Origin of the sequence: Lactobacillus gasseri ATCC 33323 = JCM 1131 (assembly GCF_000014425.1) — a bacterium.
In the GTDB taxonomy this organism is placed as follows: Bacteria; Bacillota; Bacilli; order Lactobacillales; family Lactobacillaceae; genus Lactobacillus; species Lactobacillus gasseri.
The window spans coordinates 1,723,051-1,780,721 of sequence record NC_008530.1; the positions used below are offsets into that span (position 1 = coordinate 1,723,051).

Here is a 57,671-nt window from a genome sequence, read left to right on the forward strand (position 1 = left end):
TTCACCAACTAAGGCAACTTTCATACCTGGTTTAGCGTCGATATTAATATCGTGCAAAATTTGTTTTTCTGGAACATATGAAAAGTTCACATGATCAAAAACAATATGTCCTTTAATTGGAACTTTTTTAACATCACCATTTTTCTCAGGGACATCCCAATACCAACTATTTTTAACTTCAGGATTGGCCGACATAATAACGTCGCCATTATCAACTTCCGAGGGTTCATCTTCTAACTCAAAAATTCTCTGCGCACCAGCTAAAGCCAAAACAATTGAATTCAATTGCTGTGAAATCTGAGCAATCGGCATACTAAATTGCCGCGATAATTGTAAGAAAGAAGCAATTGCACCTAAAGTCAATGGTGCCCAGCCGTTAATTGCGGCAGCTCCTCCGATAAAGGCAATTAATACATACAATAAATTTCCCATATTACCCATAATTGGGAACAAAACGGTCGCATAAGTATTAGCCTTCCCAGATGCTCCACGCAGTTCTTCATTAAATTTATCAAATCCCTCTTCAGCTTCAGGTTCATGTGAAAAGACCTTAATGACTTTTAAACCATTAAGCATTTCTTCGTCATAACCGTTAATTTGACCTAATTTATTTTGTTGAACCTTGAAATAGTAGCTAGACTTCACAGTTAAAAATCTAACAATTCCAAATGATAGGCCAAAAATAATAAAAGAGAATAAAGTCAGTTGCCAGCTTAAACTAAACATCGCCACAATAACAAAAATCAAGCTTAATGCCGAATTCAAAAATTGTGGTAGCGATTGTGAGATCATCTGCATTAAGGTGTCGATATCGTTAGTATAACGACTCATGATATCCCCATAATTGTTTTGATCAAAATAAGCAATCGGCAAAGACTCCATATGCGTAAATGTTTCGTTACGAACACGGAATTGAACTTTTTGGGCTAACACTCCCATTAACATGCTAAAAAGGTAGTTAGAAATAAAGCCAATTGCATAAATTCCAAACATTACCAAAATTGCATTTAGTAATGGACCATAGTTAGGAACCTTTTCATGCAGTAAGGGAGTAACATATGTATCAATTAATCGTTCAATAAATAAGGATCCAATTACCGCAGATCCAGCTGCCAAAATGATAGTAATTACTGAAACGATTAACATCCAAGGACTAGTGGTTAAGACTACTTTTAGTAGACGTCCTAAAACTTTAAGACGATTTCCTTTAGTGTGTTGTTTTGCTTGATCCATAACGTTCTCTCACCTACTTTCCTGCATTATTTTCTTCTTGGAACTTAGCGATTGAGTGATAAAGCTCATTAGTCTTCATTAATTCCTCATGAGTTCCAATTGCTTGAATCTTGCCATGATTCATAACAATAATCCGATCAGCGTCTTTAATTGAAACAACCCTTTGCGAAATAATTATCTTAGTTGTAGTTGGCATATCTTTTGCCAAAGATTCACGAATTTCACGTTCAGTTGTTGTATCAACTGCAGAAGTCGAATCATCTAGAATTAAAATTTCTGGATTCTTTAATAATGCACGCGCGATCGTAATTCTTTGCTTTTGACCACCGGAAACATTATTTCCGCCTTGCTCAATCATAGTATTATAGCCATCTGGCATTTCACGAATAAAGCCATCAGCATGTGCAACTTTAGCAGCAGCTACGACTTCTTCATGCGTTGCATTTTCATTTCCCCATTTTAAGTTTTCTTCAACAGTTCCACTGAACAAAACATTCTTTTGTAAAACCATTGCAACTTTATCACGAAGAGCCTTTAGTTCATATGACTTAACATTATGTCCAGCCACTCTAACTGCACCAGATGTTACATCATAAAGACGCGGAATCATGGAAACTAAAGTCGATTTTGATGAACCAGTTTCACCAATAATACCAATTGTTTCACCTGGTGTAATATGTAAATTAATATCTTCTAAAGCATAATGCTTTTCATCTGTCGAGTATTTAAAGTTAACATGATCAAAAACAATATCACCGTTTGTCACATCTTTAAGTGGTTTACGTGGGTTTTCAATCGCTGATTTTTCAGTTAAAACAGCTGCAATACGTTTACCACTAGCTTCTGAAATAACCAATTGCGTAGTAATCATAGCCAGAATGTTTAAACTAAATAAAACGGAGTTTGAATATGAAAACATTGAAACCAATTGTCCAGTTTGCAAGTTTCCACCAACAATTTCTTTAGCACCAAACCAGCAAATTGCTAAAGTCGAAATATTAAGAACTGCCATTACAACTAATGCGTTAAGTGACATGATTTTTTGCGCAGTTGAGAAAAGTTTATAAATAAAGCCTGAAGATTTTTCAAATTTTTCAATTTGAGCTTCTTCTTGAACGTAAGTCTTTACCTCACGAATTCCACGAATATTTTCACGAACATCTTGATTCATTACATCGTATCCCTTAAAAATACGTGGAAAGTAAGGATATGCACTTTTAATAATTAAAGCCAAAATTAAAACAAAAATTGGAGCAATTACCACAAAAATTAAAGATAGTCTTGGACTAATTATGACTGACATAATGATTGAAAAAATCAACATCAGTGGTGCACGAACGGCAATTCTGATTAGCATTTGATAAGCGTTTTGTACATTAGTTACATCTGTGGTAAGCCGCGTTACCAAACTAGCGCTAGAAAATTTATCAATATTACTGAAAGAAAAATCTTGAATATGATAAAACATATCTTTTCTTAAATTAGCTGCAAATCCTGCTGCTGCATGTGCAGAAACGTAACTAGCAGCTGCACCTAAAGATAAGGAAATTAAAGTTAATACGAAAAGGATTAGGCCCCATTTATTGATGTAACCCATATTTCCTTTCATAATTCCCTTATCAATTAAAATACCAACCAAGTACGGGATCAGCATTTCAATTAAAGCTTCACCTGCAACTAGGACTGGGGAAGTCATTGACAATTTTTTATATTGCCGAATTGACTTACGTAACACATTAATCATATAAAACCCCCGTTCTTTTAACTTAAAAAAGATAAAAATAAATAGACGCCTCGCGCCGTCTATTTACTCTCTAACAAACACATTATTTGCTATCTTTATTTATACTGTAGACTACTTTAATTAAATAGTCACGCTTTAACTTCTGCGATTTCTTCTACGTGCTGCAATCTCATTTTCACGTTTAACTTGTAGTGGATCAACAACATGATACTTTTGACGGAACCATCTACGGACAAAGAAAGCAATCACTGCTAACACAATGTAAACCCATGGATTAAGAACTGGGTTAATTACACGCAAGAATGGCATTGAAGTAAATGTGATCCATACCATAACTATTCCAACTAAGAAGATTCCTATTAAGACTACCTTCCACATAGGTGGTCTTTTACTCTTTTCTCTGGTTACTAAATCATTGTAATATGCCATCAAAATACCAAACAAAATGGTAACAGAAGCAACAGTTAAAATTCCCATCTGTTGGACACCATTTTGTTGTTTAGAGTTTATATTAAACAATTGTACTACGCCAAAGAATCCAGCAAAGATCACAAAGTAAAGTAAGCCATTATCTACTGCGTGCATCCAGAACTTATTCTTGGGTGCTTCTTTTTGGGGATTAGCAATTTCAATTGCCTTTTCTTTGGGAGCTTTTTGATACAAGCTGGATGCTGGAATACCCTTGCGTTGTGCAACAATAATTTCTGGCAAGATTTGATCAATTGCAGGTTTCACTTGATCCATAGTGTAGTTTTGATCTTCTGTCAAAAATTTTTCCAAACGAAAGACATAATCTTGATTTTTATTACTTAATTTCTTTCGTAATTCTTTTGGCGGCATCTTCTTAATTTCTTCTTCACGAGAATTTTGCTCATGCGCCTTTTTTAATTTCTCTTGTTTTGCGTTACCTACTGTTGAGTTTTTAGCTACTTCAGTATTCTCACTCTTATTTTGATCTTTTGGATCCATTCAAAAAACTCCTAAACATTAAATCTAAATTCAATAATATCACCGTCTTGAACTACATAATCTTTTCCTTCAAGACGAAGCTTTCCTGCTTCCTTAACTTTTTGCATGGTTTCAAGTTTGTCTAAGTCATCAAATGAAACAACTTCTGCCCGAATAAATCCACGTTCAAAGTCTGAGTGAATAACACCAGCAACTTGCGGTGCCTTCATTCCTTCATGGAAAGTCCAAGCACGAGTTTCAGGACCACCAGCAGTAAAGAAAGTACGAAGTCCTAAAATATGGTAAGCAGCCTTGATTAAACGATCAAGTCCAGACTCTTCAACGCCTTCCATTTCAAGGAATTCTTTTCTTTCATCTTCATCCATTGAAGCAATTTCTTCTTCAGTAGCTGCACTAATGCCTAAAGCTTCAGCATTTTCACTTTCAGCATGCTTTTTGACAATTTGGTAATACTTGTCACTTTCAGGATCAGCCATTGAACTTTCAGCAATATTAGCAACATAAATAACTGGTTTAGAAGTAAGTAAAAACAGACCCTTTACAATCTTTTGTTCATCTTCATTAAACTCAATTGAACGAGCAGCCTTACCTTCTTCAAGGACAGGTTTTAACTTGTTCAAAACAGCCATTTCAGCCTTAGCTTCTTTATCTCCTTGTTGTGCAACTTTTTGAACTTTTCCAATTCGACGGTTAACTGCATCTAAGTCTGCAATCGCCAATTCAAGATTAATTGTGTTAATATCTTCTTCAGGATCAACCTTACCGGTAACTGAAGTAATATTATCGTCATCAAAAGCTCTTACTACATGAACAATTGCATCTGTTTGGCGAATATTTTCAAGGAATTTATTTCCAAGTCCTTCACCCTTAGAAGCACCCTTTACTAAACCAGCAATATCGGTAAATTCAAAGGTTGTATGAACAATCTTTTTAGCTGGAATTAATTCTTGAATGCGAGCTAGACGACTATCTGGAACTTCAACCATCCCGACATTTGGTTCAATAGTGGCAAATGGATAATTCGCCATTTCAGCACCAGCCTTAGTAATCGCGTTAAACAAAGTAGATTTACCAACATTTGGCAAACCAACAATACCTGCAGTTAATGACATTATATTTCTCCTCTTAATTGGTTTTATTCAAAGTGTGGTACAGCAATGTTTTCCTTAGGAACATAGTGTTCTTCTTTTAAGTTAACTGGATCATTTGCTGAATGCAGCACCTTTTTAAATTTTTTATTAAATTCTGCTCGAGGCATCATAATTAAATGACCACACCCCAAGCATTTAATGCGAATGTCTGCACCCATCCGCAAGATTTCCCACTTATTTTCACCACATGCATGTGGTTTCTTCATCTGCACTACATCGCCCAAATGATACATGAAAAATCACTCCTAATTAATTATTTATCTAAATTTATCCCTAGTAAATCTAAAATTCGATTTAATTCATCAGTTGAAGCAAAATCAATCGCTAAATGACCATTTCCCTTTTTGCTTTCTGTGATGTTTACGCTAGTTCCAAATTTATCAGTTAATTGAGATTCGCTAGCTCTGATAAAGGCGGACTTTTTAATAGCCTTCTTCTTAGGCTTCTTTTCTTTTTCATTTAACTTAGCTACTAATGATTCCAATTGACGAACAGTAATTCCGTTCTTAACTACTTTTTTAGCTAAATCATCAATTCCATCTTTATCTTTTAAACCAAGCAATGTTCTTGCTTGACCCATGGATAATTCTCCTCTTTGAAGAAGACGCTTAGTCTTTTGTGGCAAGGTAAGCAAGCGAAGATAGTTAGCAATATAAGGGCGAGATTTTCCCAATCTTTTAGAAACTTCAGCCTGCGTCAAGCCTAGATTTTTTTGCAGCATTTCATATGCTTGTGCTTCTTCTAGTGGCGTCAAATCTTCACGCTGCAAGTTTTCTAGAACTGCGACTTCCATCATTTGCGCTTCATCAAATTTACGAATGATAGCTGGAATTGTTTCTTTTTTAGCTAACTTAGAAGCACGAAAACGACGTTCCCCGGCAATGATTTCATAACCATTAACGGATTTACGAATAATTATTGGCTGAAAAACACCATTTTCCTTAATTGATTCAGACAGTTCTTTTAGGCTCTTGTTATCAAAGGTTTTTCTTGGTTGGTAAGGATTAGGCCTAATTTCATCTAAAGGAATTTCTGTAATTTCTTCAGTTTCTTGCACTTGCGGGCTTTCATCAAATAAGGCTTCTAACCCGCGCCCTAGCCCACGCTTTTTTGGTTCTTTAGAGTTTCTTACCATGAGCTTTCAACACCTCTTTTGCTAAGGAATCATACACTTGCGAACCCCGAGATTTTGGAGCATATTCTGTAATTGGCTTACCATAACTTGGTGCTTCAGCCAATTTGGTAATTCTCGGAATAATTGTCTTATACACTTTTTTATTAAAGTAAGATTGAACTTCCTTAACAACTTCAGCGCCCAAATTCGTTCTTGCATCTAACATAGTTAACAGAACTCCTTCTACGCCCAAGTTTTTATTAAAGTGCTTTTGAACTAAACGAATCGTATTTAGTAATTGACTTAACCCTTCCATTGCATAATATTCGCTTTGTACTGGGATTAAGATAGAATCTGAAGCAGTGAAGGCATTAATTGAAAGCTGACCTAAAGACGGTGGACAATCAATTAAGATAAAGTCATACTCATGACTAACTTCATCAATTCCTTGTTTCAATCTAGTTTCACGTGCCATCATCGATGTTAATTCCATCTCAGCACCAGCTAATTGAATTGTAGCAGGAACTGCATCTAGATTTTTAATTTCAGTATGATGAATTGTCTCAGATAGGGGAATTTCATCAATTAAAACATTATAGATATCCTTATCTACAGTTGATTTTTCAATACCTAAACCAGACGTTGCATTTCCTTGAGGATCAATATCAACAATTAAAACTTTATAACCATGATTTGCAATACTGGCACCTAAATTAATTGTCGTCGTTGTTTTACCAACGCCGCCTTTTTGATTAGCAACCGAAATAATTTGAACCATATTTACCCCTTTGCTTACTTTTTAAGCAATTCAATAGTAATTTTATAGGAATCTCCCTTTTTATCTTCTTTATACTTTACGGTCATTCCCGAATCTTTTGCCATTTTAATTGCTTTTTTAATGGTGTTAATTTGTACTTTAAAGTCATTAGCTGTTCGAACTTGAACTTTTTTCTTAGGCTTTTTTTCTTTTTCAGGTTTATTCTCTTCAAGCTCTTCTTCTTTGGCCTGCTTCTGCGCTTCAAAGTAGCCATCGAGGTCTTTTACCATCTCTTCAGTTTCTTTTACAGTCAGACCATTTTTAATAATTTCGCTAACAGCCGTATCTTGGTCTTCTTCATTCAAAGCTAAAAGCGCACGACCATGACGTTGAGAAATCTTCTTATCAATTAAAAAGCCTTGTACCTTAGGAGTTAATTTAAGCAATCTAATCTTATTAGCAATGTATGATTGGGTCTTTCCCATCTGATCTGCTAATTCAGTTTGAGTTAAGTTATTAACTTTCATCAATTGAACATAAGCTTGTGCTTCATCAATTGGATTAAGGTTCTCACGTTGTAAGTTTTCAACTAATGCCAAAGAAGCGGCTTTTTCATCATCCATATTCTCAACAATAGCTGGAATTTTAGCCCACTTCAGTGATTGAGCTGCACGAAAGCGTCGCTCACCTGCAATAATTTCGTATTCACCCTCAGGACCATCAGCTGGCTTACGTAAAATAATAGGTTGAAGTAGTCCTTGCTCTTTCAAAGTAGTAGCTAATTCTTCAATTGATTCATCGCTAAAAGTATGGCGTGGCTGATAGCGGTTAGGCATAATTTTATCTAGTTCAATTTCTTGAACTTGCTTACTTTCAGGAATCTTTTTTTGACGATTGCCAAATAATGAAAATGCCATAATCTAAATCCTCCAATTAAATTTAAAGTGGTTTTTTATTCGGTGTGCCAGCCTGACGTGGATACTTCTTTGGCGTAGCTTTTACCTTTTTAACAACAATCAAGGTACGTTCATCATCTGTATCGGGAAGCGTTAATTCTTTTACTTCTTCAACTCTTCCGCCCAATACTTCAATTGCATTTTTGGCTTCAACCAACTCATCCTGTGCTTTAGGTCCCTTAAGGGCAACCAAATATCCATCAACCTTAGCTAAAGGTATACAATACTCGCTCAAAACACTCATTCTTGCCACTGCACGTCCAGTAACCAAATCAAACTTTTCTCGTAAATTTTTGTTTTGTCCAGCATCCTCTGCACGACTATGAACTAAAGTAACTTTATCTAAACTTAAATCATTTATGAGTTCATCTAAAAACTTTAATCGTTTACCTAAAGAATCAACAATCGTAATGCTTAAGTCTGGACACAAAATTTTAATTGGTAAAGAAGGAAATCCTGCTCCAGCACCCACATCACATAAACTCTTCTCACCTTTAAATAAGTCTGAAAACTCTAAAAGAGGCGTAATACTATCAAAGAAATGTTTTAAGTAAACCTCGTTTTTATCAGTAATTCTAGTAAGATTGACCTTTTTATTAAATTCAATTAATTTGTTATAGTATGTCGCAAACTGTTCTTTTTGCTTATTGCTAAGCTTAAAGCCGTGATTTGCGAGTTCTTCTGCAAAAATTTCTGGATTCATTTCTCACCCGTGAAACCTAGTTTCACACTCCTAATTTACCGCAATTAAAGTCGGTTAACAATACTATCATCATCATAAACTAACGTATTTAATTATGTAGTATTTTTTAAGAATCGTCAAAAAACAACTAAGTCTGAAAAAATATGTATTTAAATCAATATCTATAGGCTATAATGATTAGCAAAAGGGGTTAAATTCATGATTATTACGCTTATTGTGATTCTTTATCTCGGCTACCAAACCTACAAAGGATACCAGCTGGGATTTGCTCAACGTGTTATTAATATGATTTTTGGGGCAATTGTCTTTGCTGCTGCAATTTTAGGTCAAAACAGTTTAGGAAATTGGTTCTACCAACAATTTTCAGGTAATCTAGTTCCAACGACCGGTAATGTTAGTCTTGAATTAATTGGTTATCGATTCTTAGCTTTCTTCGTAATTTGGTTCATCGGAAAGATGATTCTAAAAATATTCAAGGGCTGGCTTCCTAAGCGAGATCGCACTAATAAGGGGCTTAGTAATTTGTTAGACAATGTCCTAGGAGCAATTGTTTCTTTCATTGCGGCTTACTTCTTAGTTTACGTTGCCTTATCCATGTGCCAAGCTTTTCAAAATCCTTGGTTTATCCAACAAACAGTCGACTCACCAATTTTACGAGTAATTATTTATAATACTCCAGGTTTATCTAATGGGGTCTTTAAGACAATCTTTGGTATTAGTCGAACCGTAGGTTAATATTTCACTAAAAAAAGATTCGGAAATTTCCGAATCTTTTTTATACGCCAATTCTTTCAATTGAATCGTCATCGTACACAAATATTGCACCATAGCGACCGGCCTTATCATTTTTCCATCCTGGAATCGATCCACCAGCAAAAAATAGTCGTTTACATTCAATCTCTGCTTGAACTGAATCCCGAGTAAATAGGGTAACGCCCGCTACATGAGTCTGAACTGGATACCCAGTCTTAGGATCAATAATGTGATGGTATTTCTTGCCATTAATTTCTAAAAAGCGTTCATATGTCCCACTAGTTACAGCTGAGCATTCGTGAACTGTGGCAGTGGTAAGGTTATCTCCACGTTTCTTTTTCGGATCTTGAACACCTAAAATCCATTCGCCACTTGCTCTTTTTGGAGAACTATTTACAAATAAAACATTGCCGCCTAAATTGATAATCCCAGCTCGCACATCATATGCACGCCAAAGATCTCTAATTCTATCTGCAATATAACCTTTAGCAATGCCTCCTAAATCAAGTTCCATTCCTTTTTTAGTTAGGAAAACAGTTTGGTTAGCATCGTCTAAAACAACATCATCAGGATTAGTTAAACTCATCTTCGCTTTGATTTGTGCATCAGTGGGGACATGTGCTCCTTTAAAGCCAATATGCCAGAGTTTTACAACTGGTCCAATAAGTGCATTGAAACCGAAGTTTTGCTTACTTTCATAAACTGCTAGCTTAATTAGATTATATGTGCTTGCTGAAACTTGAACAGGATGAAGACCTGCAGCATGATTAACATCCATCACTTCAGAATGATCACGATTTACAGTTAAGCGATCCTCATATCCCGCAATTAAATCAAAGCTCTGATTTAAGATTTTTTCGTTTTGATCGCCATAGATCTGTAAAGTAATAACCGTGCCTAAGCCACGACCAACTTTTGAAATTGGAGTTGAAGCATAATTCTCTATCATTTTGATGCCCTCTTTGGCTCTAAATACAACTCTCTTAAGCTTTGAATCAACTCATCATCAATCTTCAAAATATTTTTAATATAGTTATCAAGGCCGTTATACTTTTCATCAATTAATAAAAGAGCTGTATCCAAATATTCATTTGCGACACTTGCTAAGCTTCTAACATTGGCACGTAAAACTACACCGCCGCCTTCGTCAACTATCTTTTGATTCATCATAGCCTGATATTTGCCAAGCATTAGGTTTGAAAATAAATAGTCTTGTCTGATAGTTTCCATATCAACGCCTAAAAGATACAAAATTAAAACTGTAGCTAGCCCCGTACGATCTTTTCCTTCAGAACAATGAAAAATAATCGCACCATCTTTAGTATTAGCGAAGATATTCAGTAGATTTCTAAATGCTTTTTGCGAGTATTCTTGACTAACAGAAGAATAATACTGATGACACATCGTTTTAAAGCCAGCATATTGATCTTTAGTATATGTTTTCTTCAATTGTGCTATCTTTTGATCTGTTTCTGCACTCTGATTGCCATGAATTGGATTATCAATATGCTCTATTCCTGCCGGTATAACATCAGGAGTAATTTGAATTTCCTTAGGTGAACGCAAATCAATAATTTTAGTTAAGCCATAATTAAGTAAAAAAGTTTCATCTTCCTTGGTCATTTGACATAATTTACCAGTTCTAAGAAGACGGTGCATTTTAATTTTACGGCCATCAAAACCTACATAGCCTCCTAAATCACGTGCATTAGGCACATGCTCTAGTGGTAAAACGTTTGGCCTAATCATTTTGTAATCCCTACTTTTCTAATTTTTTAAAAACAACTTTTTGCTCTGGCTCAATATGCGAAAGCAAACTACACTCACTAGCACAAACCTTACCAACTATTCTTACTTCTTTATCAGCTGGCAAGTTACGCTTAGTAATATGAACTTCATCACTGTTTAAGCCATTACTATTAATACTAATCGTTCCAGCAGGACGGTCTAACGGCAATTCTTGAGCTTCAAGTTCGGGTAATTTTCCTTCACAATGTAGTCTAACGATATCTTGAGCAAGATACAAATAATTGTGCCAGTGATTTTCTTCAAGCAATGAACTTTCTTCATCTACTACGTGAAGCGTAATTGCATGTTCTTTAGTGTAACGCGCAAAAGACTTAATCGTTTCGCTAGTTAGACGATCGCCCACAATAACATTACTGCAAGCTAAGTCTTTCAAGTTAAGAGCCGCAGCTAATGGGTAAACACCTCGTTGAGATTCAAGTGTAGTTTCTCCAGCAAAAAATGGACCTCTCTTAACGCCATCTCCTGAAATAAAAGCCGCAGTTTCTAAATTACATTTACGTAGCCATTGATTTTTCTTCTTAAACCAACTTTCATCCATTCCAGTTTCTGCTTGAGAATAGAAATCAAATAAAGCCCTAATATGATCAAAGTTAGCTGCTTCTTCTTTCAAATGAGTAATATCTTCTGGCTGTAAATAAATTGCATTTAAAGATACCCACATAGATTTAGATAATTTAGATACAAACCGCATCAATACTTGATCATTAATTCTTAAGCCTGTAACGTTAAGTGTCTTTAATTTTTCTACATCGGCTAAATCATAGCCTAAATAATGTAAATCATCTTGCGACACATCAGCCATGACCTTTAATTCTAGATCCTTGCACCAGCTAGTTAACTGATTTAATCTCTTTAAAATTGTTTCTGCTTCATCATTTAACCCAGTCAACGAAGTAAATACCTCGTTAAAACCAGCGTTTCTCATTCCCAGCAAATAATTATGGTCATCTGCTGTTAAATCTTTATCCAAGTAAACTGAAAAACCGAGCATCTCAATCTCTCTTTTCTAAGCTTTGTGAAAATGCTTTCTTTCATTAAAATGATAAACTTTAATGACAAAAAAAGCTAGATAGAAAATATCTATCTAGTTCTTTTTGACAATGCAAAAATAAGACTTTACTTATTTTTTAGCTTGTTCAACAAATTTGACAAAGTTGTTGAATGCCAAATCAATCGCATGGATTGTTTCTTGGTCTAATAAATCTCCAGTATTTTTATCAAACTTATCTGCAGCATGACCAATTAAAATTTCATTTCCTGGCAAAACATTGGCACCTTGATCAGGTGAAAGTAAAATTTCACGCATTTCTTCTTGTGCTCTTGAAGCTCCTTGAATACCGTAAGATGCACCCAAAACCATAGCTGGCTTCATTTTCATCACGTCTGCATTTCCTTGAGCATGACTACCAGTCCATTCCATTGCACTCTTTAATGAAGATGGAATTCCGTGGTCATATTCTGGTGTAGCAAAAATCACACCATCGGCTTCACGAATTTTATTTTTAAATTCTTCAACCTTGCTATCTGGTTGTGCTTCTTTTTTGAACCGAGGTAGATCAGCAATCTCATATACTTCAATTTCAGCTTGATCTTGATAGCGTTTAGCCATAAATTGTTCCAAAAATCTGTTATATGAAAAATCTGCATTCGTACCAACAATTGCTAATAATTTCATGTTCTACCTCCCTACTTGCAGTTACCTACTTCAGAATAGAAAACGTCGAATTCATCAAAGAAATGATCTAAAAACTTAACAGTTCCATCTGGTAAATCGCCATTTTCATCAAATTGTTCTGGAGCAGTTCCCATCATAAATTCATCTCCATTAAACACTTTAGCGCTAAAGCCTGGAGAAGAAAGTACCATCTTTAAATGACTTTGTCCCCGAGCAGAACCTTGTGGTAAAACTGAAGTTCCTACAATAACCACTGGTTTATCCTTAAAAGAATGCTCAGCTGATGAAAGCCATTCTAAAGCACTCTTCAAAGATGAAGGAACTGAGTGTTGTTGCTCTGGCGTAGAGATTAAGACTGCATCAGCTTCAGTTACTTTCTTAGCAAAACTAGCCACTTCAGCAGGTTCTTCAACTCCCTCTTTAAACATTGGGAGATCTCTAACTTCTCCTAATTCAATGTCATATCTGCCAGTAAAATGCTTTTTAATAAATTTTAGCAAATCTCGATTATAAGAATGATCTGCGTTGCTACCCACAATTGCAAAGAGCTTCATTTCTACGTCACCTTTCTCTTAACTGTCTTTCCCTTAAATTATACGTTTTAATTTTACAATTTTGAAAGCTATATTTTAATTTTAACAAAAAAACACCACTTTCACTTGAAAGCGGTGTTTAATTAATTTATAAAATTAGCCTAGACGTTCTTCAAGAGAAGCATCAGTGTCTGCAGCAAATAATGGATTTTCTTCTACATTAGTAAGACGGTCATTTAGCATAGCATCATGAATTTGTGCCTTCAAAACACTAATCATTTGAGCTTGCGTAAAGTTTGCCATCTTGTTAATGAGTAAAGTTGCTAATCCAGTAGCAGCAATCCAGTTGGCAACAATAATATGCTTGAGTCTTTCATCAGAATATTGTTCTGCATCAAATTGTTGCTTGAATTTTTCAATTCCAAGTCCCATCAAAGTATCAACAATCATTTGGTTGCCACACTTACCATCTACAAACATTGCTCTAAATAAATCAACATGTTCTTTAGCAAAGTATAAGTATGAAAGATCTAAATCGATCAATGGTTCACCTGTAAAGTTCTGTTGAAGAGTGTTAGACTTCAATTCATCAGAAATTCTTGCTAGAACTTGATTACGTAAATCCTGCATATTTTCAAATTCAAGATAAATTGGTTGGGTTGAGCAGTTAACTGCCTTAGCAATGTTTCTTGCAGTTAAACTTTCAATTCCACCACGAACTGCTAATTTATAAGCAGCATCGAGAATTCTTTGCTTGTCTATTTCCTTTTTTCTAGCCACTTTAATTACCTCACTTAATTATATTATCAACATCAACACATAGAGATCATCTAAAAATAACAAAGATTGCCTAACATCTGTTATTTTCTCCGTGACTATATTATAACAAAAAAATGAAAATGTGGAGAATTTTATCTCAATTTCTATAATCTTTTGAATAAACTTGAATCATCATCCCCAGTAAATTGATCATAATGGGAATTGACCATTTCAATAACTTGTTGTTTATCTAGGCCTTCATTCGCAGCAAATGCAAAAAATGCGGCTGAGAGAATATATCCTTTTTCACGATTATCAACTAAATTGTCAGAAAATTCCATATTAATGGTATTATCTTTGTAATCAGTTGTAAGAATAATTTTTTTATCTTCTGGTAATTCTGCCATTTTAATACCCTCACTTATTTTTAAGTTTTATACGTTATACAATATAGATTATATTATATCATCAATAGAAAGTGTGAAACCTATGATATCTCCTGTTGGACGTTCTTCTTGTACATCGATTTTAATTGGTAAAAAAGCCACTGTCGATGGCAGCGTAATTATTGGCCGTAATGAAGATGCTAAAACTGCTTGGCCAAAGCATCTTGCATTTAACCAACATCAAATAAAGAAAAATAACATTTTTAAATCAAAAGATAATAAATTTCAAATAACACTACCTAACGAACGTTTTTCTTATTCTTCTACCCCTGAATGGATAGATAAATATGGTGTATTCGAAGAAGATGGTATCAATGAATATCACGTTGCAATGAGTGCTACAGAAAGTGCTTATGCTAATGATCGTGTCATGGCTGTTGATCCTTTTGATGAAGAAAAAGGGATCTTAGAAGAAGCTATGATAACAGTTGTTCTGCCATTCATTAAATCCGCTCGAGAAGGTGTTGAACGTTTAGGTAAAATTGTTCAAGAGCATGGCGCAGCTGAAGCAGATGGAATTTTATTTGCAGATAGAGATGAAGCCTGGTATATGGAGATTGGTTCTGGTCATCATTATGTTGCTCAGCGTATTCCCGATGATTCTTATGCCGTAGTAGCTAATCAATTAGCAATTCAAGTAATTGATTTTAGTGATAAAAAGAATTTCATTACCTCTCCTGGCATTCAAGATTTCGTTTATCAAAATAATCTCTGGCCAAAGAATAAACCATTTAATTTTAGATTAATATTTGGTACACATGATGATTCTGATTTAACTTACAATACGCCACGTGTTTGGAGTGGGCAAAAACTCTTGACTCCATCAGTAAGCCAGGATCCAGAAAGTTTTGATCTACCATTTATTAGAAAACCTGATCATCCTATATCAATTCAAGAAGCGCAACGTGTTTTGAGTGATCACTTCAATGGTACAAAATATGATTTAACTAATTCTAAAAATGAAGGACAACCAGCTTACCGACCAATTGCTGTTGCTACCACTCAAGAATCTCATTTGTTGCAGCTCAGAGATGAAGATATGGTTCATTGGCTTGCAATGGGAATTGCTGCTCAAAGTGTTTACATTCCCTTCTATCCTCAAGGCACTCAAGTACCTACGATGTTTAAATACGGAAAAGAAGAATTTACTACTAATTCCGCCTATTGGGTCTTTAAAATGGCTAGCGTCTTAGTTGATCGGAATTGGAGTAAATATGCAACTAATTTAGTTAATACTCAAAAAGCAACTAATCTAGCTTTGAATAAATTACGAGTTGATTACGACAAAAAATTAGCTCAAGAAAAAGATAATGCTAAAAAAATTGATCTAGTCAATGAAGCAAACAAAAAACTAGCTGATGTTGCTATTAAGAACTATCAAAAACTAATTGCAAAACTTATCACTGCTCAAACGGCAGATTCTCCATTGAGATTTAAGATTGATCCTAATTTGTAATACGTTCATAAAAAAATACGCAGACACTTTATTGGTGTCTGCGTATTTTTTTATTTATCTAAATAATCTTTAGGAATTTTATCTCCAAAAGATAGCAACTTTTGATACCAAAAGTAGGAGTCCTTTAAGTAACGTCGATAGCTTCCATTTCCTAAATCATCCAAATCAACATAAATCAAGCCATATCGCTTGGACATTTGGGTAGTTGATGCTGAAATCATATCCGTCATTCCCCACATACAATATCCCATCAACTCTATCCCATCATTTTCTAAAGAAATTAGCATTTGCCTAATATGCTTACGCAAATAATCAATTCGATAATCATCATGAACTTTTCCACTTTCAGTCAAACTATCTTTTGCGCCTAATCCATTTTCTACAATAAATAAAGGTTTTTGATAGCGGTCATATAAATTAATTAATATGATTCTTAATCCCACTGGATCAATCTGCCAACCCCAATCACTAGTCGGTAAATATTTATTATAAACTCCCTCAGTTCTATTTGCTTTCGTAATTTTTAAGCCAATAGTATCAAAAGCAGTACAAATAGAAGAGTAATAGGAAAATGCCACAAAGTCTGCCGTATTATCTCTAATTACTTTTAGTTCTTTTTCCGTTATCTTCACATTAAGTTTTTTGAGTTTTGATAATAAATTTAACGGATAGTTACCACGAATTTGAATATCGCTAAAATTATAACTTTCTCGCATTACTTGTACACTTTTTAGGCTATTTCGAGGATCGCTATTGTAAGGATAAACCATCGTGCTAGTAATCATCGAGCCAACCACTAGATCAGTATAGTTCTCATGAATATATTTTGTAATTAACGCAGCTGCAACGAATTGATTATGCATTGCTTGGTATATAACTTTTTCAAAGTTTTTATTTGGAAATCTATCTTTAACTAACCCCGCTGAAGAAAACGGATGACGCAAAATACTATCAATTTCGTTAATAGGAATCCAATATTTCACTTTTTTATGAAAATGATCTACAACAATTTTCGCAAATCTCATAAAATAATCTCTGACTTTTGGATCATACCAAGCATCATAATTTAAAACTAAATTTAATGGCATTTCATAATGTGACAGCGTAATAATTGGCTCAATATTATATTTATGTAGCTCATCAAATAAATTGTCATAAAATTTTAGACCTTTTTCATTAGGTTCAGGATCATCACCATTTGGAAAAATTCTACTCCATGCAATTGAAGTTCTAAAGGTATTAATTCCAGTAGCAGCAAGTTTTTTTATATCTTCAGGGTATGTATGATAAAAATTGACCCCGTGTCTCTTTCCCCAACCATCGCTTTTCTTGTCTTTAATAGCTTTTTGAATCTCAGAGCTGGTTATATCATTTGCAACTTTATAACCTGCCTTAGCTTTTTTAGGATCATAACGTTCACAATCAGCAATTGAAAGTCCTTTGCCATCTTCATTCCAAGCACCCTCTACTTGATTAGCTGCTGTCGCAACGCCCCACCTAAAGTCTTGAGGGACATGATAATATTTCATACTATTTTCTCCTAAGCTAATACAATGACATTGCTACTCGTTGTAACATCTTTTTTCTCATCCTTTTTATTTACAACTGGCAATACTTCTAAGAAATCTTTACTATTCAACACAATCATCATAACTGTTGGATCATAGCCGGCTTTTTTAATTTTATCAATATCAAAATCAACTAATTCTTGTCCAGCTTTTACATGGTCCCCCTTTTTTACTAATTGTTTAAATCCATCACCATTCATTTGAACAGTATCAATACCAATATGAATTAAAACATCTGCATCATTGTCTAAATGTAATCCAATTGCATGCCCAGTATCAAAAGTAGCTGTAACTACCCCATCATCAGGTGCGTATATTTTACCTTCACTAGGAACAATTGCAATTCCTTTACCCATTACTCCACTAGCAAAAGTTTCGTCATTAACCTCACTAAGTGGTTCAACAGTTCCCTTTACAGGGCTCTTTAAATCATGCTTTTCATGAGTTTGTTCAAATTCTTCTTTTTGCTTATTTTTTTCTGACTTTTCGTCCACAGGATCATCAAATCCGATTACCCAAGTAGCTATAAATGTAGCTACACTAGCAACAATAATTACAATAATAGCTTGAATGACAAAATTTTCAGTTTTAGAAACCCACATTGGCAAACTTAAAAATGCAGGAGTTACGTAAATAAAGGCTTTAATCTTCATAAAACTTGCAACAACACCAGCAATTGCACCACCAATCATTGCACCATACATAGGTTTCTTTAATGGTAAGTTAACACCAAACAATGCTGGTTCTGTAATTCCGCCTAAATAAGCAGTAGCACTTGATGACAATGCTAAACTCTTTAATTCTTTGTTCTTACTCTTCATACCGACAGCCAATGAAGCAGCTGCTTGAGACATATTTGAACATAATGCGACTACACGAATAATTGGATCGAATCCTTGAGTAGCTACTAATTGAATACTAATTGGACTTAAAGCTTTGTGAATACCAATTGAAACAAGCCATGGATATGCAGCTGCTAAGATCGGAATAGCCACAATACCCGCATTGTGGAATAGCCACATAGAAATAAATCCAATTCCTTCTGAAATCATGTTAGAAATTGGCCCAATTACTAGGAAGATTAGTGGAGCCGTAATTAACATTGTTAACATTGGCACCATAAAAATCTTAACCATGTTAGGAGTATATTTCTTAACATACTTGTAAATGTAAGACATAATCCAAACAGAAATAATCGCAGTAATTAAAGTAGAAGAGTACTTGATCAACTGTACCGGCATCCCTAAGAACTCCACTGGCTTTTTAGCTGCAACCATTGCTGTCCAAATTGGGTGCTCAGTTACTAAGCCCATAAAAGCGCCCAAATACTGATCAGTATTGAATACTTTAGCGGCAGAAAATCCAATAAAGGCTGGCATAAAGAAATATCCAGTATCAAAAATTAAATTCAAAATTTGATAGGTCTGACTTTTATCTGACAGTAGGCCACTAATTGTTAAAATCAGAAGTAAAACTTTACCCATACCAGCACCAGCAAGTAATGGAATAGCTGGCGCAATGGATCCTGTAATAACACTGATTACAGTATCGAAAATATTTTTCTTTTCTTTAGGCGTAGACTTATAATTATCGTCATTTTCAATATTAATCATTTTAACCAAATCGTTGTAAACATCTTCTACGGTGCTTCCAATAACTAATTGATATTGTCCAGCCTTTTTTACAACTTGCAGAACGCCCGGAATTCTTGCAGCGGCTGCATCATCTGCTTTACTTTCGTCTTTCAAAACAAATCGTAATCTTGTTGCACAGTGGACAACTGATTGAATATTATCTTCTCCACCAACAGCGGCTATGATTTGTTTGTTCATCTTTTCATAACTCATTTTTCTTCTCCGTGTACGATCTTGTTAATATGTATAGCTAAATACATAATTTCTTCATTGTTTAACTCATAATTGTATTTTTCCGAAATATACTCTTTTATCTTCAAAGCACATTTATAAGCTTCAATATCACTATTTTTTATTACATTTAAAATTTCTCTACTTAAGTCTCCAAAGCTTGATTGATCTTTTTTATACATCATTGCCTTCCAGAAGAACTTCAAATGAACGGCAAAACGATTATAATTTAAGGATTGATAGTCAATATCAATATGAAAATAGTATCTAACAATCTTAGTAATTGACTTTATAAAATCAACAGATTTACTAAAGTCACTGATATCATTCCCAAGCTCTCCACTAATGATATGTACCGCAATAAAACCTGCTTCATCTTCTGGAAAATTCAAATCAAATTGCGCATCTAACAACTTTAAAGCCCATAAACCATATCTGTATTCTTTGGGATAGTAATTTTTAACTTCCCAAATAAATTTATTACTTAAATACAAACCCTTTTTCGCTCTTTCTACACTTGTAGCAAGGTGATCTGTCAAAGTAATATATACACTATCAGCTAATTCGATATTCTCTTCATGTTTCAACCTATCCACAATTTTTTGTGAAATTTGAAAGAAAATAGGATCTGTCTCATGAATTGTCTCTAGCAATAACTTTCTTTGACTATCAGACAATGGCGTAAAAATTTTATATATCTTCTGCTTATCAAACTCATCCCCAACTTTTTTACCATAAGCAATACCTTTACCAAGAGCTATAATTTCTTCATGATCTTGGTTTTCACTAATCACAGCGCTATTGTTTAAAATTCTAGTTATCTTCATCTTGCCTCCTTTAAAGCAACAAAAAAGCCCACTTAGCCCTTTATCAACAGGGTTAAGTGGGTTTTGTGCAAAAAGTTGCTACAATCTCACTACATTCACTTTTCACATATTATGTTACCGCTTTCTTGTATATAGTTCAAGATGAATTTTATCCTTTTTTCAAACTCAAATGTCCATCTAACATTTCATAGATTTTATCAGAATACTTATTAAGCCTTAAGTCATGAGTAACTAAGATAATTGCTTTTTCTTTTTGCTTAGCTAAAGACTTAAATAGTTTACCTACCTCTTCAACTTTTTCACTATCTAAGGAAGCAGTTGGCTCATCTGCCAAAATAATTGCTGGATCCGCATATAAAGCTCTTGCGATTGCAACTCTCTGCTGCTGGCCACCAGATAATTCTTTAGGATATTTATTTATTAACTGCATAATTCCTAATTCATTTAATAAATTATCTAATCCTTCTTGGCTCATATTGCCACTCTTTTTAACTTTATCTACTAAAACGAACTGCTCTTTAACAGTCAAATATGGCACTAAATTATAAGCCTGAAGTACAAAGCCAATTTTATCCAATCTTAACGCATCGGCTTGCTTAGGTGAATAATTAGTAACATTTTTTCCACCAATGAAAACTTCACCATCACTGGGTTTTTGAAGGGCTCCCGCAATAGTTAAGAAAGTACTTTTACCAGCTCCAGAAGGTCCTTCAATTAAGACAACTTCTCCTTTTTGAGCTTCAAAGTCAACATCTTTAAGGGCATCAACTTTGGCACTTCCTTGGCCATATGATTTACTTACATTTTTTAATTCAATTACTGACATATAGAACTTTTCCTTCCTTAAACAGCCTTTGAAGGGTCAACTTTAAGAATTGATTTAATTGGAATCAAACCACCGATTATTCCCATTAAAATCATCCCAGCAAAAGTCGAGATCATAATCCATGGTGCAAAATTAATTGGCACAGTAGCAGGCATCACGCTAACTGTAATAAGCATCAAAATATATGCTAAAACCGTACCTAAAATTACCAAAATAAGCGATTGACTTAACGTTGCGCCAATTAAAGTCTTACTTGGAATCCCTTGTGCTCTTAAAACTGCGTAATTCGGCATCTTTTGCATTGTTAAAATGTATAAAAATACCGCAATAATAATTAATGAAATTACGAATAAGAAACCAATCATTAATTCAAAAGTTGAATTTTGAGCAGTATAGCCAGGCAACTTATTAATAAAGGTTTGCTTATCATAAGATTTAACATTTTTAGCTTTGAAATCTAAGTTCTTTTTAGAAATAATTCCAGAAGCTTCAATATTTGGGGCCATTGGGCGTAATTTTCTCCAAGTTGCCATCGTACCATAAGCAATTGGAGCAATATTGATTTTGGCATTCTTTAAGAAACCAACAATTTTATACTTTTGATCACTCCCATTTAATGTAACTTTATCACCCAAGCGATAACCACGATCCCAAAGAATTTGATCAACAGCTATTTCGTCATTATGCTTAGCTTTTCGACCAGAAACAATGTCTAGATCTTTATATATGTATTCGTCTTTCTTTAAACCGATAAATTGTGCAGAAATTGTCTGATGTTTCTTTTCTTTAATCACAATAGGTACTAAGCCAATGAAACTATCATTATTAGTCTTTTTAAAATCTTTCAAGTCTGCCTTAGTAAGAAGCGACTGACTCAAACTTACATTAGCATTATCATTCAACACAACCGATTGTGTTTGCCAACTATTGACGGCCTGCGTATTTTGCGAAGCTAAGCCAACTGCTAGCGATGAAAGCATAAAAATTAAATATGAAATCAAAAAAATCATTAAAGTAATTAAGCCATAACGCAATTTTTCGTATTTTATTTCTTTTAGAGCTAAAAACATTTTTGCCTACTTTCTTTGCAACAAACATAAACTTTCATGGTAACGTTTAAGGATCTTAGCTTTATTCTTTTTATCAAACAAGGCTAGATCGATTGCTTCATGAGTTAAAACCATCGCAGCCCAAACTTGAGAGTTTAAATTTAGAAAAGCATCTTTTTGCTTCTCATCTTCTCCGATAAAAGCCTGGTTTTGACTAAGATGCAGTTTAATCAGATCAAAATAAATACTATTTTCTGTCTGATTAATAAAATCAACAGTCATCTTATAAAAAAATTCTGGATCAAATTCTTTTAGCCTTGTTGGAGGTCCCATATGGACCTCTTTCATTGCTAAACTATAAAGATAACCATACGCATCTTTTAAGTCTCCAAAATATTTATAAAATGCTCCCCTAGCAATACCTGCATCCTTTACAATTCGCGCAACTTGAGCCTTAGCCAAGGGATAAGTACTAAATTCTTTCAAGAGTGCCTTTGCAATTTTTTCTTTCTTTTCATCCGATAGATTTCTAAATGTTTCGCTAACCATATCATTCCCTCTTGTGACACCGTGTCATCTTTAATGCAGCTTAAGTTTATTCCTAAAGTGACACTGTGTCAATATTTATGGATAAAAAATCTCATGCCCTCTTTCTGCATGAGATCTTAATTATGCTAAAACTCGATTATAGTAGACCAAAGTACCAAATTCTTGATTAATATCTAATTCTGCTAGTCCACAATTTTGCATTTGATCAAAGTGCTTAATATCGCCATTAGTTAAAAAATGGGCGCAAATCATTCTACTTACCACGCCATGACAGACGACTAAAACTGTGTCATTTGCATGTTTTTGATACAAATCATCAAAGAACGATGCAATTCTTCGTCTAAAATCTTCTCGTTTTTCAACATTTGAAGCATACTTATAAATATTATCGGTAATTAGACCTTTTTTATTAAAAGCATCTGGATACTTCTTCCGATATTCAAAAGAAGATTTTCCATCCCAAGAACCATAATTTAATTCTTCAATTCGCTTATCGGTTTTGATTGGCGTTTTATCACCTACAAAAATTCTCGCAGTTTCTTGTGCTCTTTTTAAAGGGCTAGCATAGACTGCATCAAATTGACTAGGATCAAAATTTCGAGCTGCTTTTTCTGCATAAGCACGGCCTTCTTTACTCAGATCAGGATCAACGCTTGATCCCTGAATCATTCCTTGCTTGTTTAATTCAGTAGTTCCGTGACGTAAAATTACTACTCTCATAAAATTTTATTACCTCTTAGTTCCGTAATATAAAGGCTCCGTCCGATTAAATGTCATCAACCGTGGTCGCTCAACATCATCTTTTTCAAAATGAAGTTCAGTAAAACTAACATTTCTGACCGTCATTACATCTTCAATTTTTAGTTTAAACCATCTAGCTATTAAACTCCTAATTACAAATCCGTGACAGACAACCATAATCGTTTTGTCATTAGAATTTGGTTGAATTTCAGCTAAAAAATCTTCAACTCGATCAGCCACTTGCTCAAAAGTTTCGCCATCTTTAGCATATTTTGTATATTTGCTATTAATAGTCCCTAAATCATCGAATGCGTCGGGATATTTCACCTTCAATCCTTCCGCATGTTGACCTTCCCATGAACCAAAATCCATTTCTTTAAGACGGTCATCAGTAATAATATCTTTTTGAAAATCAGTTAAAATTTGCGCCGTTCTTTTAGCACGAATTAAGGGACTAGCATAGACTTGATCAATTTTATTATTATCAATTATTTTACTTATTTCTTCTACTTGCTTAACACCAGCTTGGCTTAAGTTAGGGTTACTAGTACCGCCGGAGATTACATCTGAAGTATTGTGCTCACTAATTCCATGTCTTACTAATAACAAATCCATATCATCACAATCCTTTATTTACTATCCAAGAAAATATTATACTAAAAATTCATTAAGCTACTAAATTATCTCACATGTCAGACTATAATGAAGTTAAAGAAAAAGAAAGTAGGCATTTATATGGCAACAATTACAATTGAGCGCGATGGCTTAAACTTGGTTGGAACTCGTGAAGAACCTTTTGGTGAAATTTATGATATGGCAATTATTTTTCACGGTTTCACTGCTAACCGTAATACACCTCTTCTAAAAGAAATTGCTGATGAACTACGTGATGAAAATATTGCTAGTGTTCGTTTTGACTTTAACGGTCATGGTGATTCTGATGGAAAATTCGAAAACATGACTGTTCTAAATGAAATCGAAGATGCTAATGCGATTTTAAATTACGTTAAAACTGATCCACATGTACGTAATATTTATTTGGTAGGACATTCTCAAGGCGGTGTTGTTGCTTCAATGCTTGCTGGGCTCTATCCAGATATTATTAAAAAAGTAGTTCTTCTAGCTCCAGCTGCCACCTTAAAAACTGATGCTCTCAACGGGAGTACGCAAGGGGTTAAATACAATCCAGACCATATTCCGGACCGCTTGCCATTTAAGGATCTAACATTAGGCGGTTTTTACTTACGTATTGCACAACAATTACCTATTTACGAAGTATCAGTTCACTTTACTAGACCTGTCTGCTTGATACATGGTGCAAATGACACAGTTGTCTCCCCCGATGCCTCAAAAAAATACGATCAAGTTTATGAAAATAGTACTCTTCACTTAGTTGAAGGTGCGGACCACAGCTTTACTGATACTTACCAAAAAACTGCAGCTGATCTAACAGCAGAATTTTTACAAGATAATAATACTTTTTAATTATAAGCAAAAAGAGAAATCGACAACGATTTCTCTTTTTTTATGCTTCAATAGTCTTTTTGAACTGATCACCAGCTAATTGACGGTAGTAATTTGCTTTAGTTGCTTGATAATAAGGTGTAAGCCAGAGCCAGCCTAAGCCCAACGGAATAGTAGCTAAAATTGCCCAGCCAATAAAACTTAAATCTAATAAGAATAACTCGACTTTATGACCATCCATTAACTTACGACTTTTGTTAATTGCTTCAGTTGGCGCAATATCTTTGCCAGCTTCAGCCAGATCCTTAACAATGTAAGGTGCCATGGAATAAGAATATCCCTTAACAATTCCTGGGATAATTAGAAGAATTGTCCACAAGGAAATAAAAATATCAACGAGCAAAGATGTTAATAACGTTGGCAAAAACTTACGACTAGTAAATCCAGAGAACATAGCACTAAAAATATTTTCAATTTTTTTACCATCTGCCAAGGCTAAAAATGTATAAGTAACACCATATAAAACCATTCCGCCTAAGATTCCAATACTAAAAGAACTAGTCAAACTAGCCATAATTGCACCAACTAAACATAAACCGACCGCCCAGAGCCAATTACCACGTAATTGCTCTCTCGCATTTGCTTTTAATTCTGATCTTTTCATTTTTATTCTCCCCGAAATTAAATATAAGAAGAATTTATCATTTATTCCAATTAATTACAGACGTTTTTTAAAGATGTAGTTTTCTTCGGAAGAATCTGCTGCTGAAAATAGATATCCAAAATCAGAAAATTTTTTCAAATCTTCTGGATCATTAATTTGTTCTTTAGCCATAAAACGTACCATTTCTCCACGTGCCATCTTCGCATGAGTAGCACTTTGACGCCACTTTCCATTTTTATTCTCTAAAAACTTAATTGTGATCATCTTTTGACCTTCTTTTAAATATGGAGAAATCAAACGTGAATACTCTAACGATGCCAGATTAATAACAGTTTTTACATTAGTAAACAGTTCTTGATATGGTAAGTCTTCCCAAAAATGATAAAGACTATAGTCTTTAAATCCCGTCATTTGTGTTTTTAATTCTAAACGATAGGGAATTATACCATCAAATGGTCTCAAAATACCGTAAAATCCTGATAAAATACGTAAATGATCTTGAAGATAATCTAATCCCTCTTGCGGTAAAACATCTCCAGCCAAATATTGATATTGAATTCCTGAAAATGCCAAAATAGCTGGAGTCAACTTCTTATCAAGTTTACTGGTCAAAAGATTACTTTGATTTGTTCGAACAATATTATCATTTGCTTTCCACAAATTTTGTAACTGATCGAAGTTTCTGGTCTTCAAAAAATCTAACAACTCTTGCGTCTTATCTAAAAAAGCAGGCTTAGATCTAACTAAAAAAGTATCTTGATCAACTTTCATTTTTTTAGCAGGAGCAATAATTATTTTTATCTTATCTGACATTAGCAACCACAATAAATAAAATAATTAAACTAATAACTGCTAAAATAGCAGAAATAATTAACTCCACTTTTCTCTTTTTCTTATCTTGCGGATTAGCTGCAATGTATCTGGCACTAGCAGCCACGCTAATAAACAAGAACATAATGAACAGCCATAAAAATAACCCAATAATATTTGGCAATGCCCAATAAATTTGTAAAGAAACTAAAACTGCCAACACCAGCGTACTAATAATTAGGCCACGCAAAAAATTAACGTTTTCATGCTTATGATAGTGAAGTACTGTTTGATAGCCAAAATATACGATAAAACCAATTGTAATATATAAAATAATGTTGAAAATAACCATTTTTTATCCCTTCTATAGTCATCTTAATTATACGTGAAACCATTTTGCTTTGCTTAAAATTTCTTTTCCACTTATAATCAATCTTGAATACGACATAGAAAGCGAATAATAAAATGTGTGAAAAAGAAGATTTAAATATTGGGCTTGTTTTGCAATATCAAGTTGCTCCTAAAGGCACAATTGACGCTGATGCTCTTGTACGCCATGCACGCGACTGTGGCTTTAGAGGAGTAAGTATTAAAGATGGCGATGACTCACAAGCGGATGCTCTACAAGATGCTTGTCAAAAATATGCAATAAAGTTTTGTCAAAAACGTCCAGCAGAAAAATTAATCTCTCCTGACGTATTAGCTAAATTAATTGCTGCTCGTCTAGATGACATGAATATCTATTTTGAAGTTGAATTAAACCAAGATGGATCAATTAATAGCGAATCAGATCCAGCAATGGAAACTTTGCGTAAGTGGATTGATCGCTTCGGACATGCATATTATGAAAGCCGTGCTGACCACGAAATTAAGGCGGATGAAGACAATGTTCATGTCTTCTACAATGCAATTGCCAAATACCAACGCTACGTTTTCATTCATATTCCACTCGAAAATAGTATTGAATTAAAGCACGTTCCTCATGTTGAAGAAGCAGCTTGGATTGATACCAGAAACGAAGTTGAATTTGATCAAGATGGCGACCACTTGCGTCTAAAGCTGAATCGCAAAGCAGATAGTGAAAAGTTTTCTGTCTACGGCTTACGTCTCCAGCTTCACCGTCCTGAAGATGATTTAGGTAAAACTGAATATTAAAAAAATAAAGAAGATATCACGAGTCAATTTTGCTAAGATATCTTCTTTATTTTATTTATCTATTAATTGAACGCGCCATTCGAGAGATCGTATGGTTCATTCCTCTAATCGTCTTACTTAATTCAAAAATAGTCTCAGTAGGCGGAACTACTCCCCAACCTGCATCACCAATATGCTGTATATCAACGCCGCAAATTTTATTTTGTAAGGCAATATCATGAACAGTTTGAGCGCCAGAACTTTCCTGGCTAGTTCCGATTGTGCTCATCACTAATCCACCATGTTCATGAACTATTTTTACTATTTTGATTAATTCTTCGCTAGTAAAACCTGGAACTGTGCCAACAGCTGGAACTAAAATCACGTCTGCTCCTGCATCTAGAAATGCTTTAACTGATTCTTCGTTAGCAACTGGTTCATCTACCCCAGCTCCATGCATCTTTCCAGCTATAATCAATCCTGAGAAGTTTTCTTTAGCTGTTTTTACAGCCTTTGCAATCATTTTGTTAGTTACGCCTGTACCAGGATTCCCAGTAAAGCAAACAAAGTTAAATCCAAGTTTTTCAGCAGCTTTCATCGATTCAACTGTTGCAGTTCGACCTGCTGAAATCTGTAACTTAGTCGATTCCATTTCTGCACTTTCATCAACTGGCTCTAAATTAACGCCAATTGGTCGACCTGTTAGTTTTTGAAGTTGCTTAACTGTATCTTCTGGCTTGTCCACTGTCAAGCCACTTACTTTTGGATTTAATGTATCGAATAAATTCAATAAAATTAAGTCAGCCCCAAAAGCAGCAGCAATTTCTGAAGTCGTCAAGCCATCAATTGCTGGTTCAATGACTACATTTTCACTTAGCACAGTTCTACCTTCACTAGCTTTGATGCTTTGTTTTAACTCTGCACCATTCATTTTTAAAATTTCGCTAGCATTTGCACTTATAATTCTAGTAACCATTTTTCTAGCCTCTTACTCTCTTCAACACTTTAACGTTTATTCAATGTCGCCATAAATGGTAAGTGAATCGAAATATTGGTATATACCCATCTTATCATGAAGCGCTTTCGTTAGGCAATATCAAAATAAAGTTTAATAACTTATTCGCATAACTCTGATTATCTTCAAAATCTTTAATAGTTTCATTTAATTCAGCAAGTTGATCGGTAATAATTCCATTAACATTGTCATACATCATTTTCATCATCATATTTGGAGCATTAACCGTCCAGGCATAAACAGGCTTATTCTGTAATTGTGCTTGCCAAATAAAGTCATTATTTAAAGTTGAGTATTCCATAGAGTACCCATTAGCTACGCTTTGAGGATAGGTAAAATTATACGGCTGAATATATAAAACAAATAATTTAGGATTAATCTGATGCAAGCCTTCAATCACTCTGTAGTCTAACGATTGAACTTGATATTTTCGTTTAATAATTAATTTTCCATATTTTTTATTAAAATTCTGCAACATCTTAGTCGAATCATTTGGCGTTGTCTTAACTTCAATCAGCAATTTTTGCTTTATTTTAGCAGCCGCTTTTAAATACTGGTCAAAACTAGCAATTTTAGCCCGATGTCCATCTTCACGAAGCGTAATTCTAGTTAGCTGTTTTAAAGTTAAATCTTTTGGCGTCTTATTAATTCCAGCTAATTGCTTTAAGTTTTCATCATGCATCACTACGAATTGCTTATCTTTTGTTTCATGTAAGTCAATTTCTACATAATCTGGATGAAGCTTGGCTGTTTTTTTCAAAGCTGGAATAGTATTTTGTACGCCATTTTTATCACTTACTCCGCGGTGTGAGATAGTAAGTGGACGCTGCATATCGATTTCTTTTAGATATAAAACATTGTTTGCACCAGCAGCAAGTGCAAAAACTAGCATTAAACATAAAGCTAATACTTTTAGTTTTATTGTTTTTTTCACTTTACTTTGAAGCTTAAAACTCTTTAATGGAGCAACCACAATTAAAAGTGAAATAATGCTAATCCAAATTGCAACTAACTCACTGACTAATTGGACCAGTAAAAGATTAAATACAGCGAAGATAAAACTGACATTTCTCGGCAAACGATCTAAACCTAATTGACAAAGATAAATTAACAAGTTAAAAATTAATAAAATTATACTTGCACTAAACCCTAATACTAGCAAGCGACTTAAGAGCTTCCACCAATACTTACGACTAGTTAAATTCCAGCTTTCCTTCATGGCAAGAAAAGTCTTTTTTCTTTGATAGATCATAATCGGAAGCGTCAAAATAAGACGTATTCCTAAAATAAAAGCCAACAAATAAAAGATTATTAATCCACTAGCAAGCCAAATATTCCGTGTCATAAAATCTAAAATAAACTCTGGAATTTGAACCTTAGCTAATAATGGTGTTCGATAAACTAGGTCAGCAAATGGAACAATTAGTAAAAAATACACTGCTAGTAGCAAAACTGAGCCAATTCGAACTGATCGATATGATTGCCATAATTCTCTAAATAGGACCCTAAATGAAAATCTTCCCTGAGAAATTTCTCTAATTCCTAACAATATCAGTGAGAATTCACCATAAATTACTAGAAGTAAAACAATCAATTCCAGAATTAAACAGAGAAACATCAAAGTGTGTGTGCTGATGATTGTAATAATATTTTGATATGAAATAAATGGAATTGCGCTAGCTTTTAAAATAGCTGTAGTTAGATACCTAAAAAGCGGAATAATAAGTACCTGCGTAAAAAGATCAATTCCAATAAATAAGGCTATATATTGAAGCCAATATTTTCTGAAATTATTAGCGTACCTATTTATTTCTTGAAAAATATTCTTCAAAAACCTATCCTCCATCGTTATATTCTTATTGCTATTGTATCCTTTAGAGCATAAAAATAGGAATCCTAACTATTCCCGGATTCCTATTTTTCAGTCTTAGCAGTTTTTACATGTGAAAAGATCAACTTACTTAATTCTTGAAAGAATAAACGATCCTCTACATCTCTTCCTTCATAGCTACTTAATACAGTACAAAATACTGGTGCTTTCTTAGTCATAAACGCACAAACCTCATGACGCGCTTGCCTATCTCGACCTAATTTATTGTATGTCAGAATATTATCACCATAAAAAGTTAAATCAGTCGGAATAGTATGATTACTTAATGCCTTGCGAATCAATGCACAGAATGGATTTTGAGTAGTCATCAAATGAGTAATTAATTTATCAATGCTGGTGGCAGTACATTCATTATCTTGACCACTAGCTGAGTAGCGCATTAATTCTCTTCCTAATCTTAGACCAGGATAGTTCTTCTTTAGCCACTCATCAATTTCATAAATATCAAATTTTTCAATTAATAAATTAGTAGCCACGTTATCCGTTATCGCACTAATTAAGTAAACTAAATCTCGAACACTCCAATTAGTGCGACGCAGATCCCCAATAATTCCTGCACCTCGTACCCGTGATAGATCAGTAACTTCCATTTCTTCATTCACAATATCATGATTATTTTTCCACTGGTCTTCAATATACGCGGCAATTGCAAGGTCAATCAAGCTTCCTGCTGGGAAAACCTTCTCAGCTTGATGTTGATACATTACTTGGTCACCATATTTAACAATTACACTTGCATCAATATCATACTGTTGAATAATTTCAGTAATTCCATCTTTTAACATAAAGCTATCGCCTTCCTTATAGATTTAGACCAAACTTAACTTACGTTATCTTATATATTATGTCAGCAGTTCTACTTACAAAATCATTTTAAAACTTTTTATTATCCTGCCGCAAGATAGCTTTAAATATTCAAAGAAAAAAGCTGCTTAAGGCAGCTTCTCATTAATTATTTACAATATTTACTTAATATGATAATGGAATATTGTATTATTCATTTAATTGTTTTAATTGATTAGTTATTAATTCTGTTTCTCTAAATCTTTCTTCTAATCTTGGTAGTTCTTGATTAATTGTTGCTAAAAATAAAACACTTGAAACAAACATCTCAGAAAAAAGCGAATTAATAGCACCTACTCTGAGTAACTTTTCATCAGTTGATACACCTAATACAACATCTGCAAGCTCGACTAAAGGAGACTGACGTGAACGTGTAACTACAATGATTGGAGTATGATTTTTACGAGCTTGATCCGCCATTAACAATATTTCTTGCGTTAATCCACTATAAGAAAAGATTACTAAGGCATCTGTAGAATGCGAATAGCAAATTCGCTCTAGGGCAATATGAATATCCTGATTAAAGACCACATTCTTATCACTACGAATAAATTTATAGTAAAGATCTTGGGCCGGTAAGCTTGAAGCACCCACTCCAGCTAAATAAATTCGATCAGCATTTTTCAAAAAATTGATTGCTTGATTCAAGGCCAGCCCATCAATTAAGTGAGCTGTCTGCTCCGTATTCTTCTCAATACTTGATAAGAGTTTCTGTAATACAATATGTGGATTATCATGATGATCCACAATTGGATCAATAGTTTCTTCGTTATCCTGCGGCGTATCTTGAGCTAATTGGATTTGGAAATCTTTAAGCCCTTTAAAACCAAGTTGCTGACAAAATCTAATCATTGAAGCAGCACTGGTTTTAGTCATCTTCCCTAATCCTTGGGCATCCTCTTGTAAAAATGTTTTAGGATGAGCCAGTAAATAATCAGCAATCTTCTTAGACGCCCCTTTAAAGTTAGGGTAATTATTTAAAACTTTTGTTGATAAATCCATAGTGTACCTCTTTTTCTAATACAACATTTTAAGGTACTGAAATATTATTTCAAGACTTTTGCACAAAGTTTAATAATCTATTAGCTTCTTTTCTTAATGTTTGATTATCATTACATTCAGATAATTTATAGCCTACAAAATATGGTGGGGCATAGAATCGTGGAATAATCTTGCAACAAATTCCGTCTCTATTTGGATAGAAAAATAGATTATAAGAATCGCATCGACCGCCATACATTTCTTCTAAAGTATAACGGACGCCGGATTGAATCCAATCTGCCCAAGAGTTTAAACCGCTGTTTTCTAATAAATTAATATTTATTTCCTGAAATCCTTGTATAGGATGAGTTGCAAAATTGACATCCATATTATTTGTTTTAAAGACATTAATTCCAGTAAAATTATTGGCATGAATATACTTATAACCGTCTTCTTTATCTAATCCTACAATTTGCATATGTGGATGAGATAAGGAGCCATTAGATTTGGGGCCAAAATTTTTATACCAAAGGACTGACTCAAATTTGCCGCTTTGACGCATTTTATTGAAGCATTTCAAGGCAAACTTCATCAATTCATGGTTATATTCTTTTGAATAGTTGCTTACATCTCCATCATGATCATCAGATTCAATCAGTACTGTCTGCTTTGTATTTTTCAATGTAGGAAATCGATTAGCTAGCCAAATCATTGGTCCATTTATTTGATAGATATCGGTTAAGTTATCAACATCGCAAAAAGGACAAGTATGATCCCTTTCAGCATTAAAACTAGATGGCTTATCTTTAGCTATTGCAAATTCAAATATAAGTGGATCGTTATTCAAATTTTTACTCCTCTCCTTAAAAAAAATTTGCACTTCAGTCTCTACTCTACTATAATAATCTGTGAAGGCGATTAAAGCGCTTTCATATAACATTTTGTAGCTTTCCTTAACTTTACTCTTTCGGTCACTTTTCCGAAAGAGTTTTTTGTTCGCTTAAGAAAGTACAACTCCTAGCTCTTTAGCCTTCGCATCTTGAATCAAACCTGCTACTCGATCAGAAACATGATCACGTTCGATATCAATTGCATTTCCTAATTTAAAATCAATAGCAATTTTTACTAAATTTAGATATGCGTCTTCACTATCCAGTTCAGTTTTACCGCCGAATTTTTTACTCCGGAAAGTAATTAAGACAGGCGTTTTATCCATAACTGTTTTAACCTTACCAGCTACTTCTAGTAGTCTATTCATTAAGACTACATCCTCAAAATAATCAATTCTCCATTCCATCATTTCGGGCTGGAGCTTTTTTATTTCTTGTGCCTGCTTTACTACATCGTCCTCACTTATTCCCGTATTAACTAACGTTAAAAAAGTCTGATTATTCACTGCTACTTTTTTCTTCTCAAAACTCATCTTTTTTCTCCAAATAAAAAATTGCTACCTAAATTATAGTAGCAATTTCATTTTCATTCATTAAAATTTATCTCGTTTAATACTACGGATAATCGCAATTACGAATACCATAATACTACATCCCATTCCAAAGTAGGCCATATAACCAACACTAAACATTTGTCCAATTTGAGCCGTATTAATTTGGTGATTAATTGCAAATTGATTAGCCCATTGATGAATTAAAGTCGGAGTCAAAATAAACAAAACTGTTGAAATGCCAGATCCTACTAACATGGCACGACGTGAATAAGGTTCTCTAAAAAATTGAGCTAAAACACAAATCGCAGGTGCAACCATTAAAAGAAAGGTCCAGATCATAATCCATCTACCTGCAGAGTCATTCATAAATTGACCACTATTGGCCGCATAACGATATGTTCCCCATAAACTGCCGCCCAATAAGTTATCAAGTAGCCCAACTGCATTTGCACCTTGAGCAGCATAAACATTATTAGTGCTAGCAGCAGCACCTTGCAACATTTTTAACATATCTTGCGAACCGGTAGTTTGAAAATTAATAGTTACAACTTGCCGCATATAAGTAGATAAAAACATAATCATTGATGCTCCCAGCTGCAATGCTTTGAGCAAATGAAGTGTCTTATTTCCTCCTAGTTTAAACTCTAAACTAAGGATACGGTCAGGATTTTTACTCTTGACAATAATAAATACACCTGCAATTGACACAACGATTAAAATTGCAAGACCAAGCCACCACTTAGTCATAATAAAGATAATTGCCAAGACAATTAAAGTTACCGACACATACGGACGATTTAAGAATAAGTCCCAAACATTTACCTTACCGTGACTTGCCAAACGTTGACGATATTCTTCTCTTGTTAAGACATTTTGATTTTTTTTATCTTTAGAATCTTGTATTTTGCTCATTACTCTCAACCTTTACCTTATTGTGCTAATCAATATTAGCATGTTACACCATGATCCGCATTAATTTTTTAAGAAAATTAACCATCTTAAGCAGATCGTGACAATTGTATTTAAAGCACTATGCTATAATATTACTATTGAAAAGTAAGAAATAAGTTTAGGATTGGGATGACTATGTGAGCAAATCACACGCTTATAATTTACCAAACGGATGGCATAAAACATTCTATACACTTTGGCTAGGCTGTTTTATTACTGGTTTAGGGTATTCAATGACGATGCCATTTATCTCCCTATTTATGGCTGAACTGGGGCATTATAATAAACTACAATTGAATTTATATTCTGGCCTAGCTTTTGCCATGACTTTTATTGCCCAGGCCATTATTTCACCTTATTGGGGAAATTTAGCTGACCGTAAAGGCAGAAAATTGATGTGCATGCGTGCTGCTGGTGTGATGAGCTTAACCATATTTATTACAGGTCTTGCTCAAAGCGCTCTCTTTATTATTTGTATGCGGTTTTTACAGGGCTTATTTTCTGGCTATATCAATAATGCCACTGCTTTAATGGCAAGCGAAACACCGCATCAACGTAGTGGCTGGGTAATGAGTCAAATGATGACTGCGGGAACGGCTGGTAACTTAGTTGGTCCTTTAATTGGTGGGGCTTTATCTAGTGCCTTAGGATACCGGATCCCTTTCTTTATTACTGGCGGCCTAATGTTTTTAACATTTTTAGGAACATGGTTATTAGTAAAAGAAGACTTTACCCCAGTTTCTCGTGAAAAGATGAAGCCGATGGGAGAAATCATGCAGGGGTTACCAAATGTTAAACTAATCATCATTATGTTTGTAACCACGATGATTGTTCAATCATCAACTATGTCAATTGATCCAATTGTTTCTTTGTATGTAAAATCTTTAATGCCACATAGCAATAATATTGCCTTGATTGCTGGTATTGTTGCAGCTACACCTGGACTTGGAACAATGCTTTCGGCTTCTCATATCGGCCATTTAATGGATCATATTGGAGCTGAGAAAGTCCTACGTTGGGGATTACTTATTGCCACAATTTTGTTCATCCCCATGACTTTTATTCCCAATGCCTGGTCACTAGCTTTTTGGCGTTTCCTTTTAGGTATTGTCAGCGCCGGACTACTTCCTGCTGCTCAAACAATCCTAACTTTGAATGTTCCACCAGAAGCATTTGGCAGAGTATTTTCTTATAATCAATCTTTTCAAGCAGTCGGAGCTGTCTTAGGGTCTTTACTCGGTTCAACAATTTCTGGTATGTTTACTTATGAATGGGTATTTGCAGCAACTGGAATTACACTATTGATTAATTATTTGATCATGCAACTTTCCTCCCACCGTCAAAATGCCTAACTTGTTAAAGGAGCAATTGTAATGAAAACTATTGGTATTACTGCAAGCATCAAAAATAAGCAATTAGTCGTTGATCGTAGCATTATTGATACTGTTGTAAAACTAGGCTATCTTCCGCTTGTTTTTGCCCCAGTGAGTTTAAAGACAATGCCATTACCTAACGTTAATTTTGATGCCTTAATTCTTAGCGGTGGTCCTGATATTACGCCAATTTTTTACAATGAAGAGCCGCTTCCTGAACTTAGAGAAACTGATCCTCATCGAGACCAATTTGAATTAAATCTGATTAAAACTACTCATGATTCTAACTTACCAATTTTAGGAATTGGGCGTGGAATGCAAATGTTAAATGTAGCCTTTAACGGCACACTTTTTCAAGATATCTATGTTCAAAATTCTGGCGCTGGTATCCAGCATATCCAGAAAAATGATTTATCTTTAGAAAGTCATCACGTCAATGTGACTGAAGAAAGTGAACTTGCTAAGGCAGTTGGCACCCATCCTTACGTAAATAGTAACCACCATCAAGCAATTAAGACAATCGCTAATAACTTCAATATTGTAGCAACTGCGCCTGATGGAATTATTGAGGCAATTGAATCAACTGATCAAACAATGCTGGGAATTCAATGGCGTCCGGATAAGTTATTAGATGATCCAAAGCAAGAAAAAATCTTTACTAACTTTTTTAATAAGTTGAAATAATAAAATAAGAGCTAGAGAAAAACATGATTCTCTAGCTCTTATTTTATTTACTAATCTTTTTTACCCTCACATAAATTCAGGCGAATTATCTTATTAAACATTGCCTTTTCTTCAGGTGAAATCTTATGAGCAACTTCAATCACTGCTACATGAGGATTTTTCAATAGCGTTTCATGAATTGCAAGAGATAGATTAGGATCTAATGCACTTGTTGCTTCATCTGCTAATAAAATTGGTCTACCGGACAAGAGTGCCCGAGCAATTTCAATTCGTTGAATTTGACCACCGGATAATCCATTTCCGGCTTCGCCAACTTTATGATCTAGTCCTTCTTTTTTTACTAATTCATCTAATCCTGCTAAATGAATAACCTTCTTTAGTTTCTCATCGCTAACTTTTCTACCTAAAGTTATATTAAATCGCAAGGTGTCATCAAACATGAAGGGTTTCTGGTTAACGTAAGAAAAGTAATTATGAGCCTTCGCCCAATCTCCAGTTACATTTTCTCCATTAATTAAGATTTTACCCTTTACTGGATGTTTTAATCCTAGCATTAGTCGAAGCAAAGTAGTCTTTCCCCAGCCGCTTGGAGCCATGAGTAAAATCTTTTCACCAGGTTTAACTTGCAAATTAACATCAGTAAAAATTGTATGTTTATCAGATTTAGTTTGGTAAGCAAGATTTTTAACATCTAATCCTTCAAACTTCTCTGGTTTTTCTGAATTTTCAATTGCTTCATAGTTAAGTGCTTTTTGCGTCTTCTTCCACATTGGTACAGTGGACTTAACTTGATTAAATTCATTAAATAAAGTTACAACAGGCGTAATGAAGTTCATTGCTAAGTCAACCATCATAAATAGCGTACCAACGCTCAGGCTTCCCTGCATCATCATGATACCGCCAATTGTACATGGAATGATAAAGCAGAATAATTCTGCAGCAGAATAAATTAATTCTAGTGCCCAAGCTTGCGTTAAGTTCATATTACGCAAGGCATTTTCCATATTTTGAGCTGAACGCGTTGCTCTCACTACAATATTATTTCTAACATTATATAACTTAGCCGATTGCGCACCATTCAAAGAATCCGAAACGTTTTGCGTATAATTTGCATTGGTTTTTGCCCAAATTTTAGACTTTTTAGTAATAATCTTACTAGTAAAAACTTGTACAACCGCTGGAGCAGCCATTGCTACTACGAAGATAATTGTCATTTGCCATGAATTATACAAGGCAAAAGCTAATGATCCAACAAAAGTCAAACCTTGATAAATCATATCAAGCTGCGCTGTAATTCGATTAGTTTCAATTTGCTTTAAATCGTTAGTCATAAGCGACAAGCCATTTTTAATATCTGGCTCACCTTGATCAACTAAATACTGTAAATTAGCTCGCTTAAAGACCATATTAACATCACGAATTATGCCCATTTTTACCCGCTCATAGATAAAATTACTCATCATAAAGCAAAGTTGTCCCAAGGCAGTTAAAGCCGCTAATCGCACCAAATGCATTACATCTTTAGAATGCGATGATGCTACATTTAACATAATCTTAATCATATAAGCTACAAATAAAATATTACAGGCTTTTATCGCAGCTAAGATAGTAAACCAGATCACCTGACTTCGTCTTGCATATTTTAAGCTCATCTAAAACTCCTCACTTTAGTTAAGACGTTAGTTTATTATATATGGCTTTATTTTCTGAATCAAATACACAAAAATAGACCTTAATATTAAAATTTTGTTGTTTTAGCCAATTCCTAGTAGTTTCAACTGCAATTTTTGCGGCATCTATTTTTGGATAACCGTAAACTCCTGTTGAAATACATGAAAAAGCAATTGAATGAAGATTATATTGCTTAGCTAAATTCAAACTATTTCGATAGCAAGCTGCTAATAACTCAGCATCTTGTTGAGCAAAATTAGGATTATACACAGGGCCAACTGTGTGGATAACATATTTAGCAGGTAAATTATAGCCCTTAGTACTTTTGGCTTCGCCAGTTTCACAACCATGAAGCGTTCGACATTCTGCAAGTAATTCTGGACCAGCAGCACGGTGAATCGCACCATCAACTCCACCACCACCTAAAAGTGTTCGATTAGCTGCATTAACGATTGCATCAACTTTTAATTTCGTAATATCTGCTTGAATTACTTGAAGATCATTCATAAACTCTCACCTTCTCTAATATTTCATATCTATATTTTATCTCATATATAAAAATAAGCTCATCCCTACACGGAAATGAGCTTATTTTAATTTAATTATCAATAATTATCTCTTAGTAACTGCGATTAAATCGTCGCCATGCTTCTTGTCTACGCCATCAATACGTTGAACATTTGCATAGCTAGCTGTGTTAGTAATAACAGTCATAACAGTTGTGTCGTATCCTGCTTTTTTAACAGCATCTAAATCAACAGTTCCTAACTTTTCACCTTTTTCAACATGTTGGCCTTGTTTTACATCACTAGTAAAGCCTTCGCCCTTCATGTTAACAGTGTCAATACCAATGTGAATTAAGACTTCTGCACCTTCGTCAGACTTAATTCCGTAAGCATGCTTAGTTTCGTAAGCAACAGTAATTTCACCAGTGACTGGAGAATAGATAGTTCCTTCACTTGGAACCATAGCAGCGCCCTTCCCCATTGCTTCAGTTGAAAAGACTGGATCTTTAACATCCTTTAAGCTTTCTGCCTTACCTGAAACAGGAGCAGCAATTACTTCATCATGTAATTCTTTATCTTCTTTGATAATTTGATCAGCCTTTTCTTGTTGTGCAACTTGATCACCAGCTGATTCAACAGTACCAGATTCTTCGACTACGTCTTCTTTGAAGTGGCGCTTACCGTATACAAAGGTTAAAGCAAAAGCAACAATGAAACTAATTGCTACTGAAAGTGCCCACATTGGAATACTCTTTGGCACCATTGATAAGAAACCAAGGAAACCAGCTGAACCAAGAGCAGCAGCAGTAACATGCATTAAGCCTGCAAAAGCAGCACCTACACCTGCACCAATTAAAGCACAGAAGAATGGGAACTTGTACTTCAAATTAACACCAAACAATGCTGGTTCAGTAATACCAAGTAATGCAGAAACACCAGATGAACTTGCTAAGCCCTTAACTTTTTCATTCTTAGTCAAGAAGTAAACTGCAAAGGTAGCAGCACCCTGAGCAACATTGGCCATACATGCAGTAACGAAGATAAAGTCACCAGAACCACGACCACGTGCATATTCAGCTAAAAGTTGAGTTTCAACTGCTGGGAAACTTTGGTGAAGACCAGTAGTAACAATTGCTGAGTAAGATAAACCAAAGATACCCATACCAAAGGCACCCGTTGTGTTATATAACCAAACAATTGCAGCAGTAATTGCGTCTGACACACCCTTAAAGACTGGTCCAATAATTGTGAAAGTTAAGAAACCAGTAATCATAATTGAAAGAAGTGGTGTAAATGTAAAGTCAACTGCTGATGGTAACCACTTGTGGAATCTCTTTTCTAAGAAAGCCAAAAGCCAAACAGCTACTAAGACCGGAATAACTTGATATTGGTAGTTAGTTTGAGAAACATGCAAACCAAAGATATCCCAGTATTTACCAGCCCCACCTAAAGCAGGAGTGGTCATAATCATACCAATAGTTGCACCTAAGAATTGGTTAGCTCCAAACCGTTTAGCTGCAGACATACCAACTAAGATAGGCATGAAAATAAATGGAGCAGCTGACATTACTTGAATGATTTCAGATAATCCCTTAACGTTAGGCGCCATTTGAACAACTGACTTTGCTCCAAACAAACCTGGAGAAGTCAAGAAGTTGTTCAAAGCCATTAACAAACCACCAGCTACTAAGGCTGGAATAATAGGAACAAAGATGTCAGACAAAAGTTTAATAAAGGCCATTACTGGGTTAAACTTTTGATCCTTTTGAGCAACTTTCTTTAAGTCGTCAGTTGAAAGTTCTGATAGACCTGTCATTTTAATTAATTCATCGTAGACGTTGTTAACATCTCCAGGTCCAATAATAATTTGAAATTGACCATTAGTTTTGAAAGTCCCCTTGATATCTGGATCGCTATCAAGCATCTTCATATTTACTTTACTATCGTCTTTTAAGACTAAACGTAGACGCGTAGCACAGTGAGCAGCGGCTACTAAGTTGTCGCGACCAACAGCTTCAATAACTGTTTCAGCAACTTTTTTGTGATCCATGTCTGTCTCCTCCTCAAAATTGTGTAAGCGTTTTTAAATATTTTACATGTATTATGATAGCGCATTCTAGTTTTATGTCAAGCGCTTATCACAAAAAATATCAGTATTTTGATAGTTTCTCGCTATTTTCAGCATATGTTATCAATGAAAATGCTGCTATTCGTTTGACATACATAATATTTTTAGTTACTATCTCTATATAAGAATGCGTTTACATATTTGATGAGGTGAATAAGTTATGGAATGGACAAGAGAACAACGTTATCGTAAATATAAAGATTGGGATGCACAGACCTTATTAGATCTTCAAGCTCAAGCTGCAACTTCCCCATATCAGATGCACTATCATATCCATCCACTTTCAGGATTATTAAATGATCCTAATGGTTTTTCTTACTATAATGGCGAATATCATTTATTCTGCCAGTCATATCCTTTTGGTCCAGTTCATGGAGTTAAATCATGGATTCACTTTGCTTCTCCTGACCTAGTTCATTGGCATTATTTAGGACCAGCAATTGATCCCGATAGCGATTTAGACAATGCTGGGGCATATTCCGGTTCAGCAATGGAACATAATGGAAAGCTTCTTTTAATGTACACTGGTAATCACCGCGATGAAGACTGGACTAGAATTCCTTATCAAGTAATTGCTGAAATGGATGAAAATAATCACATCACTAAGCCTGATGCGGCCGCAATTCTACCTCCAGAACACGTTAGTGAACATTTCCGCGATCCACAATTATTTAAACATGATGGTAAATATTATGTTTTACTTGGCGCTCAAGATGCTGAAACTAAGAGTGGTCATATTGACATTTATGAATCAGATGACCTTAAGACTTGGCACGAAAATGGCTATTTAGACTTAGGAAAAGACGAAATGGGCTATATGATTGAATGCCCTAACTTAGTTTTCGTTAATAACTATCCTGTTTTAATTTTTTGTCCTCAAGGTTTAGATAAAGCAATTTCCGACTATCAAAATATTTATCCAAATATGTACTGGATTGGCAAGGATATTAACTTAAATGAAGCCAAATTTACCCCGCTTCAATCTCATCCAGCCAACCTAGATGATGGCTTTGATGTATATGCAACACAAGCTTTTAATGCTCCAGATGGAAATGCTTATGCTATTTCCTGGGTAGGTTTACCTGACTGTACTTACCCTACCGATAAAGAAAATTGGGCTAATTGTTATAGCCAAGTTAAACGTTTAGAAATTAAAGATGGTGCGTTATATCAACATCCTGTAGACGCAATCAAAAATTTACGTCATAATGAAACACAGCTCAACGATGAAAAAATAATTAGTCAAAAGGCTGGTAAACAATACGAATTAAAACTTTACTTAGCTGCTGGCCAAGCCGGAAAATTACATCTCGCTTCTAATGATGATTTATCTGCAAGTTTGGTAATTGACTTTAATACGGCTCAAGATGCTAAATTAACGATTGATCGTGCTTCAAGTGGTCCAGCTGTTAACCCAGATTACGGTGCAACTAGAACAATTGGACTTAACGACAACGAAGACTTGGATTTAGATATTTTTGTAGATGGCTCATTATGTGAAATTTTCATCAATGATGGTCGCCATGTTGCAACTTTACGCTTCTTTGCACGAAGCTCAAATCAAAAAATTGCCTTTGACAAAGATACCAAGTACACAGGACGATTATGGAGCATGAATTCTATATTATAGGAAGATGACAATGGTTAAATTAACCGACGTAGCTGCTAAAGCAGGCTGTTCTGTAACTACCGTTTCACGAGTAATTAATAATTATGGCTATATTAGTCAAAAAACAAGAAAAAAAGTTCACGAAGCAATGAGAGAGCTGAATTATCAGCCAAATTCTGTTGCCCGCTCTCTTCAAGGAAAGAAAACCAAGCTTATTGGTTTAATTTTTCCAGATGTATCTAATCCATTTTTTGGTGAATTAGTTTCTAAAATTGAAGACCAATTATTTAATCACGGCTACAAAACAATTCTTTGCAATGCTGGCAATGATACAGAGAAGGAACGGACCTATTTGCAAATGCTCATGGCTAATCAGGTAGATGGGATTATTGCTGGAGCTCATAATCTGGGAATCGAAGAATATCAAAGAACTGGTCTACCGATTGTTTCCTTTGATCGTAAGCTTTCAGATAACATTCCAATTGTTAGTGCCGATAACTTCAAAGGTGGCAGTTTAGCTACCCAAGAACTTTATAATCATGGTGCTCGTCATATCTATTTTGTAGGAAATCCAACGCTAGATGGACACCCTACGCAAAAGAGACTGCTTGGCTATAAAGAAACAATTAAGGAATTGCAATTAACGGAGCATATTCATCCAGTAATTTTTAATGAAACTCTTGCATTAAAAGAAATGGCAATTAAAGACTTACTAGAGAATCATAAAGTAGACGGGATCGTAGCATCTGACGATCTTACTGCTCTTCTGATCATGAACATTAGCCATGACTTAGGAATCAAAATTCCTAAAGATTTAAAGATTATTGGATTCGATGGGAGCAAAGTAGTACGTGATTTTGAACCACGTCTGTCTACAATTGTCCAACCTATTCCTTCAATTGCACAACTACTTGTTAAGCTTTTAGAAAAAAGAATCGACAATCCTACTGAAAAATTAGATAACTATACATACTACCTGCCAGTAGAATTACTTAAGCGTGAATCTAGTGGAAACTAAGAAAAGACTTTAGACGCAATTTAATGTGTCTAAAGTCTTTTTACTTACTCCAAATATAATTTTCTAAAATCTTTCAAATCCTGTTTAGAAAATCCTAATTCCTTCGTAAAGTAATTTTCAAAACCACCATATCCAGCATCAATTGTTTGCGTAATTCCCTTAACAGCCGTTCCCTCACCTTCAGTAACATTCATCTGATTAACCATTTTTATCATCTCAGAATCACTTGGGAGCTGTTTTTTAAGCCCAAAAGTATATAACTCGTTCGTTAATAAATAGTCGCGTGCAATTGTATGCTCGTCAATTCCAAGTCCCTTTAAAATTAGAGCTGTCGTCATCCCTGTACGATCTTTTCCTGCACTGCAATGATATACTAAAGCTTCATTTTCAGGCAAAGTAAGTAATGCAGCAAACACACGAGCAAAAGCTTTTTGACTAGCCGGGCTTAAAATCACATTTTGGTAAATCTCACCCAAATAACTATCAACTTTAGGAATGTGATGTAAAAATCGATAGAGCTTATGACTATCATTAACAAAATTACCACTGCTATCTTCTGCATAGACATGGCAATCCAATACTTCAACGCCAGGCCATTTTCGATCTGGAGCCATTACTTGTTCATTGCTCGTCCTTAAATCACAGTCTACTGTGACATTCATTTTTTCTAATTTTTCTTCATCACGTTCAGTTAAGCTACTCAATGAATCAGAGCGGTAAATTTTTCTCCATTTAACATGCTTACCTTCATTATTTTCATAGCCACCAATATCACGAAAATTTACAGTACCGTCAAAAGTAATTAAGCGATTATGTTCCATAGCTTATCATCCTCGTATCTTATCGTCTCTCATCTTATATTCTAGCTTACTTTCTTAAGGAATTAAGTAATTAAGATTTAAGCAATAACTTTATCTCCAAAATCTCCAGTAATAATTTTCGACGTAGTTACAGAATACTTTCACTTTATTAGTTTCTTAATCTATAATTAATAGTAATAATTTACAAGTAAATAACTTTTGAGGAGGATTGCACACATGTCAAATGAACACATAGAAGCCTTGACAATTGCTGGTCATGATAGTGACGGGAGTGCCGGGATGCCAGCTGACTTACACGCCTTTTATGCACGTGGCGTTTATGGTATGGGGCTCTTAACTGCTGCTGTCGCAGGAAATTCCCAAGGAATTTTTGCCCAACAATTAATGCCATTAGATTTTATTCAAAAGCAATTCGATGTCTTAAATGATGATTTCAAAATAAAGGCCGTTAAGACTGGAATGCTTGCTAATAAAGATATTATCAACGTAGTTGCTAAAAACTTAGAACATTATCAAATGCAAAACATTGTGCTTGATCCAGTAATTATTACTAAGCATGGTGCTACCCTTTTAGCAGATGATGCATATCAAGCATTTCTAAAGAAATTAGTACCACTTGCTACAATTATTACACCTAACTTTTTTGAAGCACAAAAGCTAACTGGTCTTGAATTGAAAAATGAGTCCGAGATCAAGCAAGGTGCTAAAATGTTACAAAAAATGGGTGCAAAAAATGTTTTAATCAAAGGCAGTCATCATAACGACAAACAAACAGAAGTTAAAGATTACTTACTGTTAGAAGACGGCTCAGACGAATGGTTAATCAAGCCCTACTTTAAGACTGATCGCGTTAACGGTACAGGAGATACCTTGTCAGCAGTAATTGCAGCTGAACTTGCAAAGGGTAACGATGTCAAAACTGCGGTTAAAATTGCCAAAGATTTCACCTATGAGGCACTTTCACATCCCATTAACGTTGGTGCAAAATATGGTCCCATTAACCACCTAGCTGCCCAAGAAGAAATGAAACAATAACTTTTACTAACTAGGATTTAAGGCATTTTTAAGTTATACTTTGAACATACAATTTAAATAAGGACGATAATTATGGCAGATAAAACAATTAAAATTGCATACTTATATGAAGACTTAATGAATACTTACGGCGATTCAGGTGACGTCAAAGTAATTCGTTATCTCCTTGACAAACAAGGCTATCAAACTAAAGTTGATAACATTTCTCTAGATGACAAATTCGATGCTAACGACTACGACTTTTTATTCTTCGGCGGTGGTCAAGACTTTGAACAAACGGTTGTAGCTAAAGATCTGCCACGTCACAAAGAAACAATTGAAAACTATATCAATGCTGGTAATCCAATGCTGTGTATCTGCGGTGGCTATCAATTAATGGGGGATTATTACAAGACTAATTCTGGAATTACAATCAAAGGATTAGGTATTCTGCCCCTTCATACTATTTTCAAGGCTGATAAACGGATGATTGGTGATACTCGCTACATGACCGAATGGGGCGAAGTAAAGGCCTTTGAAAATCATTCTGGACAAACTTACTTTGACAATACTAATATGCTTCATCCTTTTGGCGAAATGATTGAAGGATACGGCAATAACCCACAAGATAAAGTTGAAGGTTTACGTTACAAGAACTTTATTGGTTCATACTCTCACGGACCTTTACTTCGAAACACAAATGTAGCAAATGCGATTGTTAAGATGATCTTAAAACGTCACGAGGAGCGTACTGCTAATGAAGTTGAATCCGTTTAGGAAAGAAAGCCTCAAGCGTTATTTGGGTACTGACAAGCACTTTGCCAAAACGCTTGGGGCTTTTGACTTATTGACTATTGGTATCGGCGCAGTTATTGGTACTGGAATTTTTATTCTACCAGGTACTGTTGCCGCTAAAGAAGCTGGCCCTGGTGTAACTTTATCATTTTTAGTGGCAGCTTTAGTTTGTACTCTAGCAAGTATGTGTTATGCAGAACTTTCTTCTAGCATCCCAGTCGCTGGTTCAGCCTATTCATATGGAAATATTCTTTATGGAGAAGTTATTGGCTGGATTTTAGGTTGGGCATTAATTCTAGAATATATGCTGTCCGTTGCAGCTGTTTCTGCTGGCTGGGCTTCTTATTTTAATTCCCTGCTCCATAGTTTTGGTTTACATACACCACATCATTTTGAAGGACCATTCGATCCTTTGAATGGTACGTACCTAAATTTATGGGCGGTTATCAGTGTTTTATTAATTGGAATTTTACTCTCACGTGGAATGAAAACATCCATGAAATTTAATAATGCGGCAGTTTTAATCAAGATTGCTATCATATTTATATTCATTGGTGTTGGTTTGTTTTTCATTAAGCCGAAAAATTACCACCCTTTCACTCCTTACGGTACGACTGGTGTTTTACGGGGTGCTACGACGGTCTTTTTTGCCTTTCTAGGTTTTGACGTTGTTTCATCTTCAGCTGCTGAAGTTAAAAATCCCAAGAAAAACATGCCAATTGGAATCATTGGTACCTTAATTGTGGCAGCTCTTCTTTACATGGGAGTATCAGTGGTTTTAACTGGAATGGTAAACTACAAGCAACTAGATGTAGCAAATCCAGTTGCCTATGCCTTAAAGTTAGTTAACCAAGGCTGGGTAGCTGACCTCTTATCAATTGGAGCAATTGTGGGAATGAGTACAATGATGCTCACCATGATCTATTCAAGTTCACGCTTAATTTATTCTATTGGGCGTGATGGATTATTGCCAAACTTTTTAGGGAAAATCGATAAGCATGGTCTTCCAGAAAATGCTCTCTGGATTGTAACCATCGTCATTGCTTTAATGGGTGGTTTATTTTCGCTAGAAGAACTTACTAGCCTAGTTTCAATTGGAACATTACTTGCCTTTACTTTCGTATCTTTCGGCGTCATTTTATTGCGCAGAAGAAAAGATATTCCTGAAGGCAATTTTAAAGTTCCACTTTATCCAGTAATTCCAATTCTTTCTGGACTTGCCTGCATTGGAATGATGTGCTTCTTATCAGTTAAAACCTACCTTTTTGCTGGTATTTGGTTCTTATTTGGATTATTTATTTACTGTGTTTATGGTTATAAACATAGCAAGATTAGCAAGAAAAATAATTAGTTAGCAAAAAAGCTTCGTTACTGCACAAGTACGTGCGCTATCAAGTAACTAAGCTTTTTCTTATCTTTTATGTTTTGGTTCCCAGTTAAGGGCTAAAACGGCGCAAATAATCATAATTGACCCAATCCAATCAATTGGAGCCATTACTAATCCAAAAATAATTACAGAGCCAATTGTAGCTGAAACTGGTTCAAAAGCATCTAACAAACTAGCAGTTGACGGTTTGATATAGCGAAGCGATCCCATCATCCATTGGAATGGAATTAAAGTACCTATTACAATCACGCCAGCCATCAACCAAAAAATATTAATATTGTTTGGAATCTTCGGCCATACAGGATGTGCAAGTGCCAAAGCTACTCCTGAAAAAAGTAATCCCCAACCTGTAACTACAAGACTTGAAGTATGATCAAGTAACCTGCGAGGAATCAAAGTATTCGTAGCTACTCCGACTGCAGAAATAAGGCCCCAGAATAAGACTGATGGCGTTAAAGATAGTTGATTAAAATGGCCATGTGTAGCTAAAAAGAAAACACCTAAGAAAGCAACGATAGCTGCAATAACATCTACTGCTCGCAACACTTGGTGCTCAAATACTACCATATAAAATAAGACAAAAAATGGCCCAATAAACTGTAAAACGGTCGCAACTGAAGCATTTGCCTGTTGAACCACAATAAAGTAGCAATATTGTACGGGCAATAAGCCTAATAGACCATACGCAATAACGGTAATCGCATCCTTTTTATCAGTCATTGTTTTTAATGGTTTTTTACCAGTTACCTGGGCAAAAATTAAAAGCAAAATCCCACTTACTATCATTCTTACCTGAGAAATCCAAATCGGCGTTATACTTGCACTGATATTGAACAATCCCTTAGCAAATAAACCCGAAATACCCCAAAAAACACAAGCTAAAGCAGCTAGGCATGTCCATAATCTTTTTTTCGTCATATCTTTCCAACTTTCCTAATCTTATGCAAGACTCATAATAACATACTGCAAAAAAATTATCTTTTTCCTCTTGCTTTTTCAAAGTAAATCGATTTAAATATAATTAATATAAAAATTAAAAAGCAATGAAGAGACGAGTAGATAATTTTATTCTTTCAGTGAATTAGCGTTAGTGAGAAGCTAGTAGACCCTGAATTATCGAATAACACTTTTTCGCTGTGCTGCTAGCCTAAATTACAGTAAGCTATGCCGTCATCGGTACGTTATCAAGCCGAGGAGCATGATTGTGCTCTAATAAGCTGGTCTATTTTTAGATAATTTAGGTGGTACCGCGGAAAAAAGCCTTTCGTCCTGAGAACATCAGGAGTGAAGGGCTTTTTCTTTACCCTTAATATTTTTTCTAAGGAGTACATAATTATGACATTGATATTACCTAAGGACTACCAACCCAGTCTAACCATTCGTGATACTGAAGCCGCAATTGTTTTCATTAGAGAAACTTTTCAAGATAAAATTGCTGAAAAACTAAATGTTCAACGAATGTCGGCACCAATGTTTGTTGAAAAGTCTACTGGATTAAACGACAACTTAAATGGTGTTGAACGTCCTGTTTCTTTTGATATGAAAGCTATGCCTAACGATACAATTGAAGTAGTTCATTCACTAGCCAAATGGAAACGTCTGGCACTTAAGCGCTACGGATTTGGAATGCATGAAGGTCTCTACACTAATATGAATGCTATTAGACGTGACGAAGACTTAGATAATTTCCATTCAATTTACGTAGACCAGTGGGATTGGGAAAAAATCATTTCCAAAGATGAACGTAATATCGATACCTTAAAAGATACTGTTAAGCAAATCTTTAAAGCAATCAAAGAGACAGAAAAAGAAGTTGCAGCCCGCTACCCTAGTTCTACTTATCGTTTACCTAACGAAATTACATTTATTACTACACAAGAACTCGAAGACCGCTGGCCTGATTTAACACCTGATGAGCGTGAAGATAAAATTGCTAAAGAGAAAAAAGCTGTATTTTTAATGAAGATTGGGGATAAGCTAAAACGTAGTGGTAAGCCACATGATGGTCGCGCACCAGACTACGATGATTGGCAATTAAATGGTGACCTTTTATTTTGGTATGAACCTTTACAACGTAAATTAGAAATCTCTTCAATGGGAATTCGTGTCAGTGAAGAATCACTAAAAACGCAGCTAAAAAAAGCCCATGCCGAGGAAAGAGCAGCTTTGCCATTTCATAAAATGCTTTTAAACGGAGAGCTTCCTTATACAATTGGCGGAGGAATTGGACAATCTCGTTTGTGCATGCTTTTACTTGGAAAAGCCCATATTGGGGAAGTTCAAGCTAGCATCTGGCCTCCAAAAATGATTGAAGAATGTGAAGCAGCTGGGATGCAAATGCTATAAAAAAGGAGTATCGTTTGATACTCCTTTTTTAATACATTAAATTATTAGTTACTGGTTGTAAGATACGCCTACTATTTTCCTCCATTACTAACTTTCGCTTTCCCGTAATCATCCACAAATAAATGCATACCGGAACGACTACTGAAATAATGGCAACTAACCATTCACCTGTGCTCCCATTCCAAGTACCAGGTTGATCTCCATTTTCTTGTAAAAAAATTAGAAAATCTACAAAAAAATGCATTAACATTGTTAGCCATAATTTACCAGTATATAAATAAACAACCGCAAAAAACAATCCTATACCAAATGCAAATGTAACTTGAGCAATAGTTGGAGCTAATTTTTGCCACCCGAAATTAGCAAAATGAAGTAAGCCGAAAAATAAAGCACTAATAAAAATAGTCACTGGAACTTGCCATTTGTTCTTTCTTAAAGCGTATAAGAGAACAATGATCACTAGATATCGATTCATCTCTTCCATTATTCCCGCTTCAGCAGCTTGACTAAAACTATTCAAAGTAAATTTCATTGGATCAGCATGATAGGAAAAAAGGACAGAAAACAAGTTATTGCCATATCCCCCAAATGCATTCCATATAATATCAACAATTCCAAAAATAATTAAAAATGCCAATACACCATCAGAGAAATTAATTGATTTTTTAAATTTTAAATTAAAGTCAAAATTATAGCCCCATCCCCGAGCTAAAAAACAAGCCCAAATAGTATAGGCAAAAGCAGCCCATAATCCTGTAGAGAGAATTGTATTGAAGAACTTATTGCCCGGGATATGTCCTAGAGTACATATTTCCATTAGATTTTCCATCATCCAAAAGACTAAAATTAGACGCGGAACAGTCCACTTAACTTCAGCACCTACTGCAATTGCAAAAGGGATTAGCCACACTAATCCTATCAAGAGAAAGATGAATGCTACTATTGCACCCATACGTGGCCATATCTTTGCTACTACGTTCATTAATTCAATCCAGCCGCCTAACGACAATAAAGGCAAAAAGATAATCATCAACCATCGATTGAAAGTATCAACTTTGGGCGGCTTTTTCTGCCAGAGCTCTAGTAATAGCATTAAAACTAACAATGGAGAGAAAAATATTAGTAGAAAAACTTCATTATGCTGTAACCATAATTGATGTCTCAAGCCTGGATTAAGATATAAAAAAAGATAAAAAAATATTCCCAGTACTAATTCAGCAATTAATGTATAGCGTGCTTTCTCTTTCATATTAGTTAGTCCTTCTTACTATTACTTAACATACTCCACTTAGCATACAAAAAAGGACTACCTAAGCCAAATTGCCTAGTAGTCCTTTTAATTATTTACTAGCCTTACGATCTTTTCTAGAGATAAAGAACATAATTAGTGGTAAAACAATAAATCCAAAAATCATCATTGCTATTGCATACCAATTAATTCCAGTTACTTGTCCACTTGCATTAACCACACCAAATTGTGCTTTCCAGTTATATTCGACTAATAGGAAGATAACCAAGACAATTGAAAGAATTGGAACAACAATATCAGTCCATATGTTCTTCTGGGCATTTAAGACAGTTTCTGCAGTCTTTCCACGATAAAATTGGATAACTGCTAACGGAACTACAATGAAACCTAGAAAACGTACCATAGCACTTAATGTAATCAAGTTAACCATGTTATATTCAAATGCCATTGGAATTAAAATTGCAAGTAATACTGAAATAAAGAACGTTCTAATTGGAAAATTATTTTTGGTTCTCTTAGTCAGACTCTTCGAGAATTGATTTTCACGTGCCATAGCTTCTAAAATTCTTGGTGCGTTAAAGCTTGAAGCAACATTAATACCAAACATTGAAATTAAAGCACCTACTAGAATAACATCCCTTAAAATTTCATTTTTAAAAATTGCTGCAATCGCTACAACCTGCTTAGTTGTCATCAACGACTTAGGATCAAGCATCATCGCAACTGCAACAACGCCAATATAAACTATTGCAATTACAATAATTGCTAAAGGAATAGCACGTGGCAAGTTCTTAGCTGGATTTTTCATATCATCTGAACCCGAAGCAACTGATTCAAATCCAGTAAAGGCATAAAATGCTGATACAATTGCCATTACAAAACCTGTAGTAGTTAAAGTTGGTACAATCTTTTGACCATTTTGAGTAATTTGATCTACTTCATTTAGGTTACTTGAAGCACCAGTCATAATTAACAAGACTACTCCAGCAACAATAATTAATACTAAGGCAGCTAACTTACCAATTGTTGCTAAATTCATGACATACTTAACAACCTTTTGACCAAATAAGTTAATAATCGTAATAACAGCCATTAAAATCAAAAAGCCGATAGTCACACTCATCGTTTTATTTGGATTACCGCCAAAAATAGAAATTGTTGATTTGATAACCCCAACTGCCATAACGCCCCAAGCTACACTTGCAGAAAAGTAACGTAAAATCCCCATATAGAAACCTACATTATTTCCGAAAGCTGCCTTTGAATACGCATAAGCAGCACCAGATTTAGTTACATATTTTGCAGCTGCTGCAAAAGAAATAGCTAAAATAGAAGCAAAAATTGCAGCTATAAAGTACACAATTAATGCTTTTGAACCAGCCTGTTGAACAACACTACCTGGTGTCAAGAATATTCCTGAACCAATAATCGAATTAATGGCTAAAAGAACAATCGACCAAAAGCCTAATTTACTTGTTTCATTCTCATTCATCTATTACTAACTTCTCTCTACTCTTTTTTCGCATTATCAATAATATATTTAAATAAATTATTTTGATAAGAAACAACTCGATGGAGCATTTCAGGATGCCACTGAACAGCAATCACTGAAGCATCTTTATTTTCAATTGCCTCTACTACTCCATCGACACAACGAGCTGAAACCTTAAAATCAGGTGCAACATCTTTAATTAATTGATGGTGAAAAGAATTTGTCTGTATTTTTTCTTTTCCCAATAATTCTGCAATTTTAGTTCCTGCAACTGTTTCAACAGTATGAGTAAGTAAAGTTGGTGTTTGTCCTTGATTGTGTTTTAATGTTTTCACTTTTCTATAGCTTAAGTCTTGGTACAGCGTTCCCCCGTGATACACATTTATTATTTGCGCTCCACGACAAATTCCTAAAACCGGAATTCCATTTTCTTCAGCTAACTTCAACAAAAGCATGTCAAATTGATCTCGTTGAGGCCAAATATCCCCTAATTTTTGTTCTGGTTCTTCCTTATAATTATGAGGATCAACATCATGTCCACCAGACAAAATTAGCCCTTGCACATTTAAAAGCTGTTCCTTAATCACCTCTTCATTTTCATTAAAGGGAATAATATAAGGAATTCCGCCATTTTGGATCACAGAATCAACGTAATCTTCATTAACATAACTACGACGATAGCCAGGAAAAATACCGCCATCATCGATAATTACAGAACCAGAAATACCAATTATCGGTTTCATGTTGCGCTCTCCTTTTAACTTACTTTTTACCAGTTAGATTTAATTATAGAGTATATATTTTACTACGTAAATACCATAAGTTAAAATTAACACTTTTTTCTCACAGTCCGCTAATTTTTTGTTTCAATAAAAAAATCATCCTTTTCTAGGATGATTTAACAAGTTATTTTTTCTTGCGGTGCTTAATTGCATACACAATTGCTGCTAATACTAGGACACCTGCGCCTACAGTAACAGAAACTCTAGTTTCTGGATTAATAAACATAAAAATCACGATTATTAGCAACATCATAAAAGCAAAATAATTTGAATATGGGTATAACGGTAGCTTAAACGGATGCTTATCCATCAAATGAGTGTTGCTTTTTCTAAATTTTAATTCAGCAATCAAAATTACAAACCATGCCACCATCCCTGGCAAAACAGAGGAACTATAGACAATGACAAATAGCTCTCCCATTGATTTATTCATTGTTGAAACAATCAAGTTTAAAACGAAACCGACCAAAATGCCAACAGTAATACCAATAATTGCACGATCAGGAACAATATGCTTCGATAGCTTACCAAATATCTTTGGCGCTTCTCCTTCATGAGACAATTTAAATAGCATTCTACTCGAAGAATAGATTCCAGAATTTGCACCCGATAAGGCTGCTGTTAATACAACAAAGTTGATAATACCTGCCGCGGCTGTAATTCCTACCTTAGTAAAAGTTTCTACAAATGGTGAACCAATATTACTTAGCTGATTCCATGGATAAATGGTAACAATAACAAAAATCGCTCCAACATAGAAAATCAATATACGCCATAAAACAGACTTTACACTTTTTACGATTGCTTCTTGTGGATTAGCAACTTCTCCAGCTGAAATACCAATTAACTCTATTCCTTCATAAGAACCTGCAATAATTGCCATTGAAAAGAAGAATCCTTTTACTCCACCTGTAAAGAATCCACTATGCGACCATAAGTTGCTAAAACCGAGTGGTTTTCCATGATTACCTACACCAAGTAAAATTACAAACAATCCCAAAATAATCATTAGTATAATTGTTACTACTTTAATCATTGCAAACCAAAATTCTAGAGCCCCATATGCTTTAGCACTAGCTAAGTTTGCTAATAGTAAAAGTGCAATAATAATGATTCCTGACCAAAACACATTAACTTGAGGCCACCAGAATTTTAAGTATTCTGTAGCAGCAACAACTTCAGAAATGCCAACGACAATGTACTGAAAAACGTTAGCCCATTCTGCCAAATATCCTGCTAGAGGAGAAATATATTCTGTAGCATAATCAGCAAATGAACCAGTTCCAGGACTAACATAGAGCATCTCACCAAGTGCCCGCATTACAATATATAAAATCAATTCAACAAACATATACGCTAATAAAACTGAAGGTCCTGTCCATTTTATTGTAGAGGTGGATCCCATGAACAAGCCTACACCAATTGCCCCGCCGAGAGAAATCATTTCCATTTGGCCTGCAGTCATGGATCTTTTTAATTTAGGAGGATGATTTTTCTTATTTTCCATCAACACCATCCTTTCTATGACGAATCAGATAGACAATTGTAGCTATAATCAATACCGCTGCTCCAACTAGTACAGAAACTCGAGTCTCTGGATTAATAAGCATAAATACTACAATAACAATTAACATTAAAAATGCAAAATAATTGGAAATGGGATATAGTGGCAACTTAAACGGATGATCAACCAGCAACTCTTGATTATTATGTCTAAATTTTAGTTCTGCAAGTAAAATTACAAACCATGGAATCATACCTGGCAACACTGAGGATGAGAACACGATTACAAATAAATCTTGTGTAGATTTATTAATTGTAGCAGCGATCATATTTACCACAAATCCAATCAATATTCCCCCGGAAATACCTAAAATTGCATGATTAGGAACAATACGCTTAGATATATGTCCAAATGTCTTGGGTGCATCCCCATCATGAGCTAATTTAAAGAGCATTCGACTAGATGAATAAATTCCAGAGTTTGCACCTGATAATGCAGCCGTCAAAACCACAAAATTAATGATACTTGCTGCTGCTGTAATTCCTACTTTGGCAAACGTAGTTACAAAAGGTGATCCAATACTACTTAATTCATTCCATGGATAAATGGTAACAATGACAAAAATTGCTCCAACATAAAAAATTAGAATTCTCCATAAAACAGATTTGACGCTTTTTACGATGGCCTCTTGTGGATTAGCAACTTCACCAGCAGAAATTCCAAGTAACTCTATTCCTTCATAAGAACCAACGATAATTGACATTGAAAAGAAAAAGCCTTTTACTCCACCTGTAAAGAAGCCACCATGTGACCACAAATTACTAAAGCCAGTTGGTTTTCCTCCATTACCTACTCCAAAGAAAATCACAATGAAGCCCAAGATAATCATCAAAATAATAGTTACAACTTTGATCATAGCAAACCAAAATTCAAGAGAAGCGTACGCTTTAGCACTTGCCAAATTTGCCAAAACAAGAAATAAAATGATAATGATTCCCGACCAAAAGACATTAACTTTAGGCCACCAAAATTTCAAATATTCAGTTGCTGCTACTACTTCAGACATTCCAACGACAATATATTCAAATACATTAGCCCACTCTGCGAGATAGCCAGCTAACGGATGCACATATTCAGTTGCATAATCAGCAAATGAACCAGTACCTGGATTTACATATAGCATTTCTCCTAAGGCACGCATTACAATGTATAAAATTAAGCCGACAAACATATACGCCAATAAAACAGATGGTCCCGTCCATTTTATTGTAGAGGTGGATCCCATAAATAGTCCGACCCCAATTGCACCACCTAAAGATATCATTTCCATTTGACCAGCAGTCATAGAACGCTTTAACTTAGGCATTGACTTTTTATTTTCCATTATTTAATGCCACTCCTATAAAAAAAACTAGCAGTCACTCGAGAGCTAGTTTTAAATATCAACAAATTGATTAATGTCATTTTAATACAGGTAAGCAGCAATTCCAAGAACTTTTTGACAAAAAATAAGGAACTCAGCCTTAAAACTAAGTTCCTTAATTTAATTTCGTGTAAAATTACGTTTGATCTTTTGCCAAATTGTAAGAGCTCTTCTCATATTATTTGCCGGAACATGCTTTCGAATAGCACGCAAAGTCGGCTTTACATGTCTTGCAGCAAAGATAAAACTACCATTTTTTTTAGTACAAATCTTAAATCGTGGAATATATTTTCCACCAAAATATACATCTGCTACTACAACAGTTACTTCGTTCCAAGGAATTTGCACATAATCATTAGGATTGTTATCACTATAGAATTCGAACCCCTTGTCACCAACTAGGACTTTCCCATATGTAGGAATTCCTCTAAACCAAGTCGCTGTATCAACATATTCTGATTTTGTATTTAGTGATTGAACCATATAAAAACCTTTTCATATATAAGAAAAACGGTCTAGATCAGACCGTCTTTTACTTATTATTGTTATAGTAAGCCAATTACGTGACCTAAAATACCAACAACGAAGATACCAATAATAATAACAATTGGTGAAACTTTCTTCTTTAGTAGCCACATACATAAGAAAGTTAATAGCAATGCAGCAAGACCAGGAATCAAACTATCTAAGTTTTGTTGCAAAGTTGTTTCCTTAATTTTATCTAAGGCCATACCATTACCTAAATTATATTCAGATAATGCTTTGTGAATGCCTTCTGCACCCTTTGGAAGAGCGTTCCAATCGATGTAAGCACCCTTTTGAAGTGGACCACTTGAAACAACTGGCTTAAAGTTAATCGTTACCCAACGTTCAATTAAGGCACCGATAACAAACATACCCATCATTGAAGCACCACGAGTGATCTTTTGTAATAAACCACCTGAAGCATCTTCAGTAATCTTAGTACCAGCTTTGTAACCCATTTCTTGAGTGTACCATAAGAATGCCATACGAATTACATTCCATAATACAAAGAATAGGATAGGACCTAAGATATTTCCACTCAAAGCAAGTGAAGCACCTAGTGATCCAATAATAGGACGAACCGTGTACCAGAATACAGGGTCACCAACACCAGCTAAAGGACCCATCATACCAACTTTAACACCTTGAATAGCAGTGTTATCAA

The 57,671-nt window shown here is 34.8% G+C and carries 58 protein-coding genes and 1 other annotated feature (2 of these 59 only partly in view); of the genes, 12 read left to right on the top strand and 46 right to left on the bottom strand.

All coding sequences use genetic code 11. The features are described from left to right. From LGAS_RS08530 to rsmG, 9 genes are all read right to left on the bottom strand, one after another. Positions 1-1,233, bottom strand: the 5' portion of a protein-coding gene (locus tag LGAS_RS08530; RefSeq protein ID WP_003646661.1) for an ABC transporter ATP-binding protein. It extends 618 nt beyond the left edge of the window; the window shows 1,233 of its 1,851 coding nt (coding positions 1-1,233); its start codon is at positions 1,231-1,233; its stop codon lies off the left edge, out of view. 13 nt (positions 1,234-1,246) lie between these two features. Then, positions 1,247-2,977, bottom strand: a complete 1,731-nt coding sequence (locus tag LGAS_RS08535) for an ABC transporter ATP-binding protein (RefSeq protein ID WP_011678982.1) — start codon at positions 2,975-2,977, stop codon at positions 1,247-1,249. A gap of 135 nt (positions 2,978-3,112) precedes the next feature. Further along, entirely contained in the window at positions 3,113-3,946 is an 834-nt protein-coding gene (locus LGAS_RS08540) for a DUF1129 domain-containing protein (RefSeq protein WP_003646660.1), read from the bottom strand. Between the two features lie 11 nt (positions 3,947-3,957). Beyond that, positions 3,958-5,058 (bottom strand): redox-regulated ATPase YchF, encoded by a 1,101-nt coding sequence (gene ychF, locus LGAS_RS08545; protein ID WP_003646659.1) that lies wholly within the window; start codon positions 5,056-5,058, stop codon positions 3,958-3,960. Positions 5,059-5,081: 23 nt separating this feature from the next. Further along, complete coding sequence (locus LGAS_RS08550) at positions 5,082-5,330, bottom strand: DUF951 domain-containing protein (RefSeq protein WP_003656982.1); 249 nt, start codon at positions 5,328-5,330, stop codon at positions 5,082-5,084. Between the two features lie 20 nt (positions 5,331-5,350). Next, positions 5,351-6,232 (bottom strand): ParB/RepB/Spo0J family partition protein, encoded by an 882-nt coding sequence (locus tag LGAS_RS08555; RefSeq protein ID WP_003649944.1) that lies wholly within the window; start codon positions 6,230-6,232, stop codon positions 5,351-5,353. Continuing rightward, on the bottom strand, positions 6,216-6,989 hold the full coding sequence (locus LGAS_RS08560; protein WP_003646657.1) for a ParA family protein: 774 nt from the start codon (positions 6,987-6,989) through the stop codon (positions 6,216-6,218). Before LGAS_RS08560 ends, LGAS_RS08555 begins: the two co-directional genes overlap by 17 nt. 14 nt (positions 6,990-7,003) lie before the next feature. Continuing rightward, a complete protein-coding gene (gene noc, locus LGAS_RS08565) occupies positions 7,004-7,885 on the bottom strand; it encodes a nucleoid occlusion protein (RefSeq protein ID WP_003646656.1) in 882 nt (293 codons plus the stop codon). A 22-nt stretch (positions 7,886-7,907) separates the two neighbouring features. Continuing rightward, positions 7,908-8,627, bottom strand: coding sequence for a 16S rRNA (guanine(527)-N(7))-methyltransferase RsmG (gene rsmG, locus LGAS_RS08570; RefSeq protein WP_003656176.1), 720 nt, complete (start codon positions 8,625-8,627; stop codon positions 7,908-7,910). Positions 8,628-8,825: 198 nt separating this feature from the next. Here rsmG and LGAS_RS08575 point away from each other — a divergent pair, with 198 nt between their 5' ends. Continuing rightward, a complete protein-coding gene (locus LGAS_RS08575) occupies positions 8,826-9,362 on the top strand; it encodes a CvpA family protein (RefSeq protein WP_003646655.1) in 537 nt (178 codons plus the stop codon). A gap of 40 nt (positions 9,363-9,402) precedes the next feature. On the opposite strand, the gene LGAS_RS08580 is transcribed toward LGAS_RS08575, so the two are convergent. The 7 genes from LGAS_RS08580 to LGAS_RS08610 all read right to left on the bottom strand — a co-directional run bounded on the left by LGAS_RS08580 (position 9,403) and on the right by LGAS_RS08610 (position 14,563). Further along, positions 9,403-10,329 carry an FAD:protein FMN transferase gene (locus LGAS_RS08580; protein ID WP_003646654.1) on the bottom strand — a complete coding sequence of 309 codons (927 nt, stop codon included), beginning with the start codon at positions 10,327-10,329 and terminating at the stop codon, positions 9,403-9,405. Next, the gene (locus LGAS_RS08585) at positions 10,326-11,129 is read right to left on the bottom strand and encodes a tyrosine-protein phosphatase (RefSeq protein ID WP_003656177.1); all 804 of its coding nucleotides are present in this window, start codon (positions 11,127-11,129) and stop codon (positions 10,326-10,328) included. Before LGAS_RS08585 ends, LGAS_RS08580 begins: the two co-directional genes overlap by 4 nt. Before the next feature lie 10 nt (positions 11,130-11,139). After that, complete coding sequence (locus tag LGAS_RS08590; protein WP_003656178.1) at positions 11,140-12,180, bottom strand: MupG family TIM beta-alpha barrel fold protein; 1,041 nt, start codon at positions 12,178-12,180, stop codon at positions 11,140-11,142. A gap of 129 nt (positions 12,181-12,309) precedes the next feature. After that, complete coding sequence (gene nfr2, locus LGAS_RS08595; protein WP_003656179.1) at positions 12,310-12,864, bottom strand: NADH-dependent flavin reductase subunit 2; 555 nt, start codon at positions 12,862-12,864, stop codon at positions 12,310-12,312. A gap of 11 nt (positions 12,865-12,875) precedes the next feature. Beyond that, on the bottom strand, positions 12,876-13,418 hold the full coding sequence (locus LGAS_RS08600) for an NADPH-dependent FMN reductase (RefSeq protein ID WP_003646652.1): 543 nt from the start codon (positions 13,416-13,418) through the stop codon (positions 12,876-12,878). Positions 13,419-13,553: 135 nt separating this feature from the next. Beyond that, positions 13,554-14,177 carry a TetR/AcrR family transcriptional regulator gene (locus tag LGAS_RS08605; RefSeq protein ID WP_011678983.1) on the bottom strand — a complete coding sequence of 208 codons (624 nt, stop codon included), beginning with the start codon at positions 14,175-14,177 and terminating at the stop codon, positions 13,554-13,556. Positions 14,178-14,320: 143 nt separating this feature from the next. Beyond that, the gene (locus tag LGAS_RS08610) at positions 14,321-14,563 is read right to left on the bottom strand and encodes a hypothetical protein (RefSeq protein ID WP_011678984.1); all 243 of its coding nucleotides are present in this window, start codon (positions 14,561-14,563) and stop codon (positions 14,321-14,323) included. 82 nt (positions 14,564-14,645) lie between these two features. On the opposite strand from LGAS_RS08610, the gene LGAS_RS08615 reads away from it, so the two are divergent. Further along, a complete protein-coding gene (locus LGAS_RS08615) occupies positions 14,646-16,058 on the top strand; it encodes a C69 family dipeptidase (RefSeq protein WP_003656977.1) in 1,413 nt (470 codons plus the stop codon). A 50-nt stretch (positions 16,059-16,108) separates the two neighbouring features. Here LGAS_RS08615 and LGAS_RS08620 read toward each other — a convergent pair whose 3' ends face one another. The 8 genes from LGAS_RS08620 to LGAS_RS08655 form a co-directional block, all read right to left on the bottom strand. Then, a complete protein-coding gene (locus LGAS_RS08620) occupies positions 16,109-17,587 on the bottom strand; it encodes a glycoside hydrolase family 1 protein (RefSeq protein ID WP_011678986.1) in 1,479 nt (492 codons plus the stop codon). 11 nt (positions 17,588-17,598) lie between these two features. Continuing rightward, on the bottom strand, positions 17,599-19,473 hold the full coding sequence (locus LGAS_RS08625) for a PTS beta-glucoside transporter subunit IIBCA (protein ID WP_003655327.1): 1,875 nt from the start codon (positions 19,471-19,473) through the stop codon (positions 17,599-17,601). After that, on the bottom strand, positions 19,470-20,318 hold the full coding sequence (locus LGAS_RS08630) for a PRD domain-containing protein (protein ID WP_003655330.1): 849 nt from the start codon (positions 20,316-20,318) through the stop codon (positions 19,470-19,472). The genes LGAS_RS08625 and LGAS_RS08630 overlap by 4 nt, the downstream gene beginning before the upstream one ends. 148 nt (positions 20,319-20,466) lie before the next feature. Next, on the bottom strand, positions 20,467-21,144 hold the full coding sequence (locus tag LGAS_RS08635) for an ABC transporter ATP-binding protein (protein WP_003655331.1): 678 nt from the start codon (positions 21,142-21,144) through the stop codon (positions 20,467-20,469). 17 nt (positions 21,145-21,161) lie between these two features. After that, entirely contained in the window at positions 21,162-22,214 is a 1,053-nt protein-coding gene (locus LGAS_RS08640; protein ID WP_003646648.1) for an ABC transporter permease, read from the bottom strand. Positions 22,215-22,220: 6 nt separating this feature from the next. After that, positions 22,221-22,742 (bottom strand): TetR/AcrR family transcriptional regulator, encoded by a 522-nt coding sequence (locus LGAS_RS08645; RefSeq protein ID WP_003646647.1) that lies wholly within the window; start codon positions 22,740-22,742, stop codon positions 22,221-22,223. A gap of 120 nt (positions 22,743-22,862) precedes the next feature. Beyond that, on the bottom strand, positions 22,863-23,462 hold the full coding sequence (locus tag LGAS_RS08650) for a histidine phosphatase family protein (protein WP_003646646.1): 600 nt from the start codon (positions 23,460-23,462) through the stop codon (positions 22,863-22,865). Between the two features lie 9 nt (positions 23,463-23,471). Further along, positions 23,472-24,098 carry a histidine phosphatase family protein gene (locus LGAS_RS08655; RefSeq protein ID WP_003655335.1) on the bottom strand — a complete coding sequence of 209 codons (627 nt, stop codon included), beginning with the start codon at positions 24,096-24,098 and terminating at the stop codon, positions 23,472-23,474. 120 nt (positions 24,099-24,218) lie between these two features. On the opposite strand from LGAS_RS08655, the gene LGAS_RS08660 reads away from it, so the two are divergent. Beyond that, on the top strand, positions 24,219-24,968 hold the full coding sequence (locus tag LGAS_RS08660) for an alpha/beta hydrolase (RefSeq protein ID WP_025012242.1): 750 nt from the start codon (positions 24,219-24,221) through the stop codon (positions 24,966-24,968). 40 nt (positions 24,969-25,008) lie between these two features. Here the strand turns inward: LGAS_RS08660 and LGAS_RS08665 are convergent, their stop codons facing one another. The 3 genes from LGAS_RS08665 to LGAS_RS08675 are packed head-to-tail and all read right to left on the bottom strand — an operon-like array spanning position 25,009 to position 26,773. Further along, complete coding sequence (locus LGAS_RS08665) at positions 25,009-25,611, bottom strand: DUF975 family protein (RefSeq protein ID WP_003646645.1); 603 nt, start codon at positions 25,609-25,611, stop codon at positions 25,009-25,011. Between the two features lie 54 nt (positions 25,612-25,665). After that, positions 25,666-26,424 carry a peroxide stress protein YaaA gene (gene yaaA / locus LGAS_RS08670; RefSeq protein ID WP_003646644.1) on the bottom strand — a complete coding sequence of 253 codons (759 nt, stop codon included), beginning with the start codon at positions 26,422-26,424 and terminating at the stop codon, positions 25,666-25,668. Continuing rightward, positions 26,414-26,773, bottom strand: a complete 360-nt coding sequence (locus tag LGAS_RS08675) for a hypothetical protein (RefSeq protein ID WP_003646643.1) — start codon at positions 26,771-26,773, stop codon at positions 26,414-26,416. Before LGAS_RS08675 ends, yaaA begins: the two co-directional genes overlap by 11 nt. A 113-nt stretch (positions 26,774-26,886) precedes the next feature. Between LGAS_RS08675 and LGAS_RS08680 the strand changes: the two genes are divergently transcribed. Next, positions 26,887-27,576, top strand: a complete 690-nt coding sequence (locus tag LGAS_RS08680; RefSeq protein ID WP_003655341.1) for a hypothetical protein — start codon at positions 26,887-26,889, stop codon at positions 27,574-27,576. 55 nt (positions 27,577-27,631) lie between these two features. Here the strand turns inward: LGAS_RS08680 and LGAS_RS08685 are convergent, their stop codons facing one another. The 7 genes from LGAS_RS08685 to LGAS_RS08715 form a co-directional block, all read right to left on the bottom strand. Beyond that, on the bottom strand, positions 27,632-28,531 hold the full coding sequence (locus tag LGAS_RS08685; RefSeq protein ID WP_003657321.1) for a DUF7916 family protein: 900 nt from the start codon (positions 28,529-28,531) through the stop codon (positions 27,632-27,634). Between the two features lie 94 nt (positions 28,532-28,625). Beyond that, on the bottom strand, positions 28,626-30,416 hold the full coding sequence (locus LGAS_RS08690) for a glycerophosphoryl diester phosphodiesterase membrane domain-containing protein (RefSeq protein WP_011678987.1): 1,791 nt from the start codon (positions 30,414-30,416) through the stop codon (positions 28,626-28,628). A gap of 68 nt (positions 30,417-30,484) precedes the next feature. Further along, positions 30,485-31,246, bottom strand: a complete 762-nt coding sequence (locus LGAS_RS08695) for a serine hydrolase (RefSeq protein ID WP_003657324.1) — start codon at positions 31,244-31,246, stop codon at positions 30,485-30,487. Between the two features lie 208 nt (positions 31,247-31,454). Continuing rightward, a complete protein-coding gene (locus LGAS_RS08700; RefSeq protein WP_003649915.1) occupies positions 31,455-32,306 on the bottom strand; it encodes a MurR/RpiR family transcriptional regulator in 852 nt (283 codons plus the stop codon). Positions 32,307-32,355: 49 nt separating this feature from the next. Beyond that, positions 32,356-33,132 (bottom strand): DUF4931 domain-containing protein, encoded by a 777-nt coding sequence (locus tag LGAS_RS08705; protein WP_003655351.1) that lies wholly within the window; start codon positions 33,130-33,132, stop codon positions 32,356-32,358. A gap of 153 nt (positions 33,133-33,285) precedes the next feature. Beyond that, a complete protein-coding gene (locus tag LGAS_RS08710; RefSeq protein WP_003655353.1) occupies positions 33,286-33,708 on the bottom strand; it encodes a type I 3-dehydroquinate dehydratase in 423 nt (140 codons plus the stop codon). A 60-nt stretch (positions 33,709-33,768) separates the two neighbouring features. Next, complete coding sequence (locus LGAS_RS08715; protein ID WP_025012243.1) at positions 33,769-34,641, bottom strand: hypothetical protein; 873 nt, start codon at positions 34,639-34,641, stop codon at positions 33,769-33,771. Positions 34,642-34,817: 176 nt separating this feature from the next. Between LGAS_RS08715 and LGAS_RS08720 the strand changes: the two genes are divergently transcribed. After that, entirely contained in the window at positions 34,818-36,032 is a 1,215-nt protein-coding gene (locus LGAS_RS08720) for an MFS transporter (protein WP_011678988.1), read from the top strand. 21 nt (positions 36,033-36,053) lie between these two features. Next, positions 36,054-36,737: a gamma-glutamyl-gamma-aminobutyrate hydrolase family protein gene (locus LGAS_RS08725; RefSeq protein ID WP_003655359.1), complete on the top strand. Its 684-nt coding sequence runs from the start codon at positions 36,054-36,056 to the stop codon at positions 36,735-36,737. Between the two features lie 50 nt (positions 36,738-36,787). Here the strand turns inward: LGAS_RS08725 and LGAS_RS08730 are convergent, their stop codons facing one another. The 3 genes from LGAS_RS08730 to LGAS_RS08740 all read right to left on the bottom strand — a co-directional run bounded on the left by LGAS_RS08730 (position 36,788) and on the right by LGAS_RS08740 (position 40,964). Continuing rightward, positions 36,788-38,389: an ATP-binding cassette domain-containing protein gene (locus tag LGAS_RS08730; RefSeq protein ID WP_003657333.1), complete on the bottom strand. Its 1,602-nt coding sequence runs from the start codon at positions 38,387-38,389 to the stop codon at positions 36,788-36,790. A 19-nt stretch (positions 38,390-38,408) separates the two neighbouring features. Further along, positions 38,409-38,915, bottom strand: coding sequence for an O-acetyl-ADP-ribose deacetylase (locus LGAS_RS08735; RefSeq protein ID WP_003646637.1), 507 nt, complete (start codon positions 38,913-38,915; stop codon positions 38,409-38,411). Positions 38,916-39,020: 105 nt separating this feature from the next. Next, positions 39,021-40,964 carry a sucrose-specific PTS transporter subunit IIBC gene (locus tag LGAS_RS08740; RefSeq protein ID WP_003655367.1) on the bottom strand — a complete coding sequence of 648 codons (1,944 nt, stop codon included), beginning with the start codon at positions 40,962-40,964 and terminating at the stop codon, positions 39,021-39,023. 238 nt (positions 40,965-41,202) lie between these two features. On the opposite strand from LGAS_RS08740, the gene LGAS_RS08745 reads away from it, so the two are divergent. Both LGAS_RS08745 and LGAS_RS08750 read left to right on the top strand, forming a co-directional pair. Then, on the top strand, positions 41,203-42,672 hold the full coding sequence (locus tag LGAS_RS08745) for a sucrose-6-phosphate hydrolase (protein WP_003655369.1): 1,470 nt from the start codon (positions 41,203-41,205) through the stop codon (positions 42,670-42,672). 10 nt (positions 42,673-42,682) lie between these two features. Beyond that, positions 42,683-43,669: a LacI family DNA-binding transcriptional regulator gene (locus LGAS_RS08750; RefSeq protein ID WP_003655371.1), complete on the top strand. Its 987-nt coding sequence runs from the start codon at positions 42,683-42,685 to the stop codon at positions 43,667-43,669. Between the two features lie 44 nt (positions 43,670-43,713). On the opposite strand, the gene LGAS_RS08755 is transcribed toward LGAS_RS08750, so the two are convergent. After that, entirely contained in the window at positions 43,714-44,490 is a 777-nt protein-coding gene (locus tag LGAS_RS08755; protein ID WP_003646634.1) for a tyrosine-protein phosphatase, read from the bottom strand. Between the two features lie 216 nt (positions 44,491-44,706). Here LGAS_RS08755 and thiD point away from each other — a divergent pair, with 216 nt between their 5' ends. The 3 genes from thiD to LGAS_RS08770 all read left to right on the top strand — a co-directional run bounded on the left by thiD (position 44,707) and on the right by LGAS_RS08770 (position 47,650). Continuing rightward, the gene (gene thiD, locus LGAS_RS08760) at positions 44,707-45,525 is read left to right on the top strand and encodes a bifunctional hydroxymethylpyrimidine kinase/phosphomethylpyrimidine kinase (RefSeq protein WP_003655373.1); all 819 of its coding nucleotides are present in this window, start codon (positions 44,707-44,709) and stop codon (positions 45,523-45,525) included. A 72-nt stretch (positions 45,526-45,597) separates the two neighbouring features. After that, complete coding sequence (locus tag LGAS_RS08765; RefSeq protein WP_003646632.1) at positions 45,598-46,281, top strand: type 1 glutamine amidotransferase; 684 nt, start codon at positions 45,598-45,600, stop codon at positions 46,279-46,281. Next, complete coding sequence (locus LGAS_RS08770) at positions 46,262-47,650, top strand: APC family permease (protein WP_003655377.1); 1,389 nt, start codon at positions 46,262-46,264, stop codon at positions 47,648-47,650. Before LGAS_RS08765 ends, LGAS_RS08770 begins: the two co-directional genes overlap by 20 nt. Before the next feature lie 60 nt (positions 47,651-47,710). On the opposite strand, the gene LGAS_RS08775 is transcribed toward LGAS_RS08770, so the two are convergent. Next, positions 47,711-48,604, bottom strand: coding sequence for a DMT family transporter (locus tag LGAS_RS08775; protein WP_003655379.1), 894 nt, complete (start codon positions 48,602-48,604; stop codon positions 47,711-47,713). A gap of 116 nt (positions 48,605-48,720) precedes the next feature. Beyond that, positions 48,721-48,961 (top strand) — a binding site (T-box leader). A gap of 60 nt (positions 48,962-49,021) precedes the next feature. Here LGAS_RS08775 and asnA point away from each other — a divergent pair. Then, the gene (gene asnA / locus LGAS_RS08780; RefSeq protein ID WP_025012244.1) at positions 49,022-50,032 is read left to right on the top strand and encodes an aspartate--ammonia ligase; all 1,011 of its coding nucleotides are present in this window, start codon (positions 49,022-49,024) and stop codon (positions 50,030-50,032) included. A gap of 28 nt (positions 50,033-50,060) precedes the next feature. Here asnA and LGAS_RS08785 read toward each other — a convergent pair whose 3' ends face one another. The 7 genes from LGAS_RS08785 to LGAS_RS08815 all read right to left on the bottom strand — a co-directional run. Continuing rightward, positions 50,061-51,281 (bottom strand): CPBP family intramembrane glutamic endopeptidase, encoded by a 1,221-nt coding sequence (locus LGAS_RS08785; RefSeq protein ID WP_003657339.1) that lies wholly within the window; start codon positions 51,279-51,281, stop codon positions 50,061-50,063. A gap of 91 nt (positions 51,282-51,372) precedes the next feature. Continuing rightward, positions 51,373-52,773: an APC family permease gene (locus LGAS_RS08790; RefSeq protein ID WP_011678989.1), complete on the bottom strand. Its 1,401-nt coding sequence runs from the start codon at positions 52,771-52,773 to the stop codon at positions 51,373-51,375. 17 nt (positions 52,774-52,790) lie between these two features. After that, on the bottom strand, positions 52,791-53,516 hold the full coding sequence (locus LGAS_RS08795) for a gamma-glutamyl-gamma-aminobutyrate hydrolase family protein (protein WP_003655393.1): 726 nt from the start codon (positions 53,514-53,516) through the stop codon (positions 52,791-52,793). A gap of 163 nt (positions 53,517-53,679) precedes the next feature. Continuing rightward, positions 53,680-55,062: an amino acid permease gene (locus tag LGAS_RS08800; protein ID WP_025012245.1), complete on the bottom strand. Its 1,383-nt coding sequence runs from the start codon at positions 55,060-55,062 to the stop codon at positions 53,680-53,682. Then, entirely contained in the window at positions 55,052-56,443 is a 1,392-nt protein-coding gene (locus tag LGAS_RS08805; RefSeq protein WP_003646627.1) for an amino acid permease, read from the bottom strand. Before LGAS_RS08805 ends, LGAS_RS08800 begins: the two co-directional genes overlap by 11 nt. Before the next feature lie 159 nt (positions 56,444-56,602). Next, complete coding sequence (locus tag LGAS_RS08810) at positions 56,603-56,965, bottom strand: DUF956 family protein (protein WP_003646626.1); 363 nt, start codon at positions 56,963-56,965, stop codon at positions 56,603-56,605. 62 nt (positions 56,966-57,027) lie between these two features. Continuing rightward, positions 57,028-57,671, bottom strand: the 3' portion of a protein-coding gene (locus LGAS_RS08815; RefSeq protein WP_011678991.1) for a PTS system mannose/fructose/sorbose family transporter subunit IID. 286 nt of this gene lie beyond the right edge of the window; 644 of the gene's 930 nt are visible here — the last part of the coding sequence; its start codon lies beyond the right edge, outside the window — the gene reads right to left on this strand; the stop codon is at positions 57,028-57,030.

What these genes read in the sequence shown, in the direction of transcription:
- LGAS_RS08535 (WP_011678982.1), bottom strand. Translation starts at nt 2,977, where the DNA reads ATGATTAATGTGTTACGTAAGTCAATTCGGCAATATAAAAAATTGTCA.
- LGAS_RS08540 (WP_003646660.1), bottom strand. Translation starts at nt 3,946, where the DNA reads ATGGATCCAAAAGATCAAAATAAGAGTGAGAATACTGAAGTAGCTAAA.
- ychF (WP_003646659.1), bottom strand. Translation starts at nt 5,058, where the DNA reads ATGTCATTAACTGCAGGTATTGTTGGTTTGCCAAATGTTGGTAAATCT.
- LGAS_RS08550 (WP_003656982.1), bottom strand. Translation starts at nt 5,330, where the DNA reads ATGTATCATTTGGGCGATGTAGTGCAGATGAAGAAACCACATGCATGT.
- LGAS_RS08555 (WP_003649944.1), bottom strand. Translation starts at nt 6,232, where the DNA reads ATGGTAAGAAACTCTAAAGAACCAAAAAAGCGTGGGCTAGGGCGCGGG.
- LGAS_RS08560 (WP_003646657.1), bottom strand. Translation starts at nt 6,989, where the DNA reads ATGGTTCAAATTATTTCGGTTGCTAATCAAAAAGGCGGCGTTGGTAAA.
- noc (WP_003646656.1), bottom strand. Translation starts at nt 7,885, where the DNA reads ATGGCATTTTCATTATTTGGCAATCGTCAAAAAAAGATTCCTGAAAGT.
- rsmG (WP_003656176.1), bottom strand. Translation starts at nt 8,627, where the DNA reads ATGAATCCAGAAATTTTTGCAGAAGAACTCGCAAATCACGGCTTTAAG.
- LGAS_RS08575 (WP_003646655.1), top strand. Translation starts at nt 8,826, where the DNA reads ATGATTATTACGCTTATTGTGATTCTTTATCTCGGCTACCAAACCTAC.
- LGAS_RS08580 (WP_003646654.1), bottom strand. Translation starts at nt 10,329, where the DNA reads ATGATAGAGAATTATGCTTCAACTCCAATTTCAAAAGTTGGTCGTGGC.
- LGAS_RS08585 (WP_003656177.1), bottom strand. Translation starts at nt 11,129, where the DNA reads ATGATTAGGCCAAACGTTTTACCACTAGAGCATGTGCCTAATGCACGT.
- LGAS_RS08590 (WP_003656178.1), bottom strand. Translation starts at nt 12,180, where the DNA reads ATGCTCGGTTTTTCAGTTTACTTGGATAAAGATTTAACAGCAGATGAC.
- nfr2 (WP_003656179.1), bottom strand. Translation starts at nt 12,864, where the DNA reads ATGAAATTATTAGCAATTGTTGGTACGAATGCAGATTTTTCATATAAC.
- LGAS_RS08600 (WP_003646652.1), bottom strand. Translation starts at nt 13,418, where the DNA reads ATGAAGCTCTTTGCAATTGTGGGTAGCAACGCAGATCATTCTTATAAT.
- LGAS_RS08610 (WP_011678984.1), bottom strand. Translation starts at nt 14,563, where the DNA reads ATGGCAGAATTACCAGAAGATAAAAAAATTATTCTTACAACTGATTAC.
- LGAS_RS08615 (WP_003656977.1), top strand. Translation starts at nt 14,646, where the DNA reads ATGATATCTCCTGTTGGACGTTCTTCTTGTACATCGATTTTAATTGGT.
- LGAS_RS08620 (WP_011678986.1), bottom strand. Translation starts at nt 17,587, where the DNA reads ATGAAATATTATCATGTCCCTCAAGACTTTAGGTGGGGCGTTGCGACA.
- LGAS_RS08625 (WP_003655327.1), bottom strand. Translation starts at nt 19,473, where the DNA reads ATGAGTTATGAAAAGATGAACAAACAAATCATAGCCGCTGTTGGTGGA.
- LGAS_RS08630 (WP_003655330.1), bottom strand. Translation starts at nt 20,318, where the DNA reads ATGAAGATAACTAGAATTTTAAACAATAGCGCTGTGATTAGTGAAAAC.
- LGAS_RS08635 (WP_003655331.1), bottom strand. Translation starts at nt 21,144, where the DNA reads ATGTCAGTAATTGAATTAAAAAATGTAAGTAAATCATATGGCCAAGGA.
- LGAS_RS08640 (WP_003646648.1), bottom strand. Translation starts at nt 22,214, where the DNA reads ATGTTTTTAGCTCTAAAAGAAATAAAATACGAAAAATTGCGTTATGGC.
- LGAS_RS08645 (WP_003646647.1), bottom strand. Translation starts at nt 22,742, where the DNA reads ATGGTTAGCGAAACATTTAGAAATCTATCGGATGAAAAGAAAGAAAAA.
- LGAS_RS08650 (WP_003646646.1), bottom strand. Translation starts at nt 23,462, where the DNA reads ATGAGAGTAGTAATTTTACGTCACGGAACTACTGAATTAAACAAGCAA.
- LGAS_RS08655 (WP_003655335.1), bottom strand. Translation starts at nt 24,098, where the DNA reads ATGGATTTGTTATTAGTAAGACATGGAATTAGTGAGCACAATACTTCA.
- LGAS_RS08660 (WP_025012242.1), top strand. Translation starts at nt 24,219, where the DNA reads ATGGCAACAATTACAATTGAGCGCGATGGCTTAAACTTGGTTGGAACT.
- LGAS_RS08665 (WP_003646645.1), bottom strand. Translation starts at nt 25,611, where the DNA reads ATGAAAAGATCAGAATTAAAAGCAAATGCGAGAGAGCAATTACGTGGT.
- yaaA (WP_003646644.1), bottom strand. Translation starts at nt 26,424, where the DNA reads ATGTCAGATAAGATAAAAATAATTATTGCTCCTGCTAAAAAAATGAAA.
- LGAS_RS08675 (WP_003646643.1), bottom strand. Translation starts at nt 26,773, where the DNA reads ATGGTTATTTTCAACATTATTTTATATATTACAATTGGTTTTATCGTA.
- LGAS_RS08680 (WP_003655341.1), top strand. Translation starts at nt 26,887, where the DNA reads ATGTGTGAAAAAGAAGATTTAAATATTGGGCTTGTTTTGCAATATCAA.
- LGAS_RS08685 (WP_003657321.1), bottom strand. Translation starts at nt 28,531, where the DNA reads ATGGTTACTAGAATTATAAGTGCAAATGCTAGCGAAATTTTAAAAATG.
- LGAS_RS08690 (WP_011678987.1), bottom strand. Translation starts at nt 30,416, where the DNA reads ATGGAGGATAGGTTTTTGAAGAATATTTTTCAAGAAATAAATAGGTAC.
- LGAS_RS08695 (WP_003657324.1), bottom strand. Translation starts at nt 31,246, where the DNA reads ATGTTAAAAGATGGAATTACTGAAATTATTCAACAGTATGATATTGAT.
- LGAS_RS08700 (WP_003649915.1), bottom strand. Translation starts at nt 32,306, where the DNA reads ATGGATTTATCAACAAAAGTTTTAAATAATTACCCTAACTTTAAAGGG.
- LGAS_RS08710 (WP_003655353.1), bottom strand. Translation starts at nt 33,708, where the DNA reads ATGAGTTTTGAGAAGAAAAAAGTAGCAGTGAATAATCAGACTTTTTTA.
- LGAS_RS08715 (WP_025012243.1), bottom strand. Translation starts at nt 34,641, where the DNA reads ATGAGCAAAATACAAGATTCTAAAGATAAAAAAAATCAAAATGTCTTA.
- LGAS_RS08725 (WP_003655359.1), top strand. Translation starts at nt 36,054, where the DNA reads ATGAAAACTATTGGTATTACTGCAAGCATCAAAAATAAGCAATTAGTC.
- LGAS_RS08730 (WP_003657333.1), bottom strand. Translation starts at nt 38,389, where the DNA reads ATGAGCTTAAAATATGCAAGACGAAGTCAGGTGATCTGGTTTACTATC.
- LGAS_RS08735 (WP_003646637.1), bottom strand. Translation starts at nt 38,915, where the DNA reads ATGAATGATCTTCAAGTAATTCAAGCAGATATTACGAAATTAAAAGTT.
- LGAS_RS08740 (WP_003655367.1), bottom strand. Translation starts at nt 40,964, where the DNA reads ATGGATCACAAAAAAGTTGCTGAAACAGTTATTGAAGCTGTTGGTCGC.
- LGAS_RS08745 (WP_003655369.1), top strand. Translation starts at nt 41,203, where the DNA reads ATGGAATGGACAAGAGAACAACGTTATCGTAAATATAAAGATTGGGAT.
- LGAS_RS08750 (WP_003655371.1), top strand. Translation starts at nt 42,683, where the DNA reads ATGGTTAAATTAACCGACGTAGCTGCTAAAGCAGGCTGTTCTGTAACT.
- LGAS_RS08755 (WP_003646634.1), bottom strand. Translation starts at nt 44,490, where the DNA reads ATGGAACATAATCGCTTAATTACTTTTGACGGTACTGTAAATTTTCGT.
- thiD (WP_003655373.1), top strand. Translation starts at nt 44,707, where the DNA reads ATGTCAAATGAACACATAGAAGCCTTGACAATTGCTGGTCATGATAGT.
- LGAS_RS08765 (WP_003646632.1), top strand. Translation starts at nt 45,598, where the DNA reads ATGGCAGATAAAACAATTAAAATTGCATACTTATATGAAGACTTAATG.
- LGAS_RS08770 (WP_003655377.1), top strand. Translation starts at nt 46,262, where the DNA reads ATGAAGTTGAATCCGTTTAGGAAAGAAAGCCTCAAGCGTTATTTGGGT.
- LGAS_RS08775 (WP_003655379.1), bottom strand. Translation starts at nt 48,604, where the DNA reads ATGACGAAAAAAAGATTATGGACATGCCTAGCTGCTTTAGCTTGTGTT.
- asnA (WP_025012244.1), top strand. Translation starts at nt 49,022, where the DNA reads ATGACATTGATATTACCTAAGGACTACCAACCCAGTCTAACCATTCGT.
- LGAS_RS08785 (WP_003657339.1), bottom strand. Translation starts at nt 51,281, where the DNA reads ATGAAAGAGAAAGCACGCTATACATTAATTGCTGAATTAGTACTGGGA.
- LGAS_RS08790 (WP_011678989.1), bottom strand. Translation starts at nt 52,773, where the DNA reads ATGAATGAGAATGAAACAAGTAAATTAGGCTTTTGGTCGATTGTTCTT.
- LGAS_RS08795 (WP_003655393.1), bottom strand. Translation starts at nt 53,516, where the DNA reads ATGAAACCGATAATTGGTATTTCTGGTTCTGTAATTATCGATGATGGC.
- LGAS_RS08800 (WP_025012245.1), bottom strand. Translation starts at nt 55,062, where the DNA reads ATGGAAAATAAGAAAAATCATCCTCCTAAATTAAAAAGATCCATGACT.
- LGAS_RS08805 (WP_003646627.1), bottom strand. Translation starts at nt 56,443, where the DNA reads ATGGAAAATAAAAAGTCAATGCCTAAGTTAAAGCGTTCTATGACTGCT.
- LGAS_RS08810 (WP_003646626.1), bottom strand. Translation starts at nt 56,965, where the DNA reads ATGGTTCAATCACTAAATACAAAATCAGAATATGTTGATACAGCGACT.